General features: G+C 74.8%; 52 protein-coding genes (2 of these 52 running past the window's edge). 19 read left to right on the top strand and 33 right to left on the bottom strand.

All coding sequences use genetic code 11. The features are described from left to right. Positions 1-960: the 3' portion of an alpha/beta hydrolase gene (locus ACIP60_RS02415; protein WP_400679104.1), read on the top strand. The gene continues 117 nt to the left of window position 1, outside the view; the window shows 960 of its 1077 coding nt (coding positions 118-1077); its start codon lies off the left edge, out of view; its stop codon occupies positions 958-960. 51 nt (positions 961-1011) lie between these two features. On the opposite strand, the gene ACIP60_RS02410 is transcribed toward ACIP60_RS02415, so the two are convergent. Further along, on the bottom strand, positions 1012-1980 hold the full coding sequence (locus ACIP60_RS02410; protein WP_400679103.1) for a glycoside hydrolase family 16 protein: 969 nt from the start codon (positions 1978-1980) through the stop codon (positions 1012-1014). 68 nt (positions 1981-2048) lie between these two features. Between ACIP60_RS02410 and ACIP60_RS02405 the strand changes: the two genes are divergently transcribed. After that, on the top strand, positions 2049-3203 hold the full coding sequence (locus ACIP60_RS02405) for an acyltransferase (RefSeq protein WP_400679101.1): 1155 nt from the start codon (positions 2049-2051) through the stop codon (positions 3201-3203). Positions 3204-3258: 55 nt separating this feature from the next. On the opposite strand, the gene ACIP60_RS02400 is transcribed toward ACIP60_RS02405, so the two are convergent. Further along, entirely contained in the window at positions 3259-4851 is a 1593-nt protein-coding gene (locus ACIP60_RS02400; protein WP_400679100.1) for a PucR family transcriptional regulator, read from the bottom strand. 301 nt (positions 4852-5152) lie between these two features. Here ACIP60_RS02400 and ACIP60_RS02395 point away from each other — a divergent pair, with 301 nt between their 5' ends. The 6 genes from ACIP60_RS02395 to ACIP60_RS02370 all read left to right on the top strand — a co-directional run bounded on the left by ACIP60_RS02395 (position 5153) and on the right by ACIP60_RS02370 (position 12266). Next, entirely contained in the window at positions 5153-6040 is an 888-nt protein-coding gene (locus ACIP60_RS02395; protein ID WP_400679099.1) for an FAD binding domain-containing protein, read from the top strand. Then, positions 6037-6531, top strand: a complete 495-nt coding sequence (locus ACIP60_RS02390; RefSeq protein WP_100839485.1) for a (2Fe-2S)-binding protein — start codon at positions 6037-6039, stop codon at positions 6529-6531. Before ACIP60_RS02395 ends, ACIP60_RS02390 begins: the two co-directional genes overlap by 4 nt. After that, a complete protein-coding gene (gene pucD, locus ACIP60_RS02385) occupies positions 6528-8888 on the top strand; it encodes a xanthine dehydrogenase subunit D (protein WP_400679098.1) in 2361 nt (786 codons plus the stop codon). Before ACIP60_RS02390 ends, pucD begins: the two co-directional genes overlap by 4 nt. A 186-nt stretch (positions 8889-9074) precedes the next feature. Then, positions 9075-10535, top strand: a complete 1461-nt coding sequence (locus ACIP60_RS02380; RefSeq protein WP_400679097.1) for an NCS2 family permease — start codon at positions 9075-9077, stop codon at positions 10533-10535. Between the two features lie 80 nt (positions 10536-10615). Continuing rightward, the gene (locus ACIP60_RS02375; RefSeq protein WP_400679096.1) at positions 10616-11779 is read left to right on the top strand and encodes an XdhC family protein; all 1164 of its coding nucleotides are present in this window, start codon (positions 10616-10618) and stop codon (positions 11777-11779) included. A gap of 10 nt (positions 11780-11789) precedes the next feature. Next, on the top strand, positions 11790-12266 hold the full coding sequence (locus tag ACIP60_RS02370) for a GNAT family N-acetyltransferase (protein ID WP_400679095.1): 477 nt from the start codon (positions 11790-11792) through the stop codon (positions 12264-12266). A gap of 25 nt (positions 12267-12291) precedes the next feature. Here the strand turns inward: ACIP60_RS02370 and ACIP60_RS02365 are convergent, their stop codons facing one another. Both ACIP60_RS02365 and ACIP60_RS02360 read right to left on the bottom strand, forming a co-directional pair. Then, positions 12292-12600, bottom strand: a complete 309-nt coding sequence (locus ACIP60_RS02365; protein WP_400679094.1) for a hypothetical protein — start codon at positions 12598-12600, stop codon at positions 12292-12294. 56 nt (positions 12601-12656) lie between these two features. After that, on the bottom strand, positions 12657-13847 hold the full coding sequence (locus ACIP60_RS02360; protein WP_400679092.1) for a Dyp-type peroxidase: 1191 nt from the start codon (positions 13845-13847) through the stop codon (positions 12657-12659). On the opposite strand from ACIP60_RS02360, the gene ACIP60_RS02355 reads away from it, so the two are divergent. Continuing rightward, the gene (locus tag ACIP60_RS02355; RefSeq protein WP_400679091.1) at positions 13846-15180 is read left to right on the top strand and encodes a right-handed parallel beta-helix repeat-containing protein; all 1335 of its coding nucleotides are present in this window, start codon (positions 13846-13848) and stop codon (positions 15178-15180) included. The genes ACIP60_RS02360 and ACIP60_RS02355 overlap by 2 nt on opposite strands. A gap of 52 nt (positions 15181-15232) precedes the next feature. Here the strand turns inward: ACIP60_RS02355 and ACIP60_RS02350 are convergent, their stop codons facing one another. Together ACIP60_RS02350 and ACIP60_RS02345 are read right to left on the bottom strand one after the other, a co-directional pair. Next, the gene (locus tag ACIP60_RS02350) at positions 15233-16018 is read right to left on the bottom strand and encodes a hypothetical protein (RefSeq protein WP_400679090.1); all 786 of its coding nucleotides are present in this window, start codon (positions 16016-16018) and stop codon (positions 15233-15235) included. A gap of 75 nt (positions 16019-16093) precedes the next feature. After that, positions 16094-18805: an SdrD B-like domain-containing protein gene (locus tag ACIP60_RS02345; RefSeq protein ID WP_400679088.1), complete on the bottom strand. Its 2712-nt coding sequence runs from the start codon at positions 18803-18805 to the stop codon at positions 16094-16096. A gap of 326 nt (positions 18806-19131) precedes the next feature. Here ACIP60_RS02345 and ACIP60_RS02340 point away from each other — a divergent pair, with 326 nt between their 5' ends. After that, positions 19132-19644, top strand: a complete 513-nt coding sequence (locus ACIP60_RS02340; RefSeq protein ID WP_400679086.1) for a GNAT family N-acetyltransferase — start codon at positions 19132-19134, stop codon at positions 19642-19644. A gap of 58 nt (positions 19645-19702) precedes the next feature. On the opposite strand, the gene ACIP60_RS02335 is transcribed toward ACIP60_RS02340, so the two are convergent. From ACIP60_RS02335 to ACIP60_RS02315, 5 genes are all read right to left on the bottom strand, one after another. After that, the gene (locus tag ACIP60_RS02335) at positions 19703-20374 is read right to left on the bottom strand and encodes a LysE family translocator (protein ID WP_400679913.1); all 672 of its coding nucleotides are present in this window, start codon (positions 20372-20374) and stop codon (positions 19703-19705) included. Between the two features lie 134 nt (positions 20375-20508). Next, a complete protein-coding gene (locus ACIP60_RS02330; protein WP_400679085.1) occupies positions 20509-22242 on the bottom strand; it encodes an SDR family oxidoreductase in 1734 nt (577 codons plus the stop codon). Then, positions 22239-23081: a M24 family metallopeptidase gene (locus tag ACIP60_RS02325; protein ID WP_400679083.1), complete on the bottom strand. Its 843-nt coding sequence runs from the start codon at positions 23079-23081 to the stop codon at positions 22239-22241. The genes ACIP60_RS02330 and ACIP60_RS02325 overlap by 4 nt, the downstream gene beginning before the upstream one ends. A gap of 3 nt (positions 23082-23084) precedes the next feature. Then, positions 23085-24164: a PDR/VanB family oxidoreductase gene (locus ACIP60_RS02320; RefSeq protein ID WP_400679081.1), complete on the bottom strand. Its 1080-nt coding sequence runs from the start codon at positions 24162-24164 to the stop codon at positions 23085-23087. A gap of 141 nt (positions 24165-24305) precedes the next feature. Continuing rightward, positions 24306-25199 (bottom strand): metal-dependent hydrolase, encoded by an 894-nt coding sequence (locus tag ACIP60_RS02315; protein WP_400679080.1) that lies wholly within the window; start codon positions 25197-25199, stop codon positions 24306-24308. A 194-nt stretch (positions 25200-25393) separates the two neighbouring features. On the opposite strand from ACIP60_RS02315, the gene ACIP60_RS02310 reads away from it, so the two are divergent. Together ACIP60_RS02310 and ACIP60_RS02305 are read left to right on the top strand one after the other, a co-directional pair. Further along, on the top strand, positions 25394-25654 hold the full coding sequence (locus ACIP60_RS02310; RefSeq protein ID WP_400679079.1) for a hypothetical protein: 261 nt from the start codon (positions 25394-25396) through the stop codon (positions 25652-25654). After that, on the top strand, positions 25651-26211 hold the full coding sequence (locus ACIP60_RS02305) for a pyridoxamine 5'-phosphate oxidase family protein (protein WP_400679077.1): 561 nt from the start codon (positions 25651-25653) through the stop codon (positions 26209-26211). Before ACIP60_RS02310 ends, ACIP60_RS02305 begins: the two co-directional genes overlap by 4 nt. 80 nt (positions 26212-26291) lie before the next feature. Here the strand turns inward: ACIP60_RS02305 and ACIP60_RS02300 are convergent, their stop codons facing one another. Beyond that, the gene (locus ACIP60_RS02300; RefSeq protein WP_400679076.1) at positions 26292-27224 is read right to left on the bottom strand and encodes an LLM class flavin-dependent oxidoreductase; all 933 of its coding nucleotides are present in this window, start codon (positions 27222-27224) and stop codon (positions 26292-26294) included. 109 nt (positions 27225-27333) lie between these two features. On the opposite strand from ACIP60_RS02300, the gene ACIP60_RS02295 reads away from it, so the two are divergent. After that, positions 27334-27783, top strand: coding sequence for a MarR family winged helix-turn-helix transcriptional regulator (locus ACIP60_RS02295; RefSeq protein ID WP_400679074.1), 450 nt, complete (start codon positions 27334-27336; stop codon positions 27781-27783). A gap of 332 nt (positions 27784-28115) precedes the next feature. Here ACIP60_RS02295 and ACIP60_RS02290 read toward each other — a convergent pair whose 3' ends face one another. Then, positions 28116-29111, bottom strand: coding sequence for an alpha/beta hydrolase fold domain-containing protein (locus ACIP60_RS02290; protein WP_400679073.1), 996 nt, complete (start codon positions 29109-29111; stop codon positions 28116-28118). Between the two features lie 157 nt (positions 29112-29268). Further along, complete coding sequence (locus tag ACIP60_RS02285) at positions 29269-29757, bottom strand: N-acetyltransferase (protein WP_400679072.1); 489 nt, start codon at positions 29755-29757, stop codon at positions 29269-29271. Between the two features lie 217 nt (positions 29758-29974). Here ACIP60_RS02285 and ACIP60_RS02280 point away from each other — a divergent pair, with 217 nt between their 5' ends. Then, entirely contained in the window at positions 29975-31546 is a 1572-nt protein-coding gene (locus ACIP60_RS02280) for a Na+/H+ antiporter (RefSeq protein WP_400679071.1), read from the top strand. 24 nt (positions 31547-31570) lie between these two features. On the opposite strand, the gene helR is transcribed toward ACIP60_RS02280, so the two are convergent. From helR to ACIP60_RS02230, 10 genes are all read right to left on the bottom strand, one after another. Beyond that, positions 31571-33730 (bottom strand): RNA polymerase recycling motor ATPase HelR, encoded by a 2160-nt coding sequence (helR, locus tag ACIP60_RS02275; protein ID WP_400679069.1) that lies wholly within the window; start codon positions 33728-33730, stop codon positions 31571-31573. Positions 33731-34006: 276 nt separating this feature from the next. Next, the gene (locus tag ACIP60_RS02270; RefSeq protein WP_400679068.1) at positions 34007-35359 is read right to left on the bottom strand and encodes an ammonium transporter; all 1353 of its coding nucleotides are present in this window, start codon (positions 35357-35359) and stop codon (positions 34007-34009) included. 27 nt (positions 35360-35386) lie between these two features. Further along, complete coding sequence (locus ACIP60_RS02265) at positions 35387-36358, bottom strand: urease accessory protein UreD (protein ID WP_100839506.1); 972 nt, start codon at positions 36356-36358, stop codon at positions 35387-35389. 2 nt (positions 36359-36360) lie between these two features. After that, positions 36361-36981, bottom strand: coding sequence for an urease accessory protein UreG (gene ureG, locus ACIP60_RS02260; RefSeq protein ID WP_400679066.1), 621 nt, complete (start codon positions 36979-36981; stop codon positions 36361-36363). 70 nt (positions 36982-37051) lie between these two features. Continuing rightward, entirely contained in the window at positions 37052-37822 is a 771-nt protein-coding gene (locus tag ACIP60_RS02255; protein WP_400679064.1) for an urease accessory protein UreF, read from the bottom strand. Positions 37823-37825: 3 nt separating this feature from the next. Continuing rightward, a complete protein-coding gene (gene ureC / locus ACIP60_RS02250; RefSeq protein WP_400679063.1) occupies positions 37826-39550 on the bottom strand; it encodes an urease subunit alpha in 1725 nt (574 codons plus the stop codon). Then, entirely contained in the window at positions 39550-40068 is a 519-nt protein-coding gene (ureB, locus tag ACIP60_RS02245) for an urease subunit beta (protein ID WP_400679062.1), read from the bottom strand. The genes ureC and ureB overlap by 1 nt, the downstream gene beginning before the upstream one ends. Beyond that, a complete protein-coding gene (locus ACIP60_RS02240) occupies positions 40065-40961 on the bottom strand; it encodes a cobalamin biosynthesis protein CbiX (protein WP_400679061.1) in 897 nt (298 codons plus the stop codon). Before ACIP60_RS02240 ends, ureB begins: the two co-directional genes overlap by 4 nt. A gap of 2 nt (positions 40962-40963) precedes the next feature. Further along, positions 40964-41269, bottom strand: coding sequence for an urease subunit gamma (locus tag ACIP60_RS02235; protein WP_100839511.1), 306 nt, complete (start codon positions 41267-41269; stop codon positions 40964-40966). 61 nt (positions 41270-41330) lie between these two features. Beyond that, positions 41331-42299 (bottom strand): urea transporter, encoded by a 969-nt coding sequence (locus ACIP60_RS02230; RefSeq protein ID WP_400679060.1) that lies wholly within the window; start codon positions 42297-42299, stop codon positions 41331-41333. Between the two features lie 170 nt (positions 42300-42469). Between ACIP60_RS02230 and ACIP60_RS02225 the strand changes: the two genes are divergently transcribed. Further along, complete coding sequence (locus ACIP60_RS02225) at positions 42470-42976, top strand: fluoride efflux transporter FluC (protein ID WP_400679059.1); 507 nt, start codon at positions 42470-42472, stop codon at positions 42974-42976. Further along, entirely contained in the window at positions 42966-43343 is a 378-nt protein-coding gene (locus tag ACIP60_RS02220; RefSeq protein ID WP_400679057.1) for a fluoride efflux transporter FluC, read from the top strand. The genes ACIP60_RS02225 and ACIP60_RS02220 overlap by 11 nt, the downstream gene beginning before the upstream one ends. Before the next feature lie 70 nt (positions 43344-43413). Here ACIP60_RS02220 and ACIP60_RS02215 read toward each other — a convergent pair whose 3' ends face one another. The 9 genes from ACIP60_RS02215 to ACIP60_RS02175 all read right to left on the bottom strand — a co-directional run bounded on the left by ACIP60_RS02215 (position 43414) and on the right by ACIP60_RS02175 (position 54746). Beyond that, positions 43414-44691 (bottom strand): DUF3533 domain-containing protein, encoded by a 1278-nt coding sequence (locus ACIP60_RS02215; protein WP_400679056.1) that lies wholly within the window; start codon positions 44689-44691, stop codon positions 43414-43416. Positions 44692-45819: 1128 nt separating this feature from the next. Beyond that, positions 45820-46446: a GNAT family N-acetyltransferase gene (locus tag ACIP60_RS02210; RefSeq protein WP_400679055.1), complete on the bottom strand. Its 627-nt coding sequence runs from the start codon at positions 46444-46446 to the stop codon at positions 45820-45822. A 51-nt stretch (positions 46447-46497) separates the two neighbouring features. Then, positions 46498-47286: an IclR family transcriptional regulator gene (locus ACIP60_RS02205; protein WP_400679053.1), complete on the bottom strand. Its 789-nt coding sequence runs from the start codon at positions 47284-47286 to the stop codon at positions 46498-46500. Between the two features lie 172 nt (positions 47287-47458). Beyond that, positions 47459-48919, bottom strand: coding sequence for a catalase (locus ACIP60_RS02200; RefSeq protein WP_400679051.1), 1461 nt, complete (start codon positions 48917-48919; stop codon positions 47459-47461). 74 nt (positions 48920-48993) lie between these two features. After that, positions 48994-50142: an allantoicase gene (alc, locus tag ACIP60_RS02195; protein WP_400679050.1), complete on the bottom strand. Its 1149-nt coding sequence runs from the start codon at positions 50140-50142 to the stop codon at positions 48994-48996. Beyond that, positions 50132-51517, bottom strand: a complete 1386-nt coding sequence (gene allB / locus ACIP60_RS02190; RefSeq protein WP_400679049.1) for an allantoinase AllB — start codon at positions 51515-51517, stop codon at positions 50132-50134. The genes alc and allB overlap by 11 nt, the downstream gene beginning before the upstream one ends. Before the next feature lie 112 nt (positions 51518-51629). After that, on the bottom strand, positions 51630-52754 hold the full coding sequence (locus tag ACIP60_RS02185; protein ID WP_400679047.1) for a glycerate kinase: 1125 nt from the start codon (positions 52752-52754) through the stop codon (positions 51630-51632). A gap of 219 nt (positions 52755-52973) precedes the next feature. Next, positions 52974-53861 carry a 2-hydroxy-3-oxopropionate reductase gene (locus ACIP60_RS02180; protein WP_282203390.1) on the bottom strand — a complete coding sequence of 296 codons (888 nt, stop codon included), beginning with the start codon at positions 53859-53861 and terminating at the stop codon, positions 52974-52976. Between the two features lie 39 nt (positions 53862-53900). Continuing rightward, positions 53901-54746: a TIM barrel protein gene (locus ACIP60_RS02175; RefSeq protein ID WP_400679046.1), complete on the bottom strand. Its 846-nt coding sequence runs from the start codon at positions 54744-54746 to the stop codon at positions 53901-53903. A gap of 197 nt (positions 54747-54943) precedes the next feature. On the opposite strand from ACIP60_RS02175, the gene ACIP60_RS02170 reads away from it, so the two are divergent. The 3 genes from ACIP60_RS02170 to uraD form a co-directional block, all read left to right on the top strand. Then, on the top strand, positions 54944-55231 hold the full coding sequence (locus ACIP60_RS02170; protein ID WP_400679911.1) for a thiamine-binding protein: 288 nt from the start codon (positions 54944-54946) through the stop codon (positions 55229-55231). Continuing rightward, the gene (locus ACIP60_RS02165; protein ID WP_400679045.1) at positions 55228-55599 is read left to right on the top strand and encodes a helix-turn-helix domain-containing protein; all 372 of its coding nucleotides are present in this window, start codon (positions 55228-55230) and stop codon (positions 55597-55599) included. Before ACIP60_RS02170 ends, ACIP60_RS02165 begins: the two co-directional genes overlap by 4 nt. A gap of 162 nt (positions 55600-55761) precedes the next feature. After that, a protein-coding gene (gene uraD, locus ACIP60_RS02160; RefSeq protein WP_100839525.1) for a 2-oxo-4-hydroxy-4-carboxy-5-ureidoimidazoline decarboxylase crosses the window boundary here: on the top strand, positions 55762-56172 show its 5' portion. Its footprint extends 96 nt past the window's final position; the window shows 411 of its 507 coding nt (coding positions 1-411); it begins with the start codon at positions 55762-55764; its stop codon lies beyond the right edge, outside the window.

Below are 56172 nucleotides of genomic sequence, written 5' to 3'. Positions count from 1 at the left end.
ATGGTGTTCGTCATGGTGAACAACGCCAACCTGATCTACGGCAGCTGGGACGACCTGCTGGGCACCGGCAACCACGTCCGCGCGGTGCCGAACGTGCAGGCGCAGACCGACGGCGGGCCGGGCAACGACGCGCAGCGCCCCAAGGTGGTCCAGCAGTTCAAGCCGGTCGGCGACGCGAAGGTGCCGGACGACGTGCGGACCACCGACCTCAAGGGGCAGGTCTCCGGGGTGGACGGCGAGGTGCTGGTCTGGCTGCCGCCGCAGTACGACGACCCGGCGTACAAGGACCGGACCTTCCCGGTGGTGGAGCTGCTGCCGGGCTGGCCGGGCTCCTCGAAGACCTGGTTCGGCACCCTGCGGGTGTCCGAGCAGCTGAAGCCGATGATGCTCAGCGGGCAGGTCGCCCCGTTCATCCTGGTCTCGCCGCGCACCAACCTGCTGGGCGACAACACCGACACCGGCTGCGCCGACGTCCCGGGCAAGGTCAACGCGGACACCTGGCTGGCCCGGGACGTGCCGCAGATGGTGCTGGACAACTTCCGCGCCGACCCGGCCGCCGACCGCTGGGCGGTGGCGGGCTACTCGGCGGGCGCGCACTGCGCCGCCAAGCTCGCCCTGGAGCACCCGGACCGCTACCGGGCCGGGGTCAGCCTGTCCGGGTACAACGACCCGGGCACCGAGGACAAGTCGCTGACCGCCAAGGACCCGCACCTGCGCGAGGTCTCCAATCCGCTGAACATCCTGAAGTCCGCCAAGACCCCGCCGAGGACCGCGCTGTACGTCAGCGGCAACCGGGGCGACGGCCTGGAGGCGGGCGAGGCGCTGAAGGCCGCGGCCAAGGCCCCGACCACGGTCACCGTGCAGGAGACCGCCGGCGCGCACAGCAGCGACGTCTGGAAGCCGATGGTCCCGGGCGTGTTCACCTGGCTGACCTCGGTCATCCCGGCCGCCGGGCACTGACGCCGCCGAGGGGGCGCGGGCCGGCCCGCGTCCCCCCGGCCCGGCCGCGGGTCAGGACTTCGGGACGGTGTTGACGTAGTCGGTGCCCGCGGCGTAGAAGCCGTCGACGGCCTGCTGCACGTCGGCCTGGGAGAGCGCCTCGTCGGCCTTGTAGTAGAACCAGTTGACCTTCATGTCCCAGCTGCGCGGTCCGGCGACGGAGGGCAGCAGGTCGATGAACCAGTTGCTGAAGTGGATGTCCATCTTCTCGCGCGGGACGTACTTGCCGGAGCTGGTGAACAGCTCCTTGCCGTCCAGCGAGTAGGTGACCTTGCCGTCCAGGGCGGTGATCATCATCAGGTGCCAGCCGCCGAGGCTCTTCTTGAGCGCGTGGGTGACCCGGTCCGGCGGGTCGGCCTTGAACCAGCTGGTGGTGTCCAGCTGCGGGCCGACCGAGCCCCAGCCGCCGTTGGGCAGGTACTCGTAGTCGAGTTCGCTGTAGTTCGCCGAGGAGTCCTCGGCGGAGATCGGGAAGAAGGTCTGCACGACGTGGTCGCCGGTGCGGCCGCTGCCGGGCTTGTCGGCGAGGTGGACCCGGGCGGCGAAGGTGCCGTTGAGGAGGTTGTTCCCGGTGCTGTAGACCTCGACCTGCCCGGTGCCCTGCTTGGTGCCGTCGGTGGTCGAGCGCAGCCGCAGCACCCGGCCGCCCTGGGCGTCGGCGTCCTCGGGGAAGGCGGCGCCGGCGGTGGACCAGGTGTCCTTGATCCCGGGGCCGCCCGCGCCGTCCCGGACCTCCCAGCCGTGCTCGGCCAGCGCCGGGTCGTCGGCCCCGGTGTAGTGGAAGGTGTCGAACAGGGTGCCGGGCGGGCCGGTCGGCGTCGGGGACGGCGCGGCGCCGGAGGCGGACGCCCCGGGGCCGGCGGCCGTCCCGCCGCCGCCGGGCGCGGGGGTGCTGGAGCAGGCGGCGAGCACGCACACCAGGGCCGGCAGCGCGAGCACCCTCCACGCGCGGGAACGGGGGACGCGGCGGGGCCGGCTCACACGGGCTCCTTGGGCGTGGCGGCGGTCCGGCGGCAGAACGTCCGGCGGCGGAACTGCCGCCCGAACCGGTGTTCGTCCACCAGTCGGGCCTGCGCGGCCGGCTGCTGCGCGCGCTGGCCCTGGTCCGCGTGGTGCTCTACCACGACTTCGGCTGGTTCTGGCTGCCGCTGCTGTTCCCGTCGATGGGCGTGATGTTCGCGCTGGCGGGCTCGCTGATGGCCCGTTCGCTGGGCCGCCCCGCGCTCGGCGTGATCCGCGGCCGGCTGCGCCGCCTGCTGCCGCCGATGTGGCTGTTCGGCGCGATCGTGGTCACCCTCCAGGTGGTCGACGGCGGCGGCCCCGACGCGGACGGCCACCCCGGCTGGTGGTGGGGCAAGCTGGCGTTCTGGCTGCTGCCGCTGAGCACGCCGCCGTACGCGGAGGACGGGCTGCACGGCCTGCACCTGCACCTGGAGTCCGGCTGGGCCACCCAGCTCGTGGTGCCGCTGTGGTACCTGCGGGCCTACCTCTGGTACGTGCTGCTCTCGCCGCTGATGCTGCGGATGCTGCGGCGCTTCCCGGTGCTGACGCTGTGCGCCCCGCTGGCGCTGGTGATCGCCATGAACGGGTTCGCCTTCGAGCACGACTTCGTCTACCAGCGGGTCTGGGAGACGGTCAACGACTTCGCCACCTTCGGCTCCTGCTGGATCCTCGGCATGGCGCACCAGGAGGGGCTGCTCAAGCGGCTGCCGCAGTACGTCCTGCCGTCGCTCGCGCCGCTGGTGATGGTGGCCGGGTTCTGGTACCTGCAGACCCGGCCGGTCGACCCGAGCCAGCCCACCGACATCGAGGCCTGGCCGATCGCCCAGGCGGTGTGGTCCTTCGGCTTCGTCGCCATGCTGCTGCACCTCAGCCCGTCCTGGGAGCGCTGGCCCGCCCCGCTGGAGCGCTGGAACGGCCTGGTCAGCCTGCTCAACTCGCGGGCCGTCAGCGTCTACCTGTGGCACGTGACCGCGCTGGTGCTGGCCGTCCCGCTGATCGACCACCTGTGGGACGTCGACTTCTTCTACGCGCACATGCGGTGGCTGCTGACCAGCCAGTGGCTCACCCTGCTGGTGGGCATCCCGCTGCTGGGCCTGCTGGTGCTGGTCTTCGGCTGGGTCGAGGACGTGGCCGCCAAGCGCTCGCCGCGGCTGTTCCCGTACCCGCGCCGGCAGCGGGGCAAGCGCCGCGGCGCTGTGTGACGCAGGGGTACCGCACCACCGGGGGCCCGCCGTCCGGCGGGCCCCCGGCCGCGTCTCAGGAGAGTTCCAGGGCGAGGTAGAAGTCGACCCGGTCCTCCAGCCGGGACAGGTCGCGGCCGGTGAGCTCCTCGATCCGGCCGATCCGGTAGCGCAGCGTGTTGACGTGGACGTGCAACTGGGCGGCGCAGCGGGTCCAGGAGCCGTCGGAGCGCAGGAAGACCTCCAGGGTGCGGACCAGGTCGGCCTGGTGCTCCAGGTCGTAGGCGATGACCCGGTCGAGCAGGCGGCTGCGGAAGGCGCGGCGGACCTCGTCGGGGACGGCGGCCAGCAGCAGGACGTGCGAAGCGAGTTCCTCGGGGCCCGCGACGCAGACCCGGCCGACCCGGGCGGCGGCGATCCGGCGGGCGTGCCGGGCCTCCTCCAGGGCGCCGCGCAGGCCGCCGGACTCGGCGGCGGGGGCGCACACGCCGACGGTGATCCGGCCCTCGGAGCCGAGGCCGGCCTCCAGCGGGGCGAGCAGCGCGCGGACGGCGTCGGCCGGGACGGCGGTGTCCAGGGCGGGCAGCACGACGACGGCGCCGTGGGGGCCGGTGGCGGCGACCAGGGCCCGGTCGGTGGCGGCGGCGAGCGCCTCCTCCAGGATCGGGCGCAGCGCGCCGTCGGGCAGTCCGGTGGCGTCGGCGGAGAGCACCAGCCACTGCGGCTGGTCGCCGGAGGTCTCGGTGGAGCCCTCGTAGCGGGTGGCCATGGTGGTGGACGCCTGGAGGGCGCGGCCGATCTCGGCCGGGTCGGCGTCGCGCCGGAGCAGGGCGAGGACCTCGTCGGCGATCCGGCGGCGCAGCCGGCGGCCCTCGTCGCGGCGGGTGCGTTCGGCGGCGACCAGGCGGGCCAGGTTCTCGGCGAGCTGCTGGCGCTTGGGCGTCCACTCGGTGACGTCGCCGGCGACGGCGAGGATCCAGTCGGCGAGCGGGCTGTCGGTGTCCGGGTCGGCGGCGGCGGGCAGCAGCGAGTAGGTGCCGGTGGCGAGGCGGGCCCGGTGCGGGGGGCGGCGGCGCTGGCGCTGGGCGGCGAGGTGGGCGCGGGCGAGCTGGTCGCGGTCGGCGGGCGGCAGGTGGTCGGCGGGCCCGGCGACGACGCGGCCGGTGGGGGTGAGCACCCAGCAGTCGAGGTCGAGGTCGCCGCCGAGCAGGTCGAGGACGGCGTCCAGGCCGCCCGCCCCGGCGGCGGAGACCAGCAGGCGGTGCCGGTCGACCAGGGCGGCGAGGTCGGCGGCCCGGTCGGCGGAGACCTGGCGGCCGACGTACTCGGTGATGGCGCCGAAGGCCACGTCGTCGGGGACGGCGAGCAGCGGCAGCCGGTGGCGGCGGCAGGCGTCGGCGAGGTCGTCGGGGACGGGGCCGACCTCGACCTCGCCGGCGCCGAGGGCGGCGGCGCCGGCCGCGACGATGGTGCGCACGAAGCGCTCGGAGTCGGCGGGGGCGGCGCGCCAGAGCATGCCGGTCAGGACGAGTTCGCCGCCGTGCAGGTAGCGGCCCGGGTCCTGGAGGTCGGTGGTCATGACTCCGGTGACCTGCCGGTCGAGCTCGTCCTCGCCGGCGAGCAGGCGCAGTCGGGGGGCGCCGGGGGCGAGCAGGTCACGGACGCGCATGGGCGGGCCCTTCTCGGTCTGGGAGTTGGTCTGTGAGGGTGGGAGCGGTGGGCCGGAACGGCCCAGTGTGCACGAGGTGAGCGGGGGGGTCGTGCACCTTAGAGGAACGTACAGGACGGTGCTGCGGGTCACCGCCGGGCCTCATGCCATCGGTGACTGCCAGTGGCCCCCGTCACAGCGGTTCACTTGCCAACACGCCGCCGGGCTGCACCGCGGTGACCGGTCGGGCCCGCGGGCCCGACCGGCACCGGCAAGGGCGCAGTGCCCGCGTCCGCCGGCGACGACTTGAGGAGTTACCCGCATGGAGTTCCTTCGGCCCGCCACCTGGGACGAGGCACTCGCGGCGAAGGCCGAGCACCCCACCGCGCTGCCCATCTCGGGCGGCACGGACGTCATGGTCGAGATGAACTTCGACGTGCACCGGCCATCCGCGATCCTCGACCTGAACCGCATCACCGAGCTCACCGAGTGGAGCGGCGACGGCGCCGCCGTCCGGCTGGGCGCGGCGGTGCCGTACGCCCGGATCATCGAGGAGCTGTCCGGCCCGCTGCCGGGCCTGGCGCTGGCCGCGCACACCGTCGGCTCGCCGCAGATCCGCAACCGGGGCAGCGTCGGCGGCAACCTGGGCGCGGCCTCGCCGGCCGGCGACTCGCACCCGGCGCTGCTGGCCGCGGGGCGGGACGTGCTGGTGGAGGCGCACTCGGTGCGCGGGGTGCGGCTGATCCCGATCGACGACTTCTACCTCGGGGTGAAGCGCAACAGCCTGGAGCCGGACGAGCTGATCCGCGCGGTGCGCATCCCGGTCGCGGACGGGCCGCAGCAGTTCTCGAAGATCGGCACCCGCAACGCGATGGTGATCGCGGTCTGCGCGTTCGGCTTCGCGCTGCACCCGAAGGACGGCACGGTCGGCACCGGCATCGGCTCGGCCGCGCCGACGCCGCGCCGGGCGGTGGAGGCCGAGGAGTACCTGGCCGGGGTGCTGGCCGGGCGCGGTCTGTGGGAGTCGGGCGGGCTGCTGGGCCCGGAGGTGGTGCAGCGCTTCGGCGAGCTGGTGAAGGGCGCGGCCTCCCCGATCGACGACGTCCGGGGCACCGCCGACTACCGGCGGCACGCGCTGGCCGTGATGGCCCGGCGCACCCTGACGTGGTGTTGGAACGACTATCGCAAGCAGATCAGGAGCGCGGCATGAGGGTCACGTTCAGCGCGAACGGCAAGCCGGTGGAGGCCGACGACGTGTGGGAGGGCGAGTCCCTGCTGTACGTCCTGCGCGAGCGGGTCGGCCTGCCGGGTTCGAAGAACGCCTGCGAGCAGGGCGAGTGCGGCTCGTGCACGGTCTACCTGGACGGGGTGCCGGTGTGCTCCTGCCTGGTGGCGGCGGGCCAGGTGCAGGGCCGCGAGGTGCGCACCGTGGAGGGCCTGGCCGGCCCGGACGGCGAACTGGGCGTGGTGCAGCAGGCGTTCGTGGACGCGGGCGCCGTGCAGTGCGGCTTCTGCACCCCGGGCCTGCTGGTGCAGACCGACGCGCTGCTGGCCGCGGACCCGCAGCCGTCCGACACGGACATCCGCGAGGCGCTGTCGGGCAACCTGTGCCGGTGCACCGGCTACGAGAAGATCATGGACGCGGTGCGGCTGGCCTCGGCCCGCACGTGCGCCGCCTCGGCCGAGGGGGCGGGGAAGTGAGCGAGCGGACGATCCAGGGCCAGAAGAACCTGCAGAAGATCAACCAGGCGTCCAAGGACGGCATCGGCGGCTCCCCGCTGCGCCCGGACGGCACGCTGAAGGTGAAGGGCGAGTTCGCCTACTCCTCCGACCTGTGGCACGAGGACATGCTCTGGGGGACGGCGCTGCGCTCCCCGCACCCGCGGGCGAACATCCTGTCGGTGGACGTCTCGGAGGCGCTCAAGGTGCCCGGGGTGTACGCGGTGCTCACCCACGAGGACATCCCGGGCAAGAAGTACTACGGCCTGGAGATCGCCGACCAGCCGGCCCTGGCGATCGACAAGGTCCGCTACCACGGCGAGGCGATCGCCCTGGTGGCGGCGGACCACCCGGAGACGGCCCGCCGCGCGGTGAAGAAGATCGTGGTCGAGTACGAGGTGCTCACCCCGATCACCACCGAGGAGCAGTGCCTGGACCCGGAGACGCACGGCTACGTGCACGAGCCGCACGAGTACAAGTCGCACGCGCACGGCAACGTCTGCCACGAGCAGCGGCTGGTGTCGGGCCGGGGCGTGACCGACGAGGTGCGGGCGCTGGCGGACGTGATCGTGTCCGGCGAGTACGAGGTCGGCATGCAGGACCAGGCGTTCCTGGGCCCGGAGTCCGGCCTGGCGGTGCCCGCCGAGGACGGCGGCGTCGACCTGTACATCGCCACCCAGTGGCTGCACGTGGACCGCCAGCAGATGGCGCCCGTCCTCGACCTGCCGCAGGAGAAGGTCCGGCTGACGCTGGCCGGGGTGGGCGGGGCGTTCGGCGGGCGCGAGGACCTGTCGATGCAGATCCACGCCTGCCTGCTGGCGCTGCACACCGGCAAGCCGGTCAAGATCGTCTACGCCCGGGACGAGTCCTTCTTCGGGCACGTGCACCGCCACCCGGCCCGGATGCGCTACGAGCACGGCGCGACCCGCGACGGCAGGCTGGTCTTCGCCGACTGCCGGATCGTGCTGGACGGCGGCGCGTACGCCTCCGCCTCCCCCGCGGTGGTCGGCAACGCCGCCTCGCTGGGCCACGGCCCGTACGTCATCCCGAACGTGCGGATGCACGCGATCGCGCTGTACTCCAACAACCCGTCCTGCGGGGCGATGCGCGGCTTCGGCGCGGTGCAGGCCGCGTTCGGCTACGAGTCGCAGATGGACAAGCTGGCCGAGGCGCTCGGCATGGACCCGGTGGAGCTGCGGCAGCTGAACGCCGTCACCCAGGGCGACCGGATGCCGACCGGGCAGGAGATCGACGCGCCCGCGCCGGTCGCCGAACTGCTCCAGCGCGTCAAGGACATGCCGCTGCCGCCGCCGCTGGACCTGGAGCACCTGGACGTGCGCACCCTGCCGGGCGCGCTGTCCAACACCTCGCACGGCGAGGGCATCGTGCGCGGCGTCGGCTACTCGGTGGGCATCAAGAACGTCGGCTTCTCCGAGGGCTTCGACGACTACTCGACCGCCCGGGTCCGGCTGGAGGTGATCGGCGGCGAGCCGGTGGCCATGGTGCACACCGCGATGGCCGAGGTCGGCCAGGGCGGCGTCACCGTGCACGCCCAGATCGCCCGCACCGAGCTGGGCGTCGAGCAGGTCACCATCCACCCGGCCAACACCGAGGTCGGCTCGGCCGGTTCCACCTCCGCCTCCCGGCAGACGTACATGACCGGCGGCGCGGTGAAGCTCGCCGCCGAGGCGGTGCGGCACGAGCTGCTGGAGCGGGGCCGCCACCGCTACGGCTGGAAGCAGACCGACCTGTCGCTGGCCGGCGGCAAGGTGGTCTCGGCCTCGGCGGGCGTGCTGATCCCGATGGTCGACCTGCTCGGGGACGACGCCATCGAGCAGACCCGCGAGCACCACCACCGGCCCACCGTCCCGTTCGACAAGGAGACCGGGCAGGGCTTCGGCCACGTCCAGTACACCTTCTGCGCCAACCGCGCGGTGGTGGACGTGGACGTGGAGCTGGGCCTGGTCAAGGTGGTCGAGCTGACGGCCGTGCAGGACGTCGGCAAGGCGCTCAACCCGCTCTCGGTGGTCGGCCAGATCCAGGGCGGCTGCACCCAGGCGCTGGGCCTGGCCGTGATGGAGGAGATCGTGGTCGAGGACGGCAAGGTGCGCAACGCCTCCTTCACCGACTACCTGATCCCCACCATCCTGGACACCCCGCCGATCCCGGTGCAGATCCTCGAACTGCCCGACCCGCACGCCCCGTACGGGCTGCGCGGCGTCGGCGAGGCCCCCACCGTCTCCGCCACCCCGTCGATCGTCGCGGCCATCCGCCAGGCCACCGGCAAGGCGCTCACCCGCATCCCGGTGCGGCCGGAGCACCTGACCGACACGCTCTGACGGACCGTTCGAGAACGTCCCCGGGGCCGGTGTCCAGTCTTCCCCCGGCCCCGGGGCGCTGCCGGAGTCTCGCCGGGCCCCGCAGCACCCCCACCCGTGAGTCGAACCAGTCCCCCTGCGTACCCCCCTGACGGGCATTCAGGTCGGCTCGCCCACCCCAACCCCCTATGAACCTTGGGAGTGGACATGAACCGGACCTCCACGGAGCCCGGCCCCACCGACGCGGCCCCCACCGCGCCCGACACACCCCCGCGCGGCGCCCTCGACACCTACTTCAAGATCTCCGCGCGCGGCTCCACCCTGGGCAACGAGATCCGCGGCGGACTCACCACCTTCATGGCGATGGCCTACATCGTCCTGCTCAACCCGATCATCCTGAGCGGCGCGGACGTCACCGGCGCCAAGCTGGACCACGCCCAGCTGACCACCGCCACCGCGCTGGCCGCCGCCGTCACCACGGTCCTGATGGGCGTGGTCGGCAACGTGCCGCTGGCGGTCGCGGCCGGGCTGTCCGTCTCCGGCGCGATATCGGCGCTGGTCGCGCCGCACACCACCTGGGCGCAGGCGATGGGCCTGTGCGTGATCTACGGCCTGCTGATCGTGCTGCTGGTGGTCTCCGGACTGCGCGAGAGGATCATGAACGGCATCCCGCTGCCGCTCAAGCACGCCATCACCATCGGCATCGGCCTGTTCGTCGCGATCATCGGCTTCTACAAGGCCGGGTTCGTGCACACCGGCGGCCCCACCCCGCTCTCGCTCGGCCCGTTCGGCGAGCTCCGGGGCTGGCCGGTGCTGATCTTCGCGCTCACCCTGCTCACCGTCTTCGTGCTGCTGGCCCGGGGCGTGCGGGGCGCGATCCTGATCGGCATCGCGGCGGGCACCGCGGTCGCCCTGGTGGTCGACAGGGCGGCCGGGCTGACCGGCGCGGACTGGGGCGGCTCGGCGCCGACCTGGCCCGGCTCGCCGGTCGCCGCCCCCGACTTCGGGCTGTTCGGGCACGTCGACCTGTTCGGCGCGTTCGGCTCGCACGGGCTGGGCGCGATCAGCGCCTCGGTCGCCGTGTTCACCCTCGTCCTCGCCGGGTTCTTCGACGCGATGGCCACCATCATCGGCGTCGGCACCGAGGCCGGGCTGGCCGACGACAGGGGCCGGATGCCCGGCCTGTCCAAGGCGCTGTTCATCGACGGCGCGGGCGGCGCGATCGGCGGCCTGGCCGGGGCGTCCGGGCAGACCGTGTTCGTCGAGTCGGCCACCGGCGTCGGCGACGGCGCCCGCACCGGCCTGGCCTCCACCGTCACCGGCGGCGTCTTCGCGCTGATGCTGTTCTTCTCCCCGGTGGCCGCCGTGGTGCCGGTGCAGGTCGCCTCCGCCGCGCTGGTGGTGATCGGCTCGATGATGATGAGCCAGGCCCGGCACATCGACTGGTCGGACCGCGAGACCGCCATCCCGGCGTTCCTCACCTGCGTGGTCATGCCCTTCACCTACAGCATCACCGCGGGCGTCGCGGCCGGCGTCGTCTCGTACACCGCGATCAAGGCCGGCACCGGCAAGTGGCGGGAGCCCGGACCGCTGATGTGGGTGCTGACCGGCGTGTTCGCCGTGTACTTCGCGATCGTCCCGATCAAATCCTGGCTGGGCGTGCACTAGCGCCCGGCCCTCCCCGCCGCCCCGCCGCACCCTCCGGCGGGGCGGCACCCGCCGTCCGTGAGTCCGTGAGGAGCAATCCCGTGCACGACATCGCCGCCCAGCTGCACACCTGGCACGCCGCCGGACGCCCCTTCGCGGTGGCCACCGTGGTCGGCGTCTCCGGCTCCGCGCCGCGCGACCCCGGCGCGGCCCTGGCCGTCGACGCGGACGGCGAGGCGGTCGGCTCGGTCTCCGGCGGCTGCGTGGAGGGCGCGGTGTACGAGCTGTGCCGGGAGGCGCTGCACACCGGCACGCCCGCCCTGGAACGCTTCGGCTACAGCGACGAGGACGCCTTCGCCGTCGGCCTGACCTGCGGCGGCCTGCTCGACGTCTTCGTCCAGCCGGTCGTCCCCGGCGCCGACCCCGGCCTGGACGCCGCCGTCGCCTACACCGCCTCCGGCACCCCCGTCGCGGTGGCCCGGATCGTCGACGGCCCGCCCGCCCTGCTCGGCGGCGCCCTCGCCGTCACCGCCGACGCCCACCACGGCTCCTTCGCCTCCTTCCGGCTGGAGCGCGCCACCGTCGCCGAGGCCCGCGCGATGCTCTCCGCCGGGCGCACCGGCCGCCTGGTCCTCGGGCTGGACGGGCGGCCCTGCGACCCGTCCGCCGAACACACCGTCACCGTCTTCGTCGAGGCGTACGTGCCGCCGCCGCGGATGCTGGTCTTCGGCGCGATCGACTTCGCCTCGGCGGTGGTCCGGATCGGCAAGTTCCTCGGCTACCACGTCACCGTCTGCGACGCCCGGCCGGTCTTCGCCACCGCGCGGCGCTTCCCCGAGGCCGACGAACTCGTCGTCGACTGGCCGCACCGCTACCTCGACACCCAGCTCGACCGGCTCGACGGCCGCAGCGTGCTGTGCGTCCTCACCCACGACGCCAAGTTCGACATCCCGCTCCTCGAACGCGCCCTGCGCCTGCCCGTCGGCTACGTCGGCGCGATGGGCTCCCGCCGCACCCACCGCGACCGCGAGACCCGCCTGCGCGAAGCCGGCCTCACCGAGACCGAACTCTCCCGCCTGCACTCCCCCATCGGCCTCGACCTCGGCGCCCGCACCCCCGAGGAGACCGCCGTCTCCATCGCCGCCCAACTCGTCTCCCTCACCCGCGGCGGCTCCTGCCTCCCGCTCTCCGCCACCGGCGGCCCGATCCACCACGACCTCGCCGACACCCGGGCCCCGGGCGGCAGTTCCTCGCACGCCGCCTAGAGTGGGCCCCATGAACGGAGTGACCGTCCGCCGGGCCGGAGTTGACGACGCGTCCGCGCTGGCCGCGCTGCGCCTGCGGTTCAAGCGGGAGGACGAGGGCGGCGAACCGCCGGGGTCGGCGGCGGAGTTCCTCGCCGAGTGCGAGCGGTGGCTGCGCACCCGGCTGGCCGGGCCGTGGCTCGCCTGGGTGGCGGAGGCGGACGGGCGGGTCTGCGGGCACGTGTTCCTCTGCCTGGTGGAGAAGGTGCCCAGCCCCTACCCGTCCGCCGACGCCCTCGGCTACGTGACGAACTTCTACGTCACCCCGGAACGGCGCGGCCACGGCCTGGGCCGGGCCCTGCTGGAGGAGCTGAACCGCCACGCCCGCGCCCGGCCGCTGGACACCCTGGTCGTCTGGCCCTCCGAACGCAGCGCCCCGCTGTACCGGCGGCACGGCTTCGCACCCTCGGCCGAACTCCTCGAACAGCCCGTCGCCCCGGGGCCGTGACTCCCGGAACGCCGCTTCCGGGACGTCACTGCACGACGGGGTAGAGCGCCATCAGCACCAGGAACACCACCATGACGGCGCCGGCGGCCAGCGAGGCCACCCCGTAGGCGATGCCGTGCCGGGCGAAGAGCGGCGCCAGGAGCGGGACCGGGTTCCCGGTGAGCCGGGAGCGGTCGAGCAGCGCGGTCCAGCGGTCGGCGAGCCGCGTCCGGACGCCGCGGAAATCGGTGACCAGCACCAGCCCGTGGACGATGATCGCGGCCGCGAACAACCAGCCCACCACGAACCCGGCCACGGGTATCCCGGGCTCCGCGACATCCTCAGCAATGATCATGGCAAGTGATGATCAGGGGCCGCGCACCCCGTGTCAACACCCGGCCCGGACGGCGCTCACAGCCCGTCCCCCAGCGTGCCGCCCTCCCGTGCGCCCGGGAGGACCCAGCCCACCGCCGAGGCGGTGTGCGTCAGGAACGGGGTGAGCGCGTCGCGTTGGGCGAGGCGGGTCTGGACCCGGGTGAAGAGGGCGGGGTCGGGCATGAAGGCGCAGAAGAGGAGGCCGCGGTCGGTGGGGCCGTCGTCGTAGGACCAGCCGCGGCGGAGCATCCGGGCGCCGCCGTCGAGGCGGGGGCTGCTGAGGCGGACGTGGGCGGTGGCGGGGATGACGTAGGAGCCGTCGGGGTGCTTGGCGTAGATGTCGGGGTCGTCGTGCTCGGCGGTGCCGGTGAGCGGGGCGCCGGTGGCGGCGCGGCGGCCGGTGGCGAGTTCCCGGCGGTCGGCGGGGAGGGCGGCGAAGGCGGCGGTGTCCATCCGGATGCGGCGGTAGACCAGGACGGTGCCGTCCCGGTGCCACAGGGCGGGGTCGGCGGGGTCGGGGTTGGCGGTGCCGTCCTTGAAGCCGAACAGGTTGCGCGGGGTCCGCCCGTCCGGGGTGGGGGGCAGGAAGCCGGACTGGTGCCAGCGGACGGCCGCGCCGTGGGGGGCCGCCGCCGCGAGGAGGTGCTCGGTCAGCAGGCCGGTGGTCCAGGGCTGTTCGGCGCCGACCTGGAGCAGCAGGTCGCCGCCGCCGCGGGCCGGGTCGAGGCGGTCGCCGGGGAGGGCGGGCAGCTCGGCGAGCGTCCCGGGGGCGGGCAGGCGCAGGCGGGCGGCGAGGGCGGGGCCGACCGCGGCGAGCGAGGTGACCGGCGGGGTGCCGGGCAGTCGCGGGTCGTCGAGGCCGCCGTCCGCGGCCCGGGCCAGCACCTCGCCGACGGCGGCGAGCAGGGCACGCAGCGCGGCCCGGTCGGCGTCGGCGGGCAGGTCGAGGGCGAGCAGCCGGGTGGCGGCGAGCGGACGGTGCGTCACCCCGGCCTGGCGGGCGCCGTGGAACGGGACGGCCGCGGGCGGCGGCGGGGCGGCCGGTGCCGCGGCCGGTTCGCGGACCAGCGCGGTCGCGGTGGCGGCGCCCGCCCCGGCGGCGAGGGCGGCGCCCGCGGTCAGCAGGGCCCGGCGGTCGATCCGGGGGCGTGCGGGGACGGCGGCGTCCGGCGGGTTCGCCCGTTCGGTGTGCACGGCGGCCGTGACAGACGGTAGAACACGCTTCATGCAACTGCTCCTCACTGCTTCACGATTGACGTACCGTCAGTTCCGGTCCGGCCGGCTGCTGCTCGGCGCGGCACTGCTGCTGCTCCCGGCCGCGGCCGGCTGTTCCCCGGACGGCGGTTCCCGGTCCGCCGACCGCCACCCGCCGGGGACGGTGCTGCGGGTGCCGGAGGACTTCCCGACCGTGCAGCGGGCGGTGGACACCGCGAACCCGGGCGACCTGGTGCTGGTCGGCCCCGGGACGTACCGGGAGAGCGTGCGGATCACCCGGCCGCGGGTGGTGCTGCGCGGGACGGACCGCGGCGCGGTGGTGTTCGACGGCGGGCTGAAGCTGGTCAACGGCATCACCGCGACCGGCGCGGGCAGCGTGGTGGAGAACCTGACCGTGCACGGCTACCTGGCCAACGGGGTGCTGTTCACCGGCGTCACCGACGAGAAGCTCCAGCGCCACGGCGCGGGCGGCTCGGCGTACGACCCGCTGGACACCACCCGCTTCCCCGCCGTGCGGGGCTTCCGGGCGACCCGGGTGACGGCGTACGGGAACGCGCTGTACGGCATCTACGCGTTCGACGCGCGGGGCGGGGTGATCGAGGAGTCGTACGCGTCCGGGCAGGCCGACTCGGGGATCTACGTCGGGCAGTGCAAGCCGTGCGACACCCTGGTGCGGGGCAACACGGTGGAGCGCAACGCGGTCGGGATCGAGATCACCAACGCCTCGGAGAACCTGACCGTGGTGGGCAACCGGGTGGTGGGCAACCGGGTCGGGGTGACGGTCAACTCCAACGACCTGGAGTCGCTGGCCCCGCAGCACGCCGCGGTGATCGCGGGCAACGTGGTGGCCGACAACAACGCGGCGGACTCGCCGGAGCAGGCCGACGGCGGCTTCGGGATCGGCATCGGGATCGGCGGCGGCACCGGCAACCGGGTGGAGCGGAACCTGGTCCGGGGCAACCGGGCGGCGGGCGTGGTGGTGACCGACCCGCCCGGCCACCCGGCGTCCGGCAACCGGGTCACCGCGAACCGGGTCACCGGCAACGGGGTGGACCTGGTCAGTTCGGCGGCCGACCCGGGCAACTGCTTCACCGGCAACGGCCCGGCCACCCAGAGCCCGCCCGGGCTGGAGCGCCTGGCGGCCTGCGACGCGGCGGCCCCCGGCGGGCCCGTGCCGGCCGGCCGGGCGGCGGGCGTGCAGGCCCCGCCCGGCACCGCGTTCAACGCCGTGCCGGTGCCGCCCGCGCAGCCCTCGCTGGCCGACCCGCACGCCCCGGCGGTGCCGGCCGTCGGCCTGCCGGGCCCGGTCGACCCGGACGCCTACCCGCTGCCCGCGGACTCCTGACGCCGCCCCGGCCCGCCGTCGGCCCCCCGGCGGGGGAACGTCCGGTGCCACCTCAGCCCGCCGTGGCCCAGGGCGCCTCGGGCAGCCGCGCCCCGTCCCGCCCGCCCTCGAAGTCGAGGGTGGCGGGGGTGCCGAGGCCGGGCATCCGCATGGTGACGCGGCGCAGGCCGCCCTCGGCGTCGACCCAGTAGGTGAGCGGCGAGGTGGCGTCGCCGGTGCCCGCGGCGGCGGCCGGGGCGGCGTCGCGCGGGCGCGGGCCGGAGATCCGGTCGTGCTCGCGGCCGTCGATCCGGTCCCGGCCGAGCCGGCGGGGGCCGGCCTGGGCGAGCAGCAGCGGGTTGTCGGGGCGGTCGGCGCCGAGCCGGACCGCCAGTTCCAGCCCGGCGTCGAGCGGGTCGCTGCCGTACGGGCGGGAGGTCCAGCCGGTGCGCGGGACGTGTTCGGCCTGCTCCCAGGGCAGGCCGTCCGTTCCGGCGGGGGCGTCGGCCAGGCCGAGGCCGCCGGTGTCCCAGACCACCAGCCCGGTGTGGAGCGCTCCGCCGGGCCCGCGCACCCGGTAGCCGCCGGCGGCGTGCCCGGTCCGGTAGTCGACGAGGCCGTACACCTCGACCACCGTGCCGGCGCCCTCGTCGACGCGCAGCGCGACCTGGACCGGGCTGGCCCCGTACAGGGTGAACCGGGAGAGGGCCAGCCGGGACGCCTCCTCGGTGCTGAGCGGGCGGCTGCCGCCCTCCCGGCCCGCCACCTGCCAGGCCGTCACCCCGGCGGCGGCGACCAGGACGGCGGCCACCACGGCCGCGACCGCGTACCGGCGGCGGTTCTTCTGCTGTGTTGCCACGGATTCCTCTGCTGGGGGCGGGAGTTGACGGGCGGGGCCCCGGGTCCGGGCCCGGGGCCCCGGTCTGACGGCGGATCAGCCGCTGCGGCGCCTCCTCGCCACGACCACCAGGCCGGTGCCGAGCACCAGCAGCAGCGCGCCGCCGGCCAGCGCGAACGGGACGGCCCCGTCCAGGCCGGTGCTGGCCAGGCTGCCGGACGGGGCCGGGCGGGCCTGCGGCGGGGCGGGCGCGTCCGGGGTGGGGGCCGGGGCGGGCGTGGGCGTGGGCGTCGCGGTCGGGGTGGGGCTCGGACCGGTCTGCGGGAGGAGGGTGTTGACGGCGGTCGTGGTGATGCCCGCGTCGAGGTGCTCGTCGTCCAGCACGACCGGTCCGAGGACCGGCCGCTCGGGGGCCCGGTAGCCCTCGGGCGGGCTGACCTCCTGCCAGTAGTAGGTGCCGAGGTCCGCCCGGTCGGCGCAGGTGCCGTCCGTGCCGGTGGTGCACGGGTCGCCGACCTTGGTGTCGGGCCGGTCGCCGTCGGCCTGGAGTCCGTCGGTGCCGTTGGCCTCGCGCCACAGCTGGAAGACCGCGCCGGGCAGCGGCCGGCCGTCCTGGTCGTGCTTGACCAGGCGCAGCGCGCCGCGCTGGCGCTGGAAGCCGAAGTCGAAGCCGTGGTCGTCCTGCCCGGGCCCGCCGGTGGTGAGCGCCCGCTCCACGTAGGTGCCGCCGTCGGGGACGGTGCCGTCGGAGTCGATCAGGCGGTTGTCGCCGACGTTGTCCGCGGTCGGGACCCAGTGGTGGAGCGGGCCGCCCTCGGCGTAGTCGGCGGGGTTGTCGAGCCGGATGGTGTAGGCGGTCCTGGGCCGGAGGCCGCCGGTGACGTCGCCGTCGTCGAAGTAGTACTCGCCGCGGTCGGTGGTCTTCGTGGTGCCGACCAGCGTGCCGTCCGCGTCGTACAGGTGGACGGTCGCGCCGGGCACCGGCCGCTGCTGCGGCAGTTGCAGGCCGGAGCGCTCGGGGTCGTACCAGACCCGGTTGCCGATCTGGAGCGGGGCGCGGTCGCAGAGCACTTCGAGGTCGGCCATCGCGGAGCCCTTGCCGAAGCTGGAGAAGCCGTCGGAGAGTTCCTGGCCCGCGCCGGGGTCGGGTGCGCCGGTGCGCAGGGTGAACATGGTGCCGGCGGTGTTGGCGTGGTCGAGCACGTCGTAGCCGGAGGTGGCGATGGAGTCCTCCACCCTGGACAGCGCCATGCCCGCGTAGCTGGCGTAGGTGTGCGAGCCGTAGTAGCGGCGCACGTCGTAGAAGCCCTTGCCCCGGGTGGTCTGCCCGCAGCCGAGGTTGACGTCCAGCACGTACGCGTCGCCGGACTCGCACGCCTTGTTGAGGTCGCCGGAGGAGAGCGCCAGCGTCGAGCCGGGCGGGAGCGGACGGCCGGGCACCGGGTAGGAGTTGGCCTGGTCGGTGTACCGGTCGCGGAAGGAGAGCAGCATCGAGCCGTCGGTCTCGAAGCCGATCTCGCCGAGTTCGGGCTCCCCGTGGAAGTAGCAGACCCCGGCGGACGGCGCGGTGTCCAGCCAGGGGTACCAGTAGTAGCCGGCGCAGTCGTTGGCGGACGTGCCGCGGTGGTCGAGCGGCTGGTCGAGCACGGCCGCGCCGAACGTCCCGGTGGCCGGGTCGAAGGGCAGCACGACGGCCCGCAGGTCGGCGAGCCGCTGGGTGGACTGGCCGGAGCAGACGCCGCCGACGTAGCCGGTCCCGTCCTGCATGCCCAGGCCGAACGGGCGCCAGTCCCCGGCCGCCGGGCAGCCGCCGGACGGGATGGGGTAGACCGCCTTCGGCGCGGACGCGGACGCCGCGGTGGCGTCGTACCGGTACAGCCTGCGGTCGTGCAGGTTGACCACGTACAGGTCGCGGCCGTCCTCGGTGAGCTTCAGCCCGCCCAGGCTCTCCTTCCCGGCCGCGGCCAGGAACGCCGGGTCGCCGTCGCCGCCGTGCGCGGCCGTCCCGGCGTCGGGGACGGTGGCGAACAGGGCGGTGGTCCTCTTCGCCGGGTCGGTGACGTAGATCGCGCCCGGCCCGCCGGGGCCGTACCGGGTGTCGCGCTTGGCCTGGGCCGAGCTGAACAGCCGTCGGCCGTCGCGGTCCCAGGCCAGGCCGAACACGTTGCCGGTGTCGGCGGCGGTGCTGATGTCGGTGACGTCCTGGTTGATGCCGCGCGACTCGTACGGGAAGCTCAGCAGGGTCCGCTTGCTCGCCGGGTCGGCGGCGGCGGGCTGGCAGGCGGTGGCCAGCGGGGCGTTGCGCTGGCAGTAGTCGGACGGGTTCCACAGGCCGGTGGTGAGCACGGCCTGCCCGCCGTCGGAGAGGTCGACGAACTCCTCGTTGCTGCTGAGCCGGTCCGGTGCCCCGGTCAGCCCCTCGCGGGCGGCGAACGCCGGGTACAGCACGCCCGGCCGCGGATTGACCACGTCCACCCGGTACCGGCCGCTCGCGGTCGCTTTGGCGGGCGCCAGCGTCACCGTCCCGTCGGCCGCCGTCACCCCCGTGCGCACCGCGCCGTCCTCGCCGGTCAGCGTCACCGTCACCCCGGCCAGCCCCGGCTCCAGCGCCGGACTCCACGTCCCGCTCTCGTCCACCGCCCGCACCACCCGCACCGTCACCGACCCCTCCGCACCGGCCGGCGAGGCCGAGGGGGCGGCGACGGCCGTGGCCGCCGCGAAGGCCGCCACCACGGCGGCGGCCCGTTCGGCCCGCCGCCGCCCGGCGCCCGGCACGGGCGCCCTGGTCTGCTGTTCTGTCTGGGTCATGCCCTGCTCTCGTCGTCCGTCGTCGGGAAGGCACGCCGAACCACCGCGGGAAGATCACCGGTACGGCCCCGCATGCACCTCTTTTGGCCGAATGGTAAGCGGAATACGGACATCCGCGTTGCAGGAAAAGGAAATTGACGACCCGTCAGGAATCATATCGATCACCCGTGCGTGCGCCTCGTGCGCCCCCGCCCTGCGACCTCCTGACGGATCATCAGATGTTCGCCGGCCGGCCGGCGGAACGGGACGTACCCGACCGGATAGGCTCGGGCCCCGACGGACCCCAGCGGAACCCGACGGACCCCACCGGAACGGAGCGCACCGGCATGACGACACTGACCTCCGCGGACCTGACGCTCCGCCCGTGGGAGGACGGCGACGCCGACGCGCTGGCCGCCCTGCTCGCCGACCCGGAGATCCGCCGCCGGACCTCCCACCGGGTGTCCGACCGCGCCGGGGCACTGCGCTGGATCGCCGCCGAACGCGCGGGCCGCGCCACCGGCGAGCGCCTCGCCTTCGCCATGGTCACGGACGGGCGGGCCGTGGGCCACGTCGTGCTCAAACGCCCCGGCGGCACCGGCCCCACCGGCGAGGTCGGCTACTGGACCGGCGCCCCCGCCCGCGGACGCGGCCTCGCCCCCCGAGCGGTGGCCCTCCTCTCCGCCTGGGCCCTCTCCCCCGCCGACGGCCCCGCCCTGACCCGCCTGGAACTGATCCACCACGCGGACAACCCCGCCTCCTGCCGGGTCGCCCGGAAGGCCGGCTACCCCCTCGAAGCCCTCCTCCCCCGCCCCCGCGAACGCCACCTGCACGCCCTGACCCGCCCGGCCGCGGGCTGACCGGCCCGGTGCCCCGCCCCCGGGCGGGCGCTCCGGCGGGGTCGGCCGCCCGGCGCGGTCAGTCGCCGAGGGCGAGCTTCGCGCCGAAGCCGAGCACGGCGACGCCCGTGGCCCGGTCGAGCAGGCGGCGGACGGCGGGGCGGCGCAGGCGGGCGCGCAGGGTGTGGGCGAAGGCGATCAGGGCGGCGGACCAGAGCAGGCCCTCGGCCACGTGGACCGAGGTGAGCAGGACGCCGGCCGCGAGGTGCGGGGCCCCGGCGGGGATGAACGGGGGGAGGACGGCGACGTAGAAGACGCCGACCTTGGGGTTGAGCAGGTTGGTGAGCGTCCCGCGCCGCCACCCGGCCCACCACCCGCCCGCCCCGTCGTCGCTGCCGTCGTCGCTGCCGTCGCCGTCGCCGTCACGGTCGCCGCTGTCGCTGCCGTCGCCCGCCCCGTCCCGCCGCGGGTGCCGTTCGCGCAGCATCCGCACGCCCGTCCACAGCAGGTAGCAGACGCCGGCCCAGCGCAGCGTCTCGTAGGCGAGGCGGGAGGCGGTGAGCAGCACGCTGATCCCGGCCGCGGAGGCGGTGCCCCAGACCAGGGTGCCGGTCTGGATGCCGAGGACCACGCCCCACGCCTGGCGTCGCCGCCCGAGGACGGCGGTGCGCAGGATCAGTGCGGTGTCGAGCCCGGGAGTGAGCGTGAGCAGGCCCACCACCAGGGCGAAGGAGGCGAGCGGTCCGGCCATCGTCGTCAGGTCCACGGACGGCCAGTCTACGGGGCGGCGGGGCCGCCGTTCCCGGTGCTGAACCGGGAGCCGGGCGGCGCGGCGGACCGCGCAGCCGGGGGCGCGGGGCGGTGCGCGCCCCCGGCAGGGACGTTTCAGCCCGCGTTGATCCGGGCCGCCCGGCGCAGCAGCGCGGGGCTGAGCCGGCCGAGCAGGCGGGCGGCCTTGGCCTCGATCGTGACGGGGACGACGGCCTTGCGGGTGCGGACGGCGCGGACGATCTCGGCGGCGACCTTCTCCGGCGGGAAGCCCCGGCGGGCGTACATCTTGGCGACCTTGGCCTGCTTGGCGGCGAGTTCGCCGTCGCCGAGGCCGGAGAAGGTGCTGGTGCGGGTGATGTTGGTGTTGACGATGCCGGGGCAGATGGTGGAGACGCCGATCCGGTGCGGGGCGAGTTCGGCGCGCAGGCAGTCGGAGAGCATGAAGACCGCGGACTTGGAGGTGGCGTACGCGGCGAGCACCTTGGAGGGCAGGTAGGCGGCGGCGGAGGCGAGGTTGACGAGGTGGCCGCCCTCGCCGCGGTCGACCATCAGCTGTCCGAAGGCGCGGCAGCCGTGGATGACGCCCCACAGGTTGACGTCCAGGACGCGCCGCCACTCCTCCTCGGTGGTCTGCAGGAAGGTGCCGGAGTGGCCGATCCCCGCGTTGTTGACCACCACGTCGGGCACCCCGTGCTCGGCGGCGACCTGCTGCGCGAACGCGTCGACGGCCGGGCCGTCGCTCACGTCGACCCGGTACGCGGCGGCCTTGACGCCGGAGAGGGTGCAGAGTTCGGCGGTGCGCTGCGCGGCGGGCAGGTCGCGGTCGCAGACCACGATCCGGGCGCCCTGCTCGGCGAAGGCCAGCGCGGTGGCCCGGCCGATGCCGCTGCCGCCGCCGGTGACGACGACCAACTCGCCCGCCGCGGAGGGTTCCTGGCGGACGGCGCCGTGGTCGCGGGCGGTGAACTCGCGGACCAGGGCGGCCACCGCGGGGCCCTTCTCCAGCAGCGCGGACCAGTGGGTGGCGTTCAGGGTGCGCCGGGTGAGCCGGGGCACCCAGCGTTCCAGGCCCTCGGAGAGGAAGTCGGAGACGTAGTGGTCGCGTTGCAGGGTGATCAGCTGCACCGGCACCTCGGTGTGCCGTTCGCGCGGCCGGCGCACGGTGGGGCGCATGTTGGCCCGGTACAGCTCGATGCCGTGCACGGCGTCCCGCGCGAGGGTGGCCTGCGGGTGGCCGGGCCGGGGGCGGACGGCCTCCAGGTCGCGCAGCACCCGGGGCCACAGCCGGGCCAGGCCGAGCCTCCAGGCGGCGGGGGCGAGCACGGGCAGGTGGAACAGCGCGATGTACCAGGAGTGCGCGCCCTGCCGCAGCAGTTGGGACAGGTGGCGCGGGGTGGGGCGGCGCAGCCGGTGCCGGATCCAGTGGCCCATGTGGTCCAGGCACGGGCCGGACATCGTGGTGTAGCCGGCGATCCGCCGGTACGCGCCGGGCGCGGTGACGGCCTCCCAGCACTGCACGCTCCCCCAGTCGTGCGCGACGACGTGCACCGGCCGGTCGGGGCTGACGGCGTCGGCGACGTTGAACAGGTCCGCGCCGAGCAGTTCCAGCCGGTAGTCCTCCCGGGCGGCGGGCACCCCGGAGGCCCCGGAGCCGCGGGTGTCGTAGCGCACCACGTGGTGGTCGACGGCGAGGTCCGCGGCGACGTCGTCCCAGACCGAGTGGTCGTCGGGGTAGCCGTGCACCAGGATCACCGTCGGGTCGGCCGGGTCGCCCTGCTCGTACACGGCGAGGGCGATCCCGCCGGAGTCGACGGTGCGCCGGCGGGTCCCGTTGCTGCGGCCGGTCATGCGCGTGCCTCCTGGAGTGTCCAGCGCCGCACGTGCGGCAGGTCGTCGTCGAGCCAGTACGCGTCGTCCTCGGTGACGACGAGGAGTTCCTCGAACTTGATGCCCACGTCGCGGAAGCCGATGTGCGGTTCGACCGCCCAGAGGCCGGGGGTGGGGGCGTGGTGGGAGGCGCGGCCGCCGGCCCAGAGCGGGGAGCGGCCCTCCAGGCGTTCCTTGACGAGTTCGCGGCCGAGGGTCTGGAGGGTGCGGACGCCGAAGCCGAACAGGTTGACGCCGGCCGGGCCGCGGGCGGTGTTCCGGGTGACCTGGTGGCCGATGACCCGGCCGGGGTAGACCTGGTGGCGGTTGTCGTAGCCGTGGGCGGCGAGTTGGGCGTCGACGGCGGCGTACACCTCGGCGAGGGTGCGGCGGGCCCTGACCTCGCGCAGGATCAGTTCGCGGTAGACCCGGAGGTCCTTGGCGAGCAGGTCCCAGACGGGGTTGTCGCCGACCTTGCCGCCGTAGCCGATGTCGGCGGTGTAGCCGTCCACCACGGGCGCGCAGTCCAGGACGTACGGCATGCCCTCGGTGAGCACCCGGGAGCCGGCGAAGAACTGGAGCGGGGTGCGGAAGTGCCGGAAGGCGGTGCGGTCGCCGAACCAGGCGAACGGGACGTGGAAGAAGTCCTGCACGCCGGCCCGGACCAGGCAGCGGCGCAGTTCGGCGGTGGCCTGGCGTTCGGTGACGCCGGGTTCGATCCAGGCGGCGACCTGTTCGGCGCAGTGGTAGGAGAGCTGCTGGACCTCCCGGAACTTCGCCAGGTCCCTTTCGCTGTACGGGAATCGGGGCGGCTGCTTCATCTCTCACACCTCCAGGACGAGGGTCTCGCCCTCGGCGGCCCGGGTGACGCAGGGCAGGATCAGGCCGGCGGCCCGCTGTTCGGCGGTGAGCCGGCGGTCGCGGTGCTCGGGGGTGCCGTCGGTGGTCCTGAGCACGCAGGTGCCGCAGAAGCCCTGTCGGCAGGAGTAGGGCAGGTCGGGCCTGACCTCGCGGGCGACGTCCAGCGCGGAGCGGTCGGCGGGGACGGTGAGCGTCCGGCCGTCGATCCGGATGCCGAACGGGCGCCCGTCGCGGATCGGCGCGGCCCCGAACCGTTCGAAGTGCAGTGCGGTGGCGGGCGACTGGGGCAGGGCGCGCTGGACGGCGAGCAGCATCGACGCGGGGCCGCAGACGTAGACGGCGGCGCCGCGGGGGGCGTGCGCGAGCAGCTCGGCGGCGTCGGGCAGGCCGTGCTCGTCGTCGGTGCGGACGGTCACCCGGGCCGGGTCGAGGGCGCGCAGTTCGTCGGTGAACGGGAGGGCGGCGGCGGTGCGGCCGGTGTGGACGAGCCGCCAGTCGAGGCCGGCGTGCCGGGCGGCCCGGGCCATCGGGAGCAGCGGGGTGACGCCGATGCCGCCGGCCAGGAACAGCACCTTCTCCTCGCCGCAGAACGCGAAGCCGTTGCGCGGGCGGCGCACCCGCAGGCGGACCCCGACGTGCAGGTCGTCGTGGACCTCGACGGAGCCGCCGCCGCCGTCCGCGATCCGGCGCACCGCGATCCGGTAGGCGTGCCGGTCGGCCGGGTCGCCGCAGAGCGAGTAGTGCCGCTCGCGGCCGGACGGCAGGGTCAGCACGATCCGCGCGCCGGGCTGCCAGGGCGGCAGCATCCCGCCGGACGGGTCGGCCAGCCGCAGTTCCGCCACGTCCTCGGCGACCACCCGGTGCGAGACCACCACCAGGTGCAGCGGCGGCACCGGCCGGGCCTCCGGTCGGCGCGGGCTGCGGCGCAGCCCGGGGCGGCCCAGCGCGGGGCTGTACCAGTCGCCGAAGGCGGTCAGCCGGGCGAAGAAGCGGTCGGCCCGGGGGCGTCCGTACAGGTCGGGGGGTGGCGTTTCGAGATCCATGGGGGTACGGCTCCAAGAGGTGTTCACGCCCCGCCGGGGGCCATCGGTGTTCGCGTCCCTGGTCGCGCGTCCGGTTCGGGCGCGCGCCCTGTTCGGCCGGGCGTCCGGTTCCGCCGGGTTTCCCGTTCGGGCGCGCCCTGCTCAGTGGGTGGCGGCGGCCTTGGCCGCCGGCGACTTCGCCAGGTAGGCGAGGGCCTGCGAGGAGCTGCCCTCGCGGGTGGGGTGGTAGCCGGGGCCGAAGTAGCGCGCGGCGGAGCGCAGGAAGCGGGCGGGTTCGGGCAGCAGGCCGCGCCGGGCGGCGCGCCGAGCTTCGCGCCAGGTGGGGACGAGCCGGCCCTCCAGGGTGGGGTCGGCGGCGAGCATGAAGCGGGCGCCGCGGATCCACAGGTGGATCAGCAGCGGGCCGGAGACGAACATGCCGCGGACGCGCCGCAGGTAGCCGGGGTCGAGGTGGCGCATCAGGTCGTAGGCGACGCTGCGGTGCTCGACCTCCTCGGCGCCGTGCCAGCGCAGCAGGTCGAGCATGGTGGGGTCGGCCTTGGCCCGGTCGAGGCCGGGCGAGTTGAGGGCCCAGTTGCCGAGGAAGGCGGTGAAGTGCTCGATGGCGGCGACGAAGGCGACGCGCTCGATGACGTTCTCGCGGTGCTGGCGGGCGGTCAGGCCGGGCTTGTCGCCCAGGACGCGGCGGAACAGCCAGCTGATCTGCCGGACGTAGGGGCGCGGGTCGAGGCCCTGGCCGAGCAGGTGGTCGAGGACTTCCTGGTGGGCCTCGGCGTGGATCGCCTCCTGCCCGATGAAGCCGAGCACCTCCTCGCGCAGCTGTTCGTCGCGGATCAGCGGCAGCGCCTCCTTGAACACCTTGACGAACCACCGCTCGCCCTCGGGCAGCAGCAGGTGCAGCACGTTGATGGTGTGGGTGGCCATCGGCTCGTCGGGGATCCAGTGCAGCGGCAGCCGGGACCAGTCGAAGCGCACGTCGCGCGGTTCGAGCACCAGGCTGTCGTGCACGCTGACGGGCGGGGTGGGGCGGGGCATGGGGGTGCCTCCTGACGCGCGACGGACGGGGGGAGCGGCCCCGGGTGGGCACACCGGCAAACTACTCGCGGGTAGCGGGCCGGACAAGGGGTTCGACCACTCTTATCAACATCGAGTCTAATAAGACCCGATCGAGTGACCCGCCGCCGCCGACCCGCTTGCCCCCGCCCCCGCGAACCGCCAGTGTGTGCCCCATGCCGGGTCAACGGAAGCGCGAACGCCGACAGGACGGGGAACGCCGCCGCCACGCCGAGGAGCACACGGGTTGGCAGTGGCACCCGCTCCACTCGACGCAGGACGCCGACGCGCTCCGGGCGTACCTCCGCTCCTGCCCGTACGACGCGTCGCACCTGCGGGTGGACACGCTCTGCGGACGGCTCGCCCACCCGACGACCTACCGGGTCAGCGTGCTGATGCCGCCCGGTGCCCCGCCCCCCGACCAGGAAGCCCCGTGACCGACGACCGCACCCCCCTCGTCCGCGCCCTGATCGCCCACCCGGTGCTGGCCGCACCCGCCTACCCGCCGCCGGACCGGACGGCCACCGGCCCCGCCGCGCTGTTCACCGCCTGGCTGCTGGACGCCCTCGCGGCGGGCGGCCCGGACGCCCAGGTGGTGACGCTCTCCACGGTGGACGCCGCGGGGCGCCCGGACGCCCGGGTGCTGGTGCTGCGGGACGTCGACGCGTCCGCCGCCGCCTGGCACTTCTGGACCGAGCCCGACTCCGCCAAGGCCCACCAGCTCGCCACCCGCCCGGACGCCGCGCTCACCGTCTACTGGCCGGCCCAGGGCCGCCAGGTCCGCCTGCGCGGGCCGGTCCGCCCCTCCCCCGCCTGCTCCACGCCCTCGCCCGCCCTGCACTGCTACGCCCTGCACGCGGCGGAGGCCGAGTTCTGGCAGGCGGGCCCGGAACAGCGACACCTGCGCCGCCGCCACACCCGCACCGCCGACGGCTGGACCGACACCGGCTGGACCGACACCCGGCTGCCCGCCGACGACCTCGGGGGAAATTGAGTTCGAGGACGCCGACCCGGCGTCAACGGTCGCCCGGTTCAGTCGATGGCGCCCCGCCCGCCTGGACCGACGCCCGGCCTTCACTGCCTGTCGAGCTCCGCGCGTACGGGCGTGATGATCTCGTCGACGAGCCGCTGTGCGGCCTGCGGGGGGTAGGGGCTTCGCAGGCTCAGCACGATGTGCGTCAGGCCGGCGCCGATGAGGTCCAGGACCGACCTGCGGTCACCGGCGAGGTCGTCGTAGGAGACGGTGTACTGCACGGAGCGGGTGATCGTCCGGCGGTCCCGGCCGATGGCGGCGCAGTGGGCGTCCAGGACGCGGCTGCGCTGGATGATGTAGTCGAGGGTGTTGTGCGGCGGGCCGGGAATGTTCCAGATGTCCGCGTGCTCGGCGACCAGACGGAGTGTTCTGGTCCCCCAGCCGCCGATGAGCAGCGGTGGGCCCGGTTGCTGGACGGGCTTGGGTTCGTTGCGGTTGCCCTTGAGGGTGTAGTAGCGGCCGTGGAAGTCGAAGGCTTCCTCTGTCCACATGCGCTTGAGGATGGTGACGGTCTCGGCCAGGCGGGCGATGCCCTCGGCCGGGGGGACCAGGGTCAGGCCGTAGGCGTCGTACTCCGCGACGGCGGGGTTCTCGCCCGTGACGCCACCGGCGTCGGGTGGCTGGTGGGTGCCGCCCACGCCGAGACCCATGATCAGGCGGCCCCGGGAGATCACGTCGACCGTGGTGGCGATCTTGCCCAGGACGGCGGGCCGGCGGATCCGGTTACTGGTCACGAGCAGTCCCAGCCGCAGCCGTTGGGTCTGCGCGGCCAAGGCGCTCAGGAGGGTCCACCCTTCGAGGATCTGCCCGTTCCTGGGGCCTGCGATCGGCATCAGATGGTCCCACAGCCACGCGTCCGCGATCTCCGGCAGGGCGTCGGCCTCCTGCCACACCCGGAGTACGTCCTCGTAGGCGACGCGCATCGGGGTGGTCTTGATACCGAACGTCACTCGGTCCTGCTGCTGGTCGGTCATGGTGCACACGCCCCCTTCGGCTCGACGTGCCGCCCCCGGCGACGGCAATACTGTCACCATAGGTGATCGTCAGCAATACTGACCATCAGTTCTGGGATACGATGCGAGCATGACGGGCGACGCGACATCCGAGGCCCTCGCCTCCCGACTCGGCTATCTGCTCAAGCACGTGCACCTTCGGCTGACCGAGGCCTCCGCGCTGGCGCTGGCGCCGTTCGGCCTCGACGGCCGCGAGCTGGCGGTCCTCGTCGTGCTCGCGGCGGAGTACCCGCTGTCCCAGCTGGAGGCGGCGGGCAGGCTCGGCGTCGACCGCACGACGATGGTGGCGCTCGTCGACGCCCTGGAGGAGAAGGGGCTCGTTGCGCGCCACCGCAGCCCCCAGGACCGGCGCAAGAACACCGTGCAGCTGACCCCAACGGGTCAGGACTGTCTGCGCGAAGCCGAGCACGCCCGCGCGGAGATGGAACGCCGGTTCCTCGCCCCGCTCTCCTCCTCGGACGCAACCCAGTTGGTCCGCGCCCTGCAGACCCTCGTCACCGCCCCGAAGAGCGTCGGCTGACGACCAGGAACGAGCAGCCCCGACCCCGGTGGGACAGTGACCTGTGAAGGTCCCCGCAGATCGGGTGAGCGGTGAGGTGCGGCCGAACCCGTGCGGCCTGTTTGCATCCCGCTCCGTCCGGCATCTCGCGTACACGTCTGGGCGGGTTGCTCGAAGAGATCCGTGCAACGGATCTGCGTGGAGCCCACCCACGCCGAGTGCGGGCGGTGGCGACCGCTCCGCCCGGCGGGCGACCCGGTGGAAGCCGAGCATTGAGCCGGCGCCGGCGCCGGTCCAGCAGACCGGCTGCCGATCGACCACCAGCCGGCCCGCCGGACGAGCACGTCCCGACGTCAATTTCCCCCGAGGTCGTAGCTGAACAGCAGCCGCCGCAGCCAGCCCGCCCGGGCCGCGACCGCTGCCCGGCTGTTCGCGGCCCGCGGGGCGAGGGTGTCGAAGCCGTGCGGGGCGCCGGGCCAGACGTGCAGTTCGGCGTGGCCGCCGGCGCGCCACAGGGCGTCGGCGTAGGCGGTGACCTCGTCGCGGAAGGTCTCGGCGGAGCCGACCTCCAGGTAGGCGGGCGGCAGGCCGGACAGGTCGCGGGCCCGGGCGGGCGCGGCGTACGGGGGGAGGTCGGGGGTGCCGTGCAGCGGGCCGAGCGCGGCCTGCCAGGCGGTGGCGTTGGAGACGGCGTCCCAGGTGTCGTGCCCGGCGGCCTGCCGGGCGGAGGCGGTGCCGCCGCGGTCGTCCAGCATCGGACTGAGCAGCAACTGCCCGGCTGGGGAAGGGAGTTCACCGCACTCGTCGCGTTCGTCGCGTTCGTCGCGCAGCAGCAGGGCGAGCGCGGCGGCCAGCCCGCCCCCGGCGCTCTTGCCGGCGAGGACGATCCGCCCGGGGTCGATCCGCAGCCGCCCGGCGTGCGCGGCCGTCCAGCGCAGCGCCGTCCGGCAGGCGTGCAGCGGGGCCGGGTAGCGGGCGGCGGGCGCGAGCGGGTACTCGACGGAGAGCACGGCCAGCCCGAGCGGTTCGGCCAACTCCCGCAGCACGCGCGGCAGGACGGCGTACGCGTTGCCGCCGATCAGCCCGCCCCCGTGCAGGTAGAGCAGCGCGGGCAGCGGCCCGGCCGCCCCGGCCGGGCGGGCGGCGATCAGCGGGGTACCGTCGGCGTCGTGCTCGGCGGTCTCGAACCGCCCGCCGTCGGCGAGCCGCCGCAGCGTGGGCCGGGGCCGCCGCTCCGCGTCCCGTCGCTGCCACTCCCCCATCGCCTCGGGGGTCAGCGGCGCGGGCACCCCGCCGCGGGCGGCCAGGGCGGCGGCCGTCTCCCGGTCCAGGTAAGGCTTCTGCGTCATGCTTCCGGAGTTGTACCCCACCGGACGCGATCCGTTGGTCCCCCCTGCTCGGGCGTGGTGCGGCTCGGCGCGGGAGGGGCGTCCCCGCGGTCCTGCCGGGTCGGACGGGTCGGACGGGTCGGACGGCCGCTCAGGCGCCGGGGTTCGACGACGGGCCCTACGGCAGGGCGAGCCAGTCCGACCAGGAGATCCCGCGGCCGGGGTAGCGCGGCCGCTCGAACGGCCAGTCGGCGGCGATCCACTGCGGCACCAGCGCGTCGAGGGCCTGCTCGACCTCGCCGCCCGCCAGCTCGTCCACCACCCACCAGGAGATGTCGGCGTCCGCACCGGCCTTCTCCGGCGGGTCGATGTAGACGCAGCCGAGCAGGGCCGTCTCCGCCGCGTCGAACAGCGCGTAGTTGAAGGACTGGTGCGCGGCGATCTCCTGCTCGTGCCGCAGCAGGTCGGCCCGGTCGGCCTCGTAGGTCATGGTGGCTGCGGGCCAGCCCCAGGCCGGGCCGAAGACGGTCCACAGCCGCTCGCGCGAACCCATCACGGCCGGGTAGTCGAGGGGGGTGTCCGCCTCCCGGATCGGCCGCAGGTGGTGACCGCCGCCCGGCAGCGGTACCAGGACGGGGTGGACGAAGTCGTCGGGAAGCCAGCTCATGGCGCCCGACCGTAGCAGCGCGCGGCCGTCCGCTCCCCTGGTTTTCCCCGCCCCCGTCGGGCCCCGTCCGCGGGCCGGGCCGGTGGCGGCCCGCCGGGAGCACCCGATCGGCCGCTCGGTCAATGCGGGTGGGCGCGGCCGGGCCGCAGTAGCGTCCGAGGGCGCGCGGCCCCGTCCGGGAGGGCCGTGCGGACGGCGCGGGAGGCGGCGGTCCCTGATGGTCGGGCTGGAACTGGTCGTGCTGCTGGGCGTCGCGCTGCTGGCGTGCCGGGCGGCCTCGGTGCGGCTGGGGATCGCCGCGCCGGTGCTGCAGTTGGGCGCGGGCGTGCTGCTGGGGTTCCTGCCCGCGCTGCGCGAGGTGGAGCTGCCGCCGGAGGCGGTGCTGCTGCTGTTCCTGCCGGCGCTGCTGTACTGGGAGGCGATGACCTCCTCGTTGCAGGAGATCCGGCGCAACCTGCGCGGCATCGTGCTGGCGAGCACCGCGCTGGTGGTGCTGACGGCGGGCGCGGTGGCCGCGGCGGCGCACGCGACGGGGGTGCCGTGGGGCCCGGCCTGGGTGCTGGGCGGGGCGGTGGCGCCGACGGACGCGACGGCGGTGGGGGTGGTGGCCCGGCTGCTGCCGCGCCGCAACCTGATGGTGCTGAAGGCCGAGAGCCTGGTGAACGACGGTACGGCGCTGGTGGTCTACGGCCTGGCGGTGGGCGTCACGGTGGGCGAGGAGCCGCTCGGGGTGCTGCACGTGTCCTGGCTGTTCGCGCTCTCGTACGTGGGCGGGGCGGCGGCGGGCGGGCTGGTGGCCTGGCTGGGGGTGCTGGTGCGGCGCCGGGTCTCGGACCCGCTGAGCGCGAACCTGGTCTTCCTGCTGATCCCGTTCGGCAGCTACCTGCTGGCGGAGTCGATCGGGTCCTCGGGCGTGCTGGCGGTGGTCACCGCCGGGCTGACCATCAGTCAGACCTCGCCGACCACCGGCAGCGCCGCGGCCCGTCGGCAGATCGTCGCCTCCTGGTCGCTGGGGACGTTCCTGCTGAACGGCGCGCTGTTCGTGCTGGTCGGCATCGAGGCGCAGGGCGCGGTGCGCGGGCTGGCCGCCACCACGCTGGCGCGGGCGCTGGCCCTGGTGGTCGTGGTGGCGGCGGTGCTCACCGGCACCCGGATCGCGTTCCTGTTCGCCTCCGCGTACCTGATCCGGGCGGTGGACCGGCGTCCGCAGCAGCGGGCCCGGCGGGTCAGCGGCCGGGCCCGGATCGTCAGCGGACTGGCCGGGTTCCGCGGCGCGGTGTCGCTGGCGGCGGCGCTGGCCGTCCCGGCCGTGCTGGACTCCGGGGAGCCGTTCCCGGACCGGGACCTGGTCGTCTTCGTCACCTTCGGCGTGATCGTGCTGACCCTGCTGCCCGGCCTGGTGCTGCCGGGCGTGGTGCGCTGGGCCCGGCTGCCGGACCCCTCGGCGGACGGCGCGGAGGAGCGGCTCGCCCACGAGACGGTGCTGCGGACCGCCCTGGCGGCGCTGCCGGAGGCGGCGGCCGAGGTCGGCGCGGACGGGGAGCTGGTCGAGCGCTACCGGCGCGAACTCGAGGCCGCGCTGGCCGACCTGACCTCCTCCGACGCCCCGGACGCCTTCGCGCGCGACCCCCGGGACACCGCGCTGCACCTGGCCCTGCTGGCCCGCAAGCGGGCCGCGCTGGTGCGGCTGCGCGCCGAGCACCGGATCGACGACACCGTGCTGGTCACGCTGGAGACCAGGCTGGACATCGAGGAGCTGCGGCTCACCCACCCCGAGGCGGTGGACTGAGCCGCGGCCCCCCGGCGCCCGGGCTCAGCGCAGCACGGCGAGCTGCCCGGTGGCCCGGGTCATCGCGACGTAGCGGTCGACGGCGCCCTCGATGCCGTCGCCGAACGAGTCCGGGTCGACCAGCACCACCAGGTCGAACTCCAGGCCCTTGACCAGCTCGGGGCTGAGCGAGCGGACCCGGGGCAGGCCGGGGAAGAACGGGTCGCCGATCACGCAGGCGGTGCCCTCGGGGTGCTCGGCCAGCCAGGCCGCCAGCAGCCCGTCCCGTTCGGCCCGGGCGCCGTGGTGCACGGGCAGGCCGCTGCGCCGGATCGAGGTGGGGACGTTGGCGTCGGGGAGCGCGGCCCGGATCACCGGTTCGGCCTCGGCCATCACCTCTTCCGGCGTGCGGTAGTTGACGGTCAGCGAGGTGAGGGTGATCCGCTCCAGGCCGGCCCGCTCCAGGCGTTCGGTCCAGGACTCGGTGAAGCCGTGCCGGGCCTGGGCCCGGTCGCCGACGATGGTGAAGGAGCGGGACGGGCAGCGGGCGATCAGCATCTGCCACTCGGCGTCGGTGAGTTCCTGCGCCTCGTCCACCACGACGTGGGCGAACGGCCCGGCCAGCAGGTCGGGGTGGACCGGCTCGGGGTCGTCGTGGTCGATCAGCGCCTCGCGCAGGTCGGCGCCGCGCAGCATGGCGACCGCGCCCTCGCCGTCGTCGTCGGAGGTCAGCAGGTGGTCGACCACGCCGTCCATCAGCTCGCGCTCGATGGCCAGCCGGGCCCGCTGGACGCGCTGGCGGCGGTCGGCGTCGGTGTCGCCGAGGCGGCGGCGGGCGGCGTCCAGCAGCGGCAGGTCGGCGAGCGTCCAGGCGGCCGGGTCGGGGCGCTGGAGGGCGCGGATCTCCTCGCGGCTCAGCCAGGGCGCGCACAGCCGCAGGTAGGCGGGGACGGTCCACAGGTCGCCGACCAGGTCGGTGGGCTCCAGGATCGGCCAGGCGCGGCGCAGCGCGCCGAGCAGTTCGGGGTCGCGGCGCAGTTCGCGGCGGAGCACCTCGGGCGAGATGCCGTCCTCGTCGTCGAAGGAGTCGGCGTTCTTGTCCAGCAGGATGGTGATCAGCTCGTCCAGGATCTGCTGGCGGGCCTCGTTGTGCGGGGTGCCGGGGCCGGGGGCGGCGAACGCCTCGGTCCAGTCCTCGGGGTCGATCCACAGCTCGTACCACTCGGTGGAGAGCTTGCGGCCCTCGGCGGGCGGCTCCTCGTAGACGGCGACGGCCTTCTCGATCGCGTGCACCATCCCGGCGGCGGCCTTGAGCCGGGCCACCTCGGGGTCGGGTTCGGGCGCGACGGCGGCGCCCTCGGGCAGCAGGTCGCGCAGGGTGCAGGTCAGCACGCCCTCCTCGCCGAGGCTGGGCAGCACGTCGGCGACGTACGCCAGGTAGGGCTGGTGCGGACCGACGAACAGCACCCGGCCCTTGCGGTGGCCCAGCCGCGGGTCGGAGTACAGCAGGTGGGCGGTGCGGTGCAGGGCGACCACGGTCTTGCCGGTGCCGGGGCCGCCGTCGACCACCAGGGAGCCGCGCGAGCCGGCCCGGATGATGGCGTCCTGGTCGGCCTGGATGGTGGCCAGCACGTCGCGCATCCGCGCGGAGCGGGAGCTGCCGAGGCTGGCGATGAACGCGGACTGGTCGTCCAGCGCGGCGTGGCCCTCGAGGCCGTCGGCGGTGAACACCTCGTCCCAGTAGTCGCCGACCCGGCCGCGCTGCCAGCGGTAGCGGCGGCGGCTGGCCAGGCCCATCGGGTTGGCGTGGGTGGCGGCGAAGAAGGGTTCGGCGGCGGGCGAGCGCCAGTCGACCAGCAGGCGGCGGCCGTCGGCGTCGGCGAGGCCGAGGCGGCCGATGTAGATCGGCTCGGGGTCGTCGGCGCGGACGATCCGGCCCAGGCACAGGTCGTGGCCGAAGCGGCCCAGGGTGCGCAGCCGGGCGGAGAGCCGGTGCACCTCGTTGTCGCGGTCCATCGCGGCCTGCCCGGCCCCGCCGGGGCTGCGGCGCACCTCCTCCAGGCGCGCGGTCAGCTCCGCGACGTCCCGCCGCAGGGTGTCGGCGACCTCGGCGAAGTGCCGGTCGTCGGCGGCGATCAGGGCCGGGTCCGCCTTGGCGGCGAGCCGCGCGGGCAGGTCGAAGGCGCTGGTCGTCGGCTGGTTCATGGGTGGTGACTCCGATCCGCTGCCGGGTCGGCCGCGCTCCGTCCGCGTGCTGCTCGCGGTCTGCCCCGTTCGTGCTGTTTGCGCGGGTTCCCCGGTTCAGACCAGCGATTGTGCGGCATCGGGGGGGCCTTGCCGCAAGGCCCCCCTTGCGGTATAAGTTTGATATCGGCAGGAGAGCGCGCGCTCCCTGCCTTTCGTGCGTCCGGGCCGTTGCGCGGGCCGCTGTCCGGTCGGCTGCCCGGCCTGCCCCCGGCGGCCCCGTCGGCGGGCCTCCCGTCAGCTCCCGTCCTCGCGCCTGGTCCTGATCAACTCGGCGATCTTCCGGACGAGTTCGCTGTCGCTGCGGACGGCGCCGGAGTCCACCAGGGTGCCGAGGCGCTCGGCGGTGAGGGTGTCGTAGGCGGTCTCGGCGGCCTCGCCGGGGACGTGCTGGTACGCGGCGGCGGCCCGGAAGCCGACCGCGGCGTCGACGAGCTTGGCCAGCAGCCAGGTCAGGGTGAAGGAGAACGCGGCCACCGCCAGCACGGCGAGCACCTGCTTGCCCAGCAGGCTCCAGCCGCCGCCGTGGAACAGGCCCTTCTGCCCGCTGATCCGGGCGGTGGCGAACAGCCCCACCATGACCAGGCCGGTGATGCCGCCGACGCCGTGCACGCCGACCACGTCGAGCGTGTCGTCCACGCCGAAGCGGTACTTGAGGGTGACCGCCCAGGCGCAGACCAGCCCGGCGGCCAGGCCGGTGACCACCGCGCCGAGCGGGTCGATCTCGCCGCAGGCGGGGGTGATGGCGACCATGCCGGCCACGCCCGCGGAGACCACGCCGGTGGTGCTGACCCGCCCGGTGCGCCACTTCTCGACCAGCGGCCAGGTGACCATCGCGGCGGCGCCACCGAGCTGGGTGTTGAGGAAGGCCGCGGCGGCGGTGCCCTGGTCGTTGAGCGCGGAGCCGGAATTGAAGCCGAACCAGCCGAACCAGAGCAGCCCGACGCCGATCACCACCAGCGGGATGTTGTTGGGCCGCTCCGCGCGCCGGGCCCAGTCGCGCGGGCCGCGCAGGGCGACGGCGACGGCGAGCCCGGCGGCGCCGGAGTTGAGCTCGACGGGCAGGCCGCCGGCGAAGTCGAGCGCGCCGAGCCGGTCGTGGATCCAGCCCTGGGAGTCGAACACCCAGTGCGCGGCGGGCGCGTAGACGACCAGCAGCCACAGCGGGACGAACACCAGCCAGCCGCGCATCCGGGCCCGGTCGGCGACCGAGCCGCTGATCAGGGCGACGGTGACCACCGCGAAGCCCATCTGGAAGGTGGCGAAGATGTAGGTGGGGATGGCGCCGCTGAGCGTGTTGATCTCGATGCCGCGGAAGAACGCCAGGTCCAGGGTGCCGATCACCCCGGCCCCGCCGGCGTCCGGCCCGAAGGCCAGGGTGTAGCCGAGCGCCCACCAGACCAGGGTGCCGAAGGCGAGCGCGGCGAAGCTCATCTTCAGCATCATCAGGATGTGCTTGAGCCGGACCATGCCGCCGTAGAAGAACGCCAGGCCGGGCGTCATCAGCAGGACCATGGCGGTGGAGGCCAGCAGCCAGGCCGTGTCGCCGGCGTTGTAGGCCGGCGGCATCGGCGGGGGCGCGGAGAGCACGGGGGTTTACCTCCTGGGACGGGCGGGTCAGGTCTTGCGCAGGGCGGGCGCGGGGGTGCCGGTGAGCAGCAGCCGGACGGCCCGCCAGGCGTCGGCGAGCGCGGCGGCGGTGCGGACGGGGCTGTCCTCCAGCAGGCGCAGCCAGGCGCCGGCGTCCTCGGGCAGGGTGGAGACGCCGTACCGCAGGCCGCGGCCGTCGAGGGCGCGGTGCAGGGTGTCGGCGATCTCGGCGGCGGGGCGCAGGTCGCTGACCACGAACAGGGTGGCGAGGTGGTCGTGCCCGGCGAACACGGCGGGGCCGGTGACGGTGCGCCGGTCGCCGCCGGGGGTGAGCCGCAGGGTGTCGACGGCGAGCGGGGTGCCGTCGGGGCGGACGATCTCCAGGTCGGTGGCGAGCACCCGGTAGTCGTGCCGCTCGTCGCGGGCGAGCCGTCCGGCGGTGATCGTCTCGCCGAGCACCACGGTGGAGCCGGGGGCGGCGGTGACGGTGGTGCGCTGGTAGAACCGGGAGTCGCGGAACGGGATCAGCGGGTCGGGCAGGTACTCCAGGTACGCGCCCGGGGCCGCTTCGAGGTGGACCAGCTGGCTGGCGTAGTCCTGTTCCATCCGGAACACCTTGGTGGCGGCCTGGGTGGTGAGGTGGACCCGGGTGCCGGGGCCGCAGCGGACGTCGATCCGGTAGCGGTCGGCCTGGGTGACGCCGCCGCCGGTGGCCATCAGGTAGACGTGGGCGGCGTCGGGCCGGGCGGGGTCGATCCACAGCGGGCGCATGATCTGGAGCGGGGTCTTCTGGTACCGCTCGACGAGTTCGGTGCGGCCGGCGCGGACGGCGAAGGCCAGGTCGAGGATGCCGACCTTGGCGGGCGAGCCGGGGGCGAGGGTGTCGGGGCGCGCGGCCCAGCCGGCCACCTCCGCGGGGAGGCGGCCGGCGGACCAGTACGCCGCGTCGAGCCGGTCGGCGGCGGTCGCCGCCGTCGGCCGGGGCGGGGCGGTGGCCACGGTCAGATCAGCGCCTTGCGGCGGCTGCCGAGGAACTCGGCGAGCTCCTCCACGCCGGTGCCGTCGAGCGAGTTGGTGAGGATGACCGGCTTGCCGCCGCGGACCTTGTGCGCGTCGGCCTCCATCACCTCGATGTCGGTGCGCACGTACTGGGCGATGTCGATCTTGTTGATGACCAGCAGGTCGGACTCGGTGATGCCCGGACCGCGCTTGCGGGGCATCTTCTCGCCCTCGGCGGTGTCCAGCACGAACACGAACACGTCGGCCAGCACCGGGCTGAAGGTCAGTGTCAGGTTGTCGCCGCCGGACTCGTAGAGCAGCGTGTCCACCTCCGGGAAGCGCTCCAGGAGTTCGGCGCCCGCGGCCAGGTTCATGGTCGGGTCGTCGCGGACGGCGGTGTGCGGGCAGGCGCCGGTCTCCACGCCGACCACCAGCTCGGGGTCCAGGACCCCGGCCAGGGCGCGGCGCACGTGCTGGGCGTCCTCCTGGGTGTAGATGTCGTTGGTGATCACGGCGGGGCGGTGGCCCCGGGCGATCAGCACCGGCACCAGCGCCTCGATCAGCGCGGTCTTGCCGGAGCCGACCGGCCCGCCGATCCCGATCCGCAGGACGTTGTCGTCCACGGGCACTCCTTCTCTGGTGGTTGCTGCTGGTGGTTGCTGCTGGTTTCCTCCGGCGGTCGCCGCCGGTGGCTCAGCTGGCGAACAGGCGCGCCTCGGCCCGCTCGTGGCGGCCGGACATGATGTCGGAGGCGAAGGCGGTCGACCCGAGGTCGGCCTCCGGACGGGCGAGGGCCGCGCGGACGGTCTCCTCGATGACGGGGGCGGCGCCGCGCAGCAGCACCTGGGCCCTGCGGTGGTCGGTCAGCCGCAGCCGCAGCGCCGCCCCGGCGAAGCTGGCGCTGAACGCGAACAGGTCGCTCGCCACGGCCTGTCCGACCGGCACCCCGGCGGCGGCCTGCACCACGCCGGCCGCGACGGCCTGGCAGCCGGGGGCCCGGCGCTCCTCGACCAGCCGCAGGTAGGCGGCGATCGGGGGGCGGTCGAAGACCTCCGCGGCCAGGTCGAGCAGCTGCCGCCCGGTGCGGGTGGCGGCCTGGCGCATCTCACGGCTCAGCTTGCCCGCGTACAGCCGCCGGTCGACCCGGGCGACGGTGTCCGGCTCCCCCGCGGTGGTGGCCCGGTGGGCCAGCGCGAGGGCGGTGGCGTCGCCCGGGCCGACGGCGTGCCGCAGCAGGTCGGCGAGCAGCGCGGGCAGCGTGTCGGGGGTGACGGCCCCGGCCTGGGCGTAGCCCTCCAGGCTGTGCGAGAGGGTGTAGAAGCCGCTGGGGAACGCGGAGTCGGCGAGCTGGAGGCTGACCAGCAGCGCGGACAGCCCCCCGAGCAGCGGCGGCTGCGGCTGCGGCCGTGGCGACGGCTGCTCGGGGGACGGGGGCTCCGGGCGGTCGTCCGGGCTGAGGAACATCCGCTACACCACGAAGTACAGCTGGTTGAGCGGCAGCGACTGGGCGGGCTCGATGGTGGCGACCTCGCCGTCCAGGGTGACCTTGAAGGTCTCCGGGTCGACCTCGACCTTCGGCAGTGCGTTGTTGCGCACCATGTTGTGCTTGCCGATCACCCGGGTGCCGCGCACCGGCAGCACCTTGCGCCGCAGGCCGAGCCGCTCGGGGACGCCCGCGGCGATGCCCGCCTGCGACATGAAGGTGACGTGGGTGGACTGCTGGGCCCGGCCGAACTGGCCGAACATCGGCCGGTAGAGCACCGGTTGGGGGGTGGGCAGCGAGGCGTTCGGGTCGCCCATCTGGGCCCAGGAGATGATCCCGCCCTTGATGATCATCTTGGGCTTGGCGGCGAAGGAGTGGATCGGCCAGAGCACGATGTCGGCGAGCTTGCCGGTCTCCAGCGAGCCGACGTGGTCGGCGATGCCGGTGGCGATGGCCGGGTTGATGGTGACCTTGGCCAGGTAGCGCAGCACCCGCTGGTTGTCGTTGCGGGCGCTGTCGCCCTCCAGCGGGCCGCGCTGGTCCTTGCAGTGGTGCGCGATCTGGAAGGTGCGGGTGACGGACTCGCCGACCCGGCCCATCGCCTGCGAGTCGGAGGAGACCATGCTGATCACGCCGAGGTCGTGCAGCACCGACTCGGCGGCGATGGTCTCGGCCCGCACCCGGGAGTCGGCGAAGGAGACGTCCTCAGGGATGTCGTGGTTCAGGTGGTGGCAGACCATCACCATGTCGAGCAGCTCGTCCACCGAGTTCTTGGTGTACGGCAGCGTCGGGTTGGTGGAGGAGGGCAGCACGTTGGGCTCGCCGGTGACCCGCAGGATGTCGGGGGCGTGGCCGCCGCCCGCGCCCTCGGAGTGGAAGGTGTGGATGGTGCGGCCGTCGAACGCCGAGCGGGTGCTCTCGAAGTAGCCGGACTCGTTCAGGCTGTCGGTGTGGATCGCCACCTGCACGTCGTGCCGGTCGGCGGCGGACAGTGCGGCGTCGATCACCGCCGGGGTGGCGCCCCAGTCCTCGTGCACCTTCAGCGCGCAGACGCCGGCCTCGATCTGCTCGTCCAGCGCGCCGGGCAGGCTGCCGTTGCCCTTGCCCATCAGGCCGATGTTGACCGGCACGTCCTCGCACGCCTCCAGCAGGCGGGCGATGTTGAACGGGCCGGGGGTGCAGGTGGTGCCGTTGGAGCCGTCGGAGGGGCCGGTGCCGCCGCCGATCAGGGTGGTGATGCCGTTGGTCAGCGCCTGCTGGGCCTGCTGCGGGGAGATCAGGTGGACGTGGGTGTCGATCGCGCCGGCGGTGGCGATCAGGTGCTCACCGGAGATCGCCTCGGTGCCGGGGCCGATCACCAGGCTCGGGTGGACGTCGTTCTGGGTCTGCGGGTTGCCGGACTTGCCGATCCCCGCGATGAGCCCGTCCTTGATCCCGATGTCGCACTTGACGATGCCGATCACCGGGTCGATCACCACCACGTTGGTGATCACGGTGTCCAGCGCGCCCTGGGCGGCGGTGGCCTGCGGGTCGGCGCCCATGCCGTCGCGCATGCTCTTGCCGCCGCCGTAGACGATCTCGTCGCCGTACAGGCCCTCGCTGTAGTCCTTCTCCACCTCCACGACCAGGTTGGTGTCGGCGAGTTGGAAGCGGTCGCCGACGGTGGGACCGAACATGTCGGTGTACTGCCGGCGGGTCATGATCGGCATCAGTTGGCGCCCTTCTTCTTGGCGGAGCCCTTGCCCGGGCCCCTGTCGGCGGACTTCCCGGCGGGCTTGTCGCCGGACTTGTCGCCGGACTTGTCGGCGGGCCTGCCCCCGGGCTTCGGCTTGTCCGCCGGCCTGTCGGCGGGCGTCTCGGCGGCGCCCTCGAAGCCGAGTTCCAGGGCCCGGTGGAAGGCCTCGAACCGGGCCCGGGAGGAGACCGTGCTGCCGTTGAGCAGGCCGCTGAACCCGACCAGCCGGCCGGTGCCGCCGTACTCGCACAGCTCGACCTCGCGGGTGCCGCCGGGCTCGATCCGCACCGAGGTGCCGGCCGGGATGTTCAGGTGCATGCCGAGCGTCCGGTCGCGGTCGAACCGCAGTGCCGAGTTGACCTCGAAGAAGTGGTAGTGCGAACCGATCTGGATCGCCCGGTCGCCGGTGTTGACCACCTCGACCTTGACGGTGCGCCGGCCCGCGTTGATCTCGATGTCGCCGTCGCCGTACAGGTACGTGCCGAAACTCACTGGTGACTCCTTGCAGCCGTCAGCGGGGACGAGTGGATGTGCTGCTGCGCCTTCGGGGGCGGCGGGGCGTGGTCGTGGGAGTGGCCCGCCCCGGGCCCGTGGTGCGGATGGTGGTCGTCGTGGCCGTGGCCGCCGTCGGGCCCGTGGGAGTGGCCGCCGTCCGGCCCGTGGCTGTGGGCGGGACCGTGCCGGTCGGCGGCGGCCAGGGCGGCCGCGAGGCCGTCCTCGCCGCTGTCGTGCAGGCGGCGGACGGCGGCGGTGGCCCGGGCGGAGAGCACCGCGGCCAGCGCGGCGGGGCCGAGCAGCGGTCCGGCGTCCAGGACGGTCACCTTGGCGGGGGCCGGCGGCGGGGCGGCGGGCACGAAGGACGCGGGCAGCACCGCGACCTGCCGGGCGCCGAGCAGCACGCAGCGGCGCACGCCCTCGGCCGGGTCGGGGTCGCCGCCCGGCAGCGCGGTCTGCACCAGCCGGTGCCGCCCGTACCGCCGCACCAGGTGGGCGACCCGGTCCAGCTCGGCGTCCTGGTGGGGGTCGCCGCCGGGGGCGGTGAGCAGCAGCGCGGCCTCGGCGGGGACGGCGGAGGCGGCGGCCCGCAGCCAGCCGACCAGGTGCTCGGGGCCGCCGAACGGGTCGGCGACGGCGACGGTGCGGCGCAGGTCGGGCGGCAGGGCGCGGACGGTGCGGGCGGCGTCGGCGATCAGCCCGGGGTCGCGGCCGAGCGTCATCGGGACGACCGCGGTGTCCTGCCGGGCCGGGCGGGCGGCGAGCGCCCGGTAGAGCTCCCGGCCGCTGGTGACCACGGTGGTGTCCGGCCCGGCGAGCTGCCGCAGGGCGGTGCCGTGCCCGGCTTCGTGCCCGCAGACCGCGAGGACGTGGATCCGGGTGCCGGACACCCTCAGCCGCCGATGGGGTCGTGCACGGAGACCAGCTTGGTGCCGTCCACGAAGGAGGCTTCGACCTGGAGCAGCGGCAGCATCTGCCGCACTCCGTCCATGCAGGCGTCGGCGCCGATCACGTGCCGGCCGAGTTCCATGCAGTCGGCGACGGACCTGCCGTCCCGGGCGGCTTCCAGGATGGCTTCGGTGATCAGCGCGACGGCTTCGCTGTAGTTCAGCTTGAGGCCGCGGCCCTGGCGCTTGCGGGCCAGGTCCGCGACCACGTAGACGACCAGCTTGTCGATCTCGCGGGGCGCGAGGTTCATCGGTGGGTGCCTTCCTCGGACGGGACGGGGACGGGGACGGGGACGGGGTGCGGCGGGGTGCTCAGCCGCTGGCGGCGGCCCGCAGCCTGGGCAGCTGCGGGACGGCGGCCAGCAGCACCCAGGTGGTGAGGATGAACGGCCAGGTGAAGGTGTGGCCGTTGAAGGGCTTGAAGAGCGAAGTGACGGCGGCGGTCAGGCCGGTGGACAGGGCCGCGCCGAACAGCGCGTAGCCGGCGTTCCACGGGGTGGCGGCCAGGAAGACCGCGCCGAGCGCGATGCCGACCAGGACGGCGTTGTAGCCGTAGATGCCGGCGGAGACCTGCGCGGTGGGCGCGCCGAGCGCCCAGGCCGTGACGATGCCGGCGACCGAGCCGAGCGCGGCGGCCAGCAGCACCCGGACGCCCGCGCAGGCCAGGCCGACCAGCATGATCAGGCCGACGTACCAGCTGTCCACCAGGAAGACCTGCGAGACGTTGGCGAAGAAGGCGTGCCACAGGTCGGAGAAGGTGATGCCGGTGTCGCCGCTGGTGGGGTCGGCGACGGGGGCGGGCGCGCCGTGCCAGATCCGGGCGAAGGAGGGGGCCCCGAGCACCATCACCCCGGAGACCACGCAGAACGGGGCGGTCAGCGCGGTCAGTCCGTAGGGCCGCAGCAGGGTGGTGAGCGCGGCGGTCAGGACGGTGCACAGCACGCAGCCGACCGCGGCGAGGACGTACGTGGCGGGGTGGTGGCCGAGCGAGGTGATCAGGGCGATGCCGGTGAGGCAGCCCGAGTAGCCCTGGAGGCCGAGCGCGATGGAGCCGCGGTCGACGCCGAACGCGTGGGCGGCGGCGGTGGAGACCAGCGTGCCGAGGGTGGCGAACAGGCCGACCTTCCAGCCGGCCGCCCACAGCCCGGCGAGGATGAACGCCCCGGTGAGCAGCTGCGGTTGCAGGTCGACCTGCCCGACGCCGCGCAGCGAGGCGGCCAGGTAGGCCAGCGGCTCGCGCTCCAGGGCGCTGCGGGAACGCTCCTCGGCTCCGTGCGTCACGTCTCGCTCCCGAATGTCCGCGGACCGGCGGTCTGCGTCAAATACGCTGTTTCGTACCGAACATGACCGCCTGTCACTTCTTATCCCGTTCCGTCCGACCGGCCGGACGGGTCACCCACGTGTTCGCGCTTTTCGCCCGATCGGCCCACGGCGTCCCTCGGAGGAGCCCGATGACCAACCCGTACCTCGACCTGAAGGACCACCCGGGCCGTCCGGCCCGGCCCCCGGGCCACGCCCACTCCGAGCACGCCCCGGGCCAGCAACTGCCGGTGGTCGGGGCGGTGGCGGTGGGCGGGGCGTTCGGCGCAGGGGCCCGCTACGGGGTGGAGCGGCTGTGGCCGACGACGGGCACGGCGTTCCCGTGGCCGATCCTCACCGTCAACGCGGTGGGCTGCCTGGTGATGGGCGCCCTGATGACGGTGCTGGCGGCCCGCTTCCCCCGGCAGAAGCGGCTGGCGGGCGCCCTGCTGGGCACCGGCTTCCTCGGCGGCTTCACCACCTTCTCCCACTACACGGACAACGTGCGGGAGTTGGTTCGCGGCGACGCCTACGGCACCGCCGCGGCCTACCTGCTGCTGACGGTGCTGGCGGCGCTGGCCGGCGTGGTGCTGGGCGTGTTCGCGGCCCGCGCCGCGGTGGGCGTCCCGGCGCACCAGGAGGCGTCCGGTGGTCGCTGACTGGCTGCTCGTCCTGGCCGGCGGCCTACTCGGCGCGCCGACCCGCTACCTGACCGGGGTGGCCGTCAAGTCCCGGGTGCGCAGCCCGTTCCCGTACGGGACGCTGGCCGCCAACGCCGCGGCCTGCCTGCTGCTCGGCTTCCTCTCCGAGGCGGCGCTGCGCGGCCGCCTGGACACCGACGGACTGCTGCTGCTGGGCACGGGTTTCTGCGGGGCGCTGTCGACCTGGTCGACCTTCTCGTACGAGGTCTTCACGCTGGCCTCGACCCGGCGGCTCGCGCTGTCGGGGCTGTACCTGGCGGTCTCGGTGCTGCTCGGCACGGCGCTGTCGTTCGCGGGCGCGGGGGTGGCGGGCGCGGTGTGGTGAGACGGCCCGCCGGGCGTCCGGGGAGGTGGCGGGCGCCCGGCGGCGGTGACGGCGGTCCGGAGCCGGGGGCTCAGGAGCGGTGGCCGGGTTCGAAGCGCATGCCCCGGCGGTCGTAGTAGCGGGTCATGCCGAAGCCGAAGGCCAGGGCCACCACGACGCCCAGCAGCAGCATCAGCCAGCCGCGGACCAGCCCGGCGCCGGCCTGCGCGTCGAAGTACAGGATCGACCGGACGGCGTCGACCATCTGCCGCATCGGCTCGAACACCCCGAGGAAGCGGTAGAAGCCGGGCGAGGCGCTGAGCGGCACGGTCGCGCCGGAGGCGGGCAGGTCGAAGGCGATGAAGACGAACATCGCGATCAACTGCCCGACGTTGCCGAACGCGGCGATGATCGCCAGCACGCCCAGGCCGACCGTGGTGACGGCGCAGTAGGAGTACAGCCACAGCTGCCAGGCGTGCGGGGCCTCCATGCCCAGCACGGCGACCGCGGCGAGCATCACCAGGCTGGCGGAGACCAGCGCGACGGCCGCCGTCATGCCCATCTTGGCCAGCAGGACCTGGGTGCGGCTGATCCGCAGGGTGGGTTCGCGCAGGTGGAAGGGGCCGATCTCGGCGTCCGCGAAGCCCATCGAGACGTCGAGTCCGGCGTGCACGATGTTGGCGGTCATGAAGCCCGCCAGGAGCAGCAGCAGGGTGAAGTAGAACGCGCCGAGGCCGGAGCCGCTGTGCTCGCCGATCGGGTGGCCCACCTCGGTGACCACCTCGACCGGGTCGGTCAGGAACACCTTGGCGGTCTCCGTGGTGGCGGTGGCGGCCAGTTGGCCGCCGATCGCCAGCGAGACCCGGTGCGCGGCCTCCTGGTTGACCTGGCTCGCGATGCCGGAGCCGAGGCTGCCCGTCCCGGGGTTGGTGAGCACCTGGAGCTTCGGGCGGGCGGGGGCGTCGGCGGTGGTCAGCGCGGCCACCGCGCGGGAGAAGTCCTCGGGGACCACCAGGGCCCCGTACACCTTGCCGGAGGAGAGCTGGCGCTGGGCCTCCGCCCGGCTGACCCGCCGCCAGTCGATCTCGCCGGCCGGGGTGCCGGCCGCCACCTGCTCCACGACCTGCGCGCCGAGCGGGCGGGACTGCCCCGGCAGCGGCGGGCCCGCGTCGGAGTCGACCAGGGCGATCGGCATCCGGTGCAGGTGCTTCTGCGGCGTCAGGATGTTGCCCATGTAGAGCAGGGACAGGCCCAGCGCGACCAGGGCGCTGAGCACCACGGGGGTCAGCCAGTTCCGCCGGCGGCCCAGCACCCGCCCGGCGTCGGCCGACCGGTCGGGGGTCTCGGGTGGTGTCCCGGTGCTCGCCATGGTGCTCCGCGCGGTCGTGTGCCACGGCCGGGGCCCGCTGCCGGGGTCCGGCCCCGTGCCCCGACGGGGCACTGGAGTGACAATATGCGCAAAACGGAAATTCTTCGGGGAGCAACGCACGCACCGTCAGTCCTGTCCGCCCCCGGCGCTGCTGACACGACGCCGGGGCGCGGCGGACCGGGACCGGCTGATCGGCTAACCGGCAGACCGGCAGACCGGCAGACCGGCAGACCGGCAGACCGCGTCAACCCTCCCTCCTGTGCCGCCCGGCCGGCGACCTCGGCGCACTGCTCGGCGTACCGCTCGGCGGCCTCCCGGTGCCGTCCCAGCTCGGCCGGCGGGGCCGCGTTCGCGTGCCGGGTCCGCACCGCCCAGGCGGGCGAGGCATCCGCCACCAAGACGCGGCCGATCTCCTCGTCCGCCTCCGGGTGTCGCCCCGCGCGGCGCAGCAGGGTGGCGAGCGCGGTGCGCAGCAGCGCTTCGGCGTCGTGCTTCAGGCCACCCCCGGCCGACCCGGCCCGCAGCTCGCGTCCCGCCTCCGCCGGGCGGTCTTGCGCCTGTAGCGTGCGGCTCACCATGACGGGCGTGCCCGCGGTCTCCGCCGCGCCGGGACCGCACCGCCCAGGCGGGCGAGGCATCCGACACCAAGACGCGGCCGATCTCCTCGCCCACCTCCGGGTGCCGTCCCGCGCGGCGCAGCAGGGTGGCGAGCGCGGTGCGCAGCAGCGCTTCGGCGTCGGATTTCAGGCGGCCACCGCCGGCCCGGCCCGCAGTTCGCGTCCCGCCTCCGCCGGGCGGTCTTGCGCCTGTAGCGTGCGGCTCACCATGACGGGCGTGCCCGCGGTCTCCGCCACGCCGGGACCGCACCGCCCGGGTCGGCGGCCTGCCGGGCCAAGCGCTCGGCCTCCGCGAACCCGCCGCCCGCCGCGGCCCGGTGGACCTCGTCCAGCAGATCGGCGACCCGCGAACAGCCTCGCCCCCGCCCTCCCCGCAGCCTCCACGAACCCGCCGCCCGCCTCGGCCCGGTGAACCTCGTCCAGCAGATCGGCGACCCGCTGGAGCCTGCGGCCCGCGAACAGCCTCGTCCTCACCCTCCCCTTCGACCGGCGGTGGTCGTGGCGGGGCAGCTCAGTCGGTGGTGCGGCGGCCCAGGTAGGTGATCGGGCCCGGGTCGGGGACGGGGATGGGGTGGAAGCCGAGGCGGTCGTAGAAGGGGCGGGCGGCGGTGTTGGCGGTGACCATGCCGAGGTGGACCCGCGGGACGTCCTTGGCGGCCAGCGCGGCCAGCAGGGTGTGGATCAACTCCCGTCCGTAGCCGGCCCGCTGGTGGCTGGGCAGCAGGTCGATGTGCAGGTGGGCGGGGTAGTCGGCGAGTTCGGGCAGCACCATCCGCTCGGGGGTGTGCATCAGGTCGATCATCGTCTCGCTGGGGGTGGCCGGGGTGCCGGTCGGCGGCGGGTAGCGGTCGGCGAGGGTGGGCAGCCACTCGTTACGGAAGCGGTGGACGAAGGTGGGGGTGTCCGCGGTCGCCACCACGTACCCGACCGCGCGCTCGCCGTCGTCCAGCACGAAGGACAGGTCCGGTTCGAGCTCGGCGTACGGGGCGGCGAAGATGTTCGGCAGCAGGTCGAGGTCGGGGTAGGTCTGCCGGGAGTCGCCGCCGAGCTCGCCGGTGCGCACGCAGACGTCGAACAGGGCGGCCCGGTCGGTGGGCCGGTAGGGCCGGACGACGGCCCGGGGCGAGTGGTCGTTCATCGGGTCATCCTCGCCGCCCGTCCCCGGTTCGTACAGCGGTTTGACGGCCGGTCAGACCGCCATCGCCAGCATCAGCGGCGTCGCCCGGACGGCCAGCAGCTCGGCGGCCTCGCGCAGCCGGTGCGCCTGGGCGACCGGCAGCGAGGTGGCCAGGCAGCCGACGGTGCTCCCGGCGACGATCGGGACGGCCGCGCAGACCGTGTCCATCGAGTACTCCTGGAGGTCCAGCACCGGGACGGTGGCGGGCTGCCGGTCGAGCCGGTGCAGCAGCCGGTCGGTCTCGGTGATGGTGCGCGCGGTCAGCCGGGCGGCCGGGTGCCGGGCCAGGTGGTCGAGCCGGGCGTCGTGGTCGAGTTGCGCGAGCAGGCACTTGCCGATCGCGGAGGCGTGCGCGGTGGCCCGGAAGTCCGCCCACTCGTGCACCGCCGGGGCGTCCTCGGCGGCGCTCACCGCCTCCACCGAGAGTTCGCCGTCGTGGTAGCGGCTGAAGTAGACGGCCGCGCCCAGCTCCTCGCGCAGTTCCTCCAGCCGGTGGTGCAGCCGGGCCCGCACCATCGGTTCCCGGTGCTGGGTGCCCAGCAGGGTGAACGCCCCGCCCAGCGCCCAGCCGCCGTCCAGCCCGACCAGGTACCCCTCGGTCTCCAACTCCTCGGCCAGCGGCCGCAGTTGCTCCTCCGGGACGGACAGCTCCCGGGCCAGCTCGGCCAGCGTCGCGCCGGCCGGGCGGCGGTCGACCGCCTCCAGCAGTCGCAGCGCCCGGCGCAGCACCCCGAACGGCCCGCTCCCGCCCCCGCCCGGCCCGAGCAACCCGTCACGCCGGCCCCTGCGCACCGTCGACATGGCTCCGCCCCTCCCCGCCGGTCCCGCCTTCCGCCCAGCGTAGCCAGCGCACCGCCCGCGCACCGTCCCCTCACCGGATATTCGCCCCCACGGAGGGCCGCCCCCTTGACACGCATATGCCGGACCGGCCCCGGCGCACGCACGCCGGGGCCGGTCCTCCCGGGACGCCGGGTCAGTCCTCCTGGGCCGCGCGGAGGGCGGCGACGGCCGCGGCGAGGCGGCTGCCGTAGTCCGGGTCGGCGGCGTGGAAGTGGGCGAGGTTCTTCTCGACCACGTCGTCCCGGCCGACCTGGGCGAGCGAGCCGGCCAGGTTGGCGATCAGGCGGGACTTCTCGTCCGCCGTCATCAGCCGGTAGAGCTCGCCGGCCTGGAAGAAGTCGTCGTCCTTGCTGTGGGCGGGGGTGGTGTGGGTGCCGGTGTGGCCGGAGAGCGGCTGCGGGGCGTGCAGCGGCTCGTCGGTCTGGGCGGGGCCGCCGTACGAGTTGGGCTCGTAGTTCCTGTTCCGGCCGTTCGGGTTCAGCGCGGCGTACCCGTCCTGCCCGTAGTTGGCCGCCCCGGTCGCCCGCGGGGCGTTGACCGGCAGCTGGGTGTGGTTGACGCCGAGCCGGTATCGCTGGGCGTCGGCGTAGGCGAACAGCCGCCCCTGGAGCATCCGGTCGGGCGACGGGCCGATGCCGGGCACGAAGTTGTTCGGCGAGAACGCGGCCTGCTCGACCTCGGCGAACACGTTCTCCGGGTTCCGGTTCAGCACCAGCCGGCCGACCCTGACCAGCGGGTAGTCCGCGTGCGGCCACACCTTGGTGACGTCGAACGGGTTGAACCGGTAGTCGGCGGCGTCCTCCACCGGCATCAGCTGCACGTACAGCGTCCAGGACGGGAACACCCCGCGCTCGATCGCCTGGCGCAGGTCCCGCTGGTGGCTGTCGGCGTCCCCGCCGGCGGTCTGCGCGGCCTGCTCGGCGTCCAGCGAGCGGATGCCCTGGTTGGTCTTGAAGTGGTACTTCACCCAGTGCGCCCGGCCCTCGGCGTCGACCCACTGGTAGGTGTGCGAGCCGAAGCCGTTCATGTGCCGGTACGAGGCCGGGATGCCGCGGTCGCCGAACAGCCAGGTGATCTGGTGGGTGGAGGCCGGGGAGTGCGCCCAGAAGTCCCAGACGTTGTCGGGCTCCTGGACGCCGGTGTACGGGTCGCGCTTCTGCGAGTGGATGAAGTCCGGGAACTTCAGCGGGTCCTTGATGAAGAACACCGGGGTGTTGTTGCCGACCAGGTCGTAGTTGCCCTGCTCGGTGTAGAACTTGACGGCGAAGCCGCGCGGGTCGCGCACCGCGTCGGTGGAGCCCAGCGCGCCCGCGACGGTCGAGAAGCGCAGGAACAGCTCGGTGCGCTTGCCGACCGCCGAGAGGAAGGCGGCCCTGGTGTACCGCGAGACGTCGTCGGTCACCTCGAAGTACCCGTACGCGCCCGACCCGCGGGCGTGCACCACCCGCTCCGGGATGCGCTCCCGGTTGAACCGGGCCAGCTTCTCCAGCAGGTGCTGGTCCTGGAGCAGCAGCGGGCCGTACTCGCCCGCCGAAGCGCTGTTCTGGTTGTCGGCGACGGGCGCGCCGGACTCGGTGGTGAGGGTTCTGGGCATGGTGATCCTTCGGGCGTGTGGAGGAGGGACTCTGCGGCGGGCGGGCCCGGACCCCGGGGGGCGCGCCCCCGGGCTCAGCTCTCGTGGAGCGGGCGGATGGCCGTCGCGTCGGTGAGGGGCCGGGCCTCGGCGAGGTCCGCGGGGAGGCCGGCCGCGGCGAGGGCTTCGCGGGCCTCGCGGAGCGGGAGCGCGTTGAACCAGCGCAGGGCCAGCGCGTCCTGGCCGGCGGGGGTGAGGCGGCCGGTGAGGCGCAGGCGGGCGAGGCCGCCGTCGGGGTAGACGTTGATCCGGACGTGGGTGACGGGGGTGCCCGCGGGGAGGCGGTAGCGGTGGCGGGTGTCGGGCTGCAGGCGGGTGCGCGGCAGCAGGACGGTCTCGGTCTCGCCGTCGGTGCCGACGAGTTCGGCCCAGCCGGGGGCGTTGGCGACGAAGCAGGAGGTGTCCACCTCCGCCGCCAGCACCTCGCCGCCCCCGGCCAGGGCCACTCGCACCCAGTCGTTGGCCTTGTCGCGCCGACGCCGGGTCTCCCAGCCGTCGCCCATGACGGTGGCTCGGCCGGGAGCGTTCAGGTTGTGCGGGGAGGAGAAGTAGCGGTCGGAGGCGGCCTCGGCGACGCCGCCGTGCTCCTGGGCGGCGAGGTCGAAGGTGAGGCCGGCCAGCTCGCGCGGGTCGGGCAGCACCTCGCCGTGCACCCGCAGGCGGGCGACGCCGCCGTCCGGCCAGATGTTCAGGCGGACGTGGGTCCAGCGGGTCGGGTCGTCGACCGGGAACCGGTGCGCGGTGTCGCCCTTGAGCGCGGTGCGCGGGACGAGGTCGGTCCACTCGGCGGCGGCCAGCTCCTCGGGCGAGGGGTGGCCGGGGACGGACGCGGCCTGCACGGAGGCGGTCTCGGGGTAGTTGCCGGTGAAGTGGGCGGTGTCGACGACCACGCCGCGGATCCGGCCCGCGGCGCCGAGCCGGACGACCGCCCAGTCGTGGTCGTCCTCGGTGGGGTGCGGCTGCTCGGCGCTGGCGCCGCGGCGGCGGCGGGACTCCCAGCCGTCCATGATCTGGCCCTTGTGGCCGAAGGTGTGCGGGCGGAACTCGGCGGGCTTGGCGACCAGCAGGTTCTCGGCGTCCGCGAAGGTGTCCTCGTTGGTGGCGACCACGCCCGCGCCGAGCAGCCGGGAGGCCAGGTCGACCAGCTCGGTGAAGGGCGCGTCCGGGGTCAGGTCAGTACTCAACTGGTGCTCCTTCGTTCGGCGTTCGGGGTCGGGTGAGCTGTCGGCCGTGCGGGGCGCCGTCGGGGTCGACGGGTCGTCCGCGCAGCCAGGTGTGCCGGACCAGCCCGGTGAGGGTGCGGCCCGCGTACGGGGTGACCGGGTTCTTGTGGTGGAGGCGCTCGGCGCGGACGGTCAGTTCGCCGTCCGGGTCGAAGGCCACCAGGTCGGCGTCGTACCCGGGCGCGATGGCGCCCTTGGTGCCGGTCAGGCCGACCAAGGCGGCGGGTCCGGCGGACATCCAGCGGACCACGTCCGCCAGGGTGTGGCCGCGCCGGCGGGCCTCGGTCCAGACGGCGGGCAGGCCCAGTTGCAGGGAGGCGATGCCGCCCCAGGCGGCGGCGAAGTCGCCGCTGCCGCCGTGCCGCCGGAGGAGTTTGAGGTCGGGGGTGGAGGGCGAGTGGTCGGAGACCACGGCGGTGAACTCGCCGTCGGCGAGGGCCTGCCAGAGCAGGTCGCGGTTGGACTCGTCGCGGATCGGCGGGCAGCACTTGAAGGCGGTGTCCCCGTCGGGGACCTCCTCGGCGGCCAGGGTCAGGTAGTGCGGGCAGGTCTCGGCGGTGACCTGGACGCCGTCCGCGCGGGCCCGGCGCAGCAGCGGCAGGACGGCGGCGGAGGAGACGTGCAGGACGTGCACCCGGGCGCCGGTGCGGCGGGCGGCGGCCAGCAGGGCGGCGACCGCGGCGGCCTCGGCGCCGTCCGGGCGGGAGGCCAGGAAGTCCCGGTAGTGGGCGCCGGGCACCTGGGGGGCGGCGTCCAGTACGGCCGGGTCCTCGGCGTGGATGATCGCCAGCGCGCCGAGCCGGGCCTGTTCGGCCAGCGCGGACTCCAGGTCGGCGGGGGTGGCCAGGTGCGGGAACTCCTCCACCCCGGACGGGGCGAGGAAGGACTTGAAGCCGAACACCCCTTCTCGGTGCAGGAGTTCGAGTTCGCCGGTGTTGCCGGGGACGGCCCCGCCCCAGAAGCCCAGGTCGACCCAGGTCTGGCCCTCGGCGGTCTTCCGCTTGGCGGCCAGGCCCCGGACGGTGGTGGTCGGCGGGATCGAGTTGAGCGGCATGTCGACGATCGTGGTGACCCCGCCGGCCGCGGCGGCCCTGGTCGCGGAGGCGAAGCCCTCCCAGTCGGTGCGGCCGGGTTCGTTGACGTGCACGTGGGTGTCGACCAGGCCGGGCAGCAGGGCGGTGGCGCCCAGGTCGGTGAGCGGCCGGCCGTCGGCGGGCAGGGTGCCGTGCGGGGCGACCCGCTCGATCCGCCCGGCCCGCACCAGCACGTCGGCGGGGCGTTCGCCGTCCGGCAGGACCACCCGCCGGGAGCGGATCACCGCGGCGTCGATGGGCATGAGGGGACCTCCGAGCGTCGTGAGGGCGAGGGTGGGTCGAAGGAGTGCTGGGAGCCTAGGCTCGCCTTCAACAAAACGTCAATGTGTGAACGTACGAGAGTGCGACGGTCCGTCAGCGCAGCAGCGCGGCCGCCAGCCGCTCCCCCGCGAGCTCCGCGAGCTCGCCCGCCCGGGCCATCGACTCCGCCGGACCGCCCGCCAGCTCGGCCAGCGCCAGCGCCTCGACGAAGCCCGCCGCCCGCCACTCCCGCTCGGCGAGCTCCAGCCGCCCGGCCACCGCCGCCACCGGCACCCCGGCCCGGGCCGCCGCCGCGGCCACCCCCGCCGGGGCCTTGCCGTGCAGGGTCTGCGCGTCCAGGCAGCCCTCGCCGGTCACCACCAGGCGCGCCCCGCGCACCGCCCGCTCGAAGCCCAGCAGCTCCAGCAGCAGCTCGATGCCCGGGCGCATCGTCGCCCCCAGCAGCGCCAGCGCGGCGAAACCCACCCCGCCGGCCGCGCCCGCGCCCGGCGCGTCCCGGACCTCACGGCCCGTCAGCCCGGCGACCGCGTCCGCCCAGCGGGTCAGCCCCTCCTCCAGCACCACCAGGTCGGCGGCGTCCGCGCCCTTCTGCGGGCCGTACACGGCCGCCGCCCCGCGCGGGCCCAGCAGCGGGTTGTCCACGTCGCACGCGACGACCACCTCCACCCCGCGCAGCCCGTCCGCGAGCGGGCCCGGCTCCACCCGCGCCAGCCGCCGCAGGGCGGCCCCGCCGGGCGGCAGCGGCGCGCCGTCGGCGTCGTACAGCTCGACGCCCAGCGCCTGCGCCAGGCCCGCGCCGCCGTCGGTGCAGGCGCTCCCCCCGAGGCCCAGCACCACCCGGGTCGCCCCGAGCGAGACCGCCTTCGCGACCAGCTGCCCGACCCCGTACGAGCCGGCGGCCAGCGGCGCCGTCCGGCCGCCGGGCAGCCGGGCCAGCCCGGACGCCTGCGCCAGCTCGACCACCGCGGTCTCCCCCTTCACCGCCAGCCCCGCGACCACCGGCAGGCCGGTCGGCCCGGCGACCTTCACCTCCACCCGGGAGAACCCGGCCGCGAGCGCCGCCGCCAGCGTCCCCTCCCCGCCGTCGGCCACCGGCAGCTCGCGCACCTCCACCCCGGGCACCGCCCGCCGGATGCCGGCCGCGATCCGCGCGGCGACCTCGGCGCCCTCCAGCGACCCCTTGAACTTGTCGGGGGCGACGACCACATGACCTCGCACGGCACCGGGCCTTTCTGCAGAAACGAGCGGGCGGAACGGGGCCGGGAGGGCGGCGGGGGTCCGGACCCCCGGACGCGCGCCACCCGGCTGCCCGAGAGTCTCCCTCCCCGCCGTCCTCCCGTGCGGGAGGCTCCCCTCGGCGGGGAGGGGTTCGTGCCCCCCGGCGGCGCGGGCGCGGGCGGACAGGTGCGCGCCGCCGGGGGAGTCCGGTTGCTTCCCTTACTTGACCTCGCGGCCGGAGAGCCGCTCGACGCCGCGCAGCAGCGCGGAGTGGTCGAGCGAGCCGTCGCCGTTGGCCCGGGCGGAGGCGACCAGTTGGGCGGCGACCGCGCCGAGCGGGAGCGCGGCGCCGACGGCGCGGGCCGCGTCGGTGACGATGCCCATGTCCTTGTGGTGCAGGTCGATCCGGAAGCCGGGGGCGAACTCGCGGGCGAGCATGTTGCCCTTCTTGCGGTTCAGCACGGTGGAGCCGGCCAGTCCGCCGCCGAGCACGTCGAGGGCGGCGGCGAGGTCGACGCCCGCGTTCTCCAGGAAGACCACGGCCTCGGCCAGCACCTGGATGTTGACGGCGACGATCAGCTGGTTGGCGGCCTTGACGGTCTGCCCGGCGCCGGCCGGGCCGACGTGCACGACGGTGGTGCCGAGCGCGTCGAACAGCGGCTTCGCCTCGGCGAAGTCGGCCGCCGCGCCGCCGACCATGATGGAGAGCACCGCCTCGACGGCGCCGGCCTCGCCGCCGGAGACGGGGGCGTCCAGGGTGCGGACGCCGCGGGCCTTCGCGGCGGCCTCGACCTTGATCGAGGTCTGCGGGGTGATGCTGGACATGTCGATGACCAGGGCGCCGTCCCGGGCGTGCTCCAGGACGCCGCCCTCGCCCAGGATCACCTGCTCGACCTGCGGGTCGGCGGGCACCATGGTGATGACGACCTCGGCGTCGGCGACGGCCTCGGCGATCGAGGCGGCGCCGTGGCCGCCGGCCGCGACCAGGGCGTCGACGGGCTCCCGGGTGAGGTTGTAGCCGGTGACGTGGTGGCCGGCCCCGACCAGGTTGACGGCCATGGGCTTGCCCATGATGCCGAGGCCGATGAAGGCGATCTTGCGGCTCATCGCGTGCGGGTCCTTACGTGAGTGTCTTGAGGGGAGAGTTCAGCGCGCGGCGCGCAGTTCGCGCGGCAGCCAGTCGAAGCTCTCGGCGCTGACGCCGCCGGCCGGGCGGTACTCCAGGCCGACGCGGCCGCGGTAGCCGGCGGCGGTGAGGCGGGCGAACAGGTCCTCGAAGTCGAGGTCGCCGGTGCCGGGTTCGTTGCGGCCGGGGGTGTCGGCGATCTGCACGTGGCCGATCCGGTCGGCGTGCGCCCCGATGACGGCGCCCGGGTCCTCGCCGTTGCGGGCGAGGTGGTAGAGGTCGCAGAGGAACTTCGCGTTGCCGAGCCCGGTGGCGGCGTTGACCCGGTCGACCACGTCGACCGCGGCGGCGGCGGTGACCAGCGGGTAGTCGGGGGACTCGGCCCGGTTGAGCGTCTCGACCAGCAGGACCGCGCCGATCGAGTGGGCGGCCCGGGCGGCGAGGGCGAGGTTCTCCAGGGCGAGGGCGTCCTGCTCGGCGGGGTCGGTGCCGGGGACGCGGTTGCCGTAGAGGGCGTTCAGCGCGCCGGTGCCCAGGCGGGCGGCGAGGGCGGTGGCGACCGGGACGTTCGCCCGGAAGCGCTCGCTCTCGGCGGGGAGGGAGAGCGTGCCGCGGGCGCCGCGGACCAGGTCGTCGAGGAGGTTGAGGCCGGTCAGTTCGACCCCGGCGTCCTCGAACGCGGCGACCAGCGCGCCGGTCTCCTCCGCCCCGGGGGCGGGCTCCTCGCCGAAGGGCCACCAGAGTTCGGCGGCGGTGAAGCCGGCCGCCGCGGCGGCCGCGGGCCGCTCCAGCAGGGGCAGTTCGCCGAACAGGATGGACAGGTTGACCGTGAAGCGGTGCTGGGCGGCAGCGGTCACGTCGTTCACCTCTCGCTCTCTCGCCGTGCAACTTCCACGATCCGGAAGCTGAATTCTGCTTGACGGAAGCTTCTCCGCCGCCGCCCGGAACTGTCAAGGACGCCGCAACATTTTGTTGAAGCTGCCCGGGCCGCCGGCCGTCCGCCCGCGCACACCTGTCCGATCGTCCGGACCGGCCGGATCGATAAGGTGGGCGGGTGCGATTGATGGTGGAGTTCACGACAGAGCCGTTCGACCTGGACGGGTTCCCCGAGCACGCCAGGGCCGCGCGCCGGGTGGTGGACGAGGCGGGACTCGCCGTCTCGGTCGGACCGTTCGGCACCAGCGCCGAGGGCGACGCCGAGCCGGCCCTGGCCGCCGTCACCCGCCTGCTGCGGGAGACCCTGGCGGCCGGGGCGAGCCGGATCTCGGTCCAGGTCAGCGTGCTGGACGAGGAGCCCGGCGCCCCGGGGACAGCCGGTCCGGAAGGATCCGAAGGAGGGGATAAGCAGTGAGCGACGCCCTGAAGCACCCGCTCGCCGCCGCCCTGGAACCCCTGCTGGCCGCCGTCGGCGCGACCGCGATCGAGCCGGCCGAGGCCCGCGCGGAGGACGTCGTCCTGGAGTGGGACGGCGCCCCGGCCGTGGCCGTGCGGCTGCCGCACCTGAGCAGCGCGCTGGACCGGCTGCTGGCGGAGACGGCCCGGCAGTTCGACGGCCGGCCGCTGGCCGAGCTGGACCGCGCCGAGAAGCAGCGGGTGGTCGCGCTGCTGGAGGAGCGCGGCGCGTTCACCGTCCGCCACGGGGTGGAGACGGTCGCGTCGGCGCTCGGCGTCAGCCGGTTCACGGTGTACAACTACCTGAACCGGCAGGAGAAGTCCTGACCCCGCCGGAGCCCGGCCCCGGGGATTTGGCGGATCGCACACGGCGCCGGGTCGCGGACCCGGCGCCGTGCGCCGTCCCCACAAACAGTTCAACAAAGTGTTGACGGCCTGTTGCGGCCGATCTAGCTTGTGCGGGTGGCACCAACCCTCAGGAGGTCCACCGTGACCCAGCCACCCCCTGCCCTCTCCGCCCTGGCCGCCACCGACGCGGCCGGACTGCGGGAGCTCCTGCTGGAGGTCTGCTCCAGCCCCGCCTGGGCCGCCGCCGTCGCGGCGACCCGCCCCTGGCACGACCGCGCGGAGCTGTCCGCCGCCAACGCGGCGGCGACGGCGGGGCTCTCCGCGGCCGACCTGCGCGACGCGATGGCCGGCCACGCCCGGATCGGCACCCCGAAGCCGGGGGACGCCGTCTCCGAGCGCGAGCAGGCCGGCGTCCGGGGCGCCGACCCGTCCGTCCTGGCCGAACTGCGCGCGGCCAACACCGCCTACGAGGCGAAGTTCGGCCACGTGTTCCTGGTCTGCGCGACCGGGCGCACCGCGGACGGCATGCTCGCCGCGCTGCGCGCGCGCTAC

Source organism: Kitasatospora sp. NPDC088783 (genome assembly GCF_044750705.1).
In the GTDB taxonomy this organism is placed as follows: Bacteria; Actinomycetota; Actinomycetes; order Streptomycetales; family Streptomycetaceae; genus Kitasatospora; species Kitasatospora fiedleri.
Note: the sequence above shows the minus strand (reverse complement) of the source record. Positions and strands in the feature narration are given on the sequence as shown.

Excerpts from the sequence above, each read along its gene's own strand:
- ACIP60_RS02400 (WP_400679100.1), bottom strand. The coding sequence starts at position 4,851 with ATGCGCGTCCGTGACCTGCTCGCCCCCGGCGCCCCCCGACTGCGCCTG.
- ACIP60_RS02395 (WP_400679099.1), top strand. The coding sequence starts at position 5,153 with ATGGAGTTCCTTCGGCCCGCCACCTGGGACGAGGCACTCGCGGCGAAG.
- ACIP60_RS02390 (WP_100839485.1), top strand. The coding sequence starts at position 6,037 with ATGAGGGTCACGTTCAGCGCGAACGGCAAGCCGGTGGAGGCCGACGAC.
- ACIP60_RS02380 (WP_400679097.1), top strand. The coding sequence starts at position 9,075 with ATGAACCGGACCTCCACGGAGCCCGGCCCCACCGACGCGGCCCCCACC.
- ACIP60_RS02370 (WP_400679095.1), top strand. The coding sequence starts at position 11,790 with ATGAACGGAGTGACCGTCCGCCGGGCCGGAGTTGACGACGCGTCCGCG.
- ACIP60_RS02365 (WP_400679094.1), bottom strand. The coding sequence starts at position 12,600 with ATGATCATTGCTGAGGATGTCGCGGAGCCCGGGATACCCGTGGCCGGG.
- ACIP60_RS02355 (WP_400679091.1), top strand. The coding sequence starts at position 13,846 with ATGCAACTGCTCCTCACTGCTTCACGATTGACGTACCGTCAGTTCCGG.
- ACIP60_RS02360 (WP_400679092.1), bottom strand. The coding sequence starts at position 13,847 with ATGAAGCGTGTTCTACCGTCTGTCACGGCCGCCGTGCACACCGAACGG.
- ACIP60_RS02345 (WP_400679088.1), bottom strand. The coding sequence starts at position 18,805 with ATGACCCAGACAGAACAGCAGACCAGGGCGCCCGTGCCGGGCGCCGGG.
- ACIP60_RS02340 (WP_400679086.1), top strand. The coding sequence starts at position 19,132 with ATGACGACACTGACCTCCGCGGACCTGACGCTCCGCCCGTGGGAGGAC.
- ACIP60_RS02335 (WP_400679913.1), bottom strand. The coding sequence starts at position 20,374 with ATGGCCGGACCGCTCGCCTCCTTCGCCCTGGTGGTGGGCCTGCTCACG.
- ACIP60_RS02330 (WP_400679085.1), bottom strand. The coding sequence starts at position 22,242 with ATGACCGGCCGCAGCAACGGGACCCGCCGGCGCACCGTCGACTCCGGC.
- ACIP60_RS02325 (WP_400679083.1), bottom strand. The coding sequence starts at position 23,081 with ATGAAGCAGCCGCCCCGATTCCCGTACAGCGAAAGGGACCTGGCGAAG.
- ACIP60_RS02320 (WP_400679081.1), bottom strand. The coding sequence starts at position 24,164 with ATGGATCTCGAAACGCCACCCCCCGACCTGTACGGACGCCCCCGGGCC.
- ACIP60_RS02315 (WP_400679080.1), bottom strand. The coding sequence starts at position 25,199 with ATGCCCCGCCCCACCCCGCCCGTCAGCGTGCACGACAGCCTGGTGCTC.
- ACIP60_RS02310 (WP_400679079.1), top strand. The coding sequence starts at position 25,394 with ATGCCGGGTCAACGGAAGCGCGAACGCCGACAGGACGGGGAACGCCGC.
- ACIP60_RS02300 (WP_400679076.1), bottom strand. The coding sequence starts at position 27,224 with ATGACCGACCAGCAGCAGGACCGAGTGACGTTCGGTATCAAGACCACC.
- ACIP60_RS02295 (WP_400679074.1), top strand. The coding sequence starts at position 27,334 with ATGACGGGCGACGCGACATCCGAGGCCCTCGCCTCCCGACTCGGCTAT.
- ACIP60_RS02290 (WP_400679073.1), bottom strand. The coding sequence starts at position 29,111 with ATGACGCAGAAGCCTTACCTGGACCGGGAGACGGCCGCCGCCCTGGCC.
- ACIP60_RS02285 (WP_400679072.1), bottom strand. The coding sequence starts at position 29,757 with ATGAGCTGGCTTCCCGACGACTTCGTCCACCCCGTCCTGGTACCGCTG.
- ACIP60_RS02280 (WP_400679071.1), top strand. The coding sequence starts at position 29,975 with ATGGTCGGGCTGGAACTGGTCGTGCTGCTGGGCGTCGCGCTGCTGGCG.
- helR (WP_400679069.1), bottom strand. The coding sequence starts at position 33,730 with ATGAACCAGCCGACGACCAGCGCCTTCGACCTGCCCGCGCGGCTCGCC.
- ACIP60_RS02255 (WP_400679064.1), bottom strand. The coding sequence starts at position 37,822 with ATGTTCCTCAGCCCGGACGACCGCCCGGAGCCCCCGTCCCCCGAGCAG.
- ureC (WP_400679063.1), bottom strand. The coding sequence starts at position 39,550 with ATGCCGATCATGACCCGCCGGCAGTACACCGACATGTTCGGTCCCACC.
- ACIP60_RS02235 (WP_100839511.1), bottom strand. The coding sequence starts at position 41,269 with ATGAACCTCGCGCCCCGCGAGATCGACAAGCTGGTCGTCTACGTGGTC.
- ACIP60_RS02225 (WP_400679059.1), top strand. The coding sequence starts at position 42,470 with ATGACCAACCCGTACCTCGACCTGAAGGACCACCCGGGCCGTCCGGCC.
- ACIP60_RS02215 (WP_400679056.1), bottom strand. The coding sequence starts at position 44,691 with ATGGCGAGCACCGGGACACCACCCGAGACCCCCGACCGGTCGGCCGAC.
- ACIP60_RS02210 (WP_400679055.1), bottom strand. The coding sequence starts at position 46,446 with ATGAACGACCACTCGCCCCGGGCCGTCGTCCGGCCCTACCGGCCCACC.
- ACIP60_RS02205 (WP_400679053.1), bottom strand. The coding sequence starts at position 47,286 with ATGTCGACGGTGCGCAGGGGCCGGCGTGACGGGTTGCTCGGGCCGGGC.
- ACIP60_RS02200 (WP_400679051.1), bottom strand. The coding sequence starts at position 48,919 with ATGCCCAGAACCCTCACCACCGAGTCCGGCGCGCCCGTCGCCGACAAC.
- allB (WP_400679049.1), bottom strand. The coding sequence starts at position 51,517 with ATGCCCATCGACGCCGCGGTGATCCGCTCCCGGCGGGTGGTCCTGCCG.
- ACIP60_RS02180 (WP_282203390.1), bottom strand. The coding sequence starts at position 53,861 with ATGAGCCGCAAGATCGCCTTCATCGGCCTCGGCATCATGGGCAAGCCC.
- ACIP60_RS02170 (WP_400679911.1), top strand. The coding sequence starts at position 54,944 with ATGGTGGAGTTCACGACAGAGCCGTTCGACCTGGACGGGTTCCCCGAG.